Source organism: Nonomuraea turcica (assembly GCF_030718205.1).
GTDB lineage: Bacteria > Actinomycetota > Actinomycetes > Streptosporangiales > Streptosporangiaceae > Nonomuraea.
The window spans coordinates 284,105-339,308 of record NZ_JAUZQF010000003.1 but is presented as its reverse complement, the minus strand read 5'-3'; the positions used below and the strand labels follow the sequence as shown (position 1 = coordinate 339,308).

Genomic DNA, 55,204 nt, shown 5'->3' with positions numbered 1-55,204 from the left:
CGAAAGCGGCCCTGCCACCGGGGGTGAGCGACAGGTAGCTGCGGGGGCGCTTGCCGACGAACGTCTTGCGTACCTTGACGTAGCCGGCCGCCTCCAGCGTGGAGATCTGTTTCGACAGTGCGGAGTCGCTGATCTCGATGGCGTCGCGCAGGGACCTGAAGTCGGCCTGGTCCACTGCCGCGAGCGCGGCCACGATCGAGAACCGGACCGGCGCGTGAATGGTCTCGTCGAGTTCCTTGCGCGGGTGCTTCACGGCCTGCCTCTTGCCGCCTTGAGATCGAGATATCCGACCGCGAAGAAGGGCACGGCGGTGAGCAGCGCGCCGGGCAACCACCACGCCAGGGATCCGGGGAAGACCGCGGCGCCGACGACCACGACCACCGAGTAGATGCCCGCCCCCGCCGCGCCGCAGATCTGGTAGAGGGCGGCGTAGTGGCGCGGCACCACGGGCCGCGAGCCGGTGTAGATGCCGAGCGCGATCAGCGGCAGCAGCCCCACCCCCATGATCGCGTAGCTGGCCGGAGGCGGCACGAGCACGCCGAAGACCAGCAGGATCGCCACCGCGGCCAGCCCGAGCACGAAGGAGACGGCGGCGTGCAGCCGCGCTTTGGCGCGGAGCCGGGAGCCCGCGGCTCCGGCATCGGACAGCGCGTGCGCCGCCTGTTCTCTATCCATGGTCCTTTACTCCTCTCCCTGATCCCATTTGAACGTCTTGACCGCCAGCCACGCCACCACCCCGGTGGTGCAGGCCACGACCAGTACCGAGAGCCAGACCGGGTGGAATGGCCGGCCGCCCGGCAGCTGGGTGGCCATCAGGTCGGCGTAGAAGGAGCTGGGCAGCAGGCTCAGCGCGGTGCCGACGGCCTTCGGGAAGAGCCAGAGCGGCAGTGTCAGCCCGCTCATGAACAGCGCCGCGAGCTGGACGAGCGTGGCTACGTTGGTGGCGGCGTCGGGCGAGGACATGCGCCCGCCGATGAGATAGCCGATGCCCCCGAACATGGCAAGCCCGAGCAGCGTGATGCCGAGCAACGCGGGCACCGCCGAGAGGTCCAGCAGTCCGAGTGCGAGGGCCAACGCCAGCACCAGAACGGTCTGGACCACGACGATCGCCAGGCGGGCGGGCACGTGGGTGAGCACCAGCCTGGCCCGGGTTATCGGCGTGGTGCCGAGCAGCCGCAGCGTGCCCTTGGCGCGCATGGCCGCCAGCGGGCCCGCCGTCATGGTGAGCGCCGCGCCGGTGACGGAGAGGTAGAGCGCCATCGGGACGACGATCTGCTCGAAGTCGGGGGCGCCCTCGCCGCTGGGCATGAGCTTGGCGATGGTGAGGAAGATCCCTGCCATGCTGAAGGGGAAGACCAGGACGAAATAGAAGTATCTGCGGTCTCTGAGGAGTTCGCGGGTGTGCAAGCCCAAGAGCTCGCGGGTCGCTGAGGCCATGGTGTCATCCCTCTCCATGGATGTCGGCGAAGCTCGCGCCGGTGACGCGGCGGAAGACCGCCTCCAGCCCGGCGTCCCTGGTCTGGATCTGCCGCGCGCCCAGCCGCGTGGTGAGCACGGTGAACAGCGAGTCGGGGTCGGAGGTGCGCAGACTGACCCTGGTGTGGCCGTTCTGCTCCTGCGCGGACAACTCCGAGACGTCGGAGCGCGACTCGAGCTCTCCCAGCGCGGTGCCGGACGCCACGGTGAACCGCAGCTCCTGATCGGGCGCGTGCTGCCGGATCAGCTCGTCGGGGGCGCCGAGGGCGACGACCTTGCCGCTGTGCAGGATGGCGACCCGGCCGCAGAGTGTCTCCGCCTCCTCCATGGAGTGGGTGGACAGCAGCACAGTGCCGCCGGAGTCCCGATGGCCGCGGACCGCCTCCCACAGGTCCTGGCGCGCGTTGGGGTCCATGCCGGTCGAGGGCTCGTCGAGCACCAGCAGCCGGGGGCGGGAGATCAGCGCCGTGCCCACGAGCAGCCGCTGCTGCTGGCCGCCGGACAGTTTGGAGACCCTGACGTCACGCGAGTCGCCGAGGCCCAGCCTGCCGATGACGTCGTCGGGGTCGGCCGGGTCGGGGTAGAAGGAGGCCCACACGCGCAGCAGCTCGGCGACGGTCTGCTGCTCGAAGAGCGCGGCGTGCTGCGGCTGGACCGCGACGAGCCTGCGGATCTCGTCGCGCTGCGCGATCGGGTCGTAGCCGTAGACCAGGACCCGGCCCGAGGTGGGCCTGCGCAGCCCGACGAGTGTTTCGATGCTGGTGGTCTTGCCCGCGCCGTTGGGGCCGAGCAAGCCGAAGATCTCACCGCTCTCGATGCTCAGCGTGATCCCGTCCATCGCGGCGAGCCGGTCGTAGCGCTTCACCACGTTGTCGAAGACGACTGCCAGGTCATTCATGGGCATGGCGAGGAACCTCTCTCGTGGCGCCTGGCTCATCGCTTTCCACGATAGAAGTTACTTTCCAAACTGGCAAGTACTTTCCTTCATTGACAAGCAATGAGCCCCAGCAGGCACTCCTCCGCGGGCACGAAGCCGAGCCGGTTGAGGTCCATGTGCATGTACTGGAGCAGGAGCTCGGCCCGCGGGACGGGCACGCTCGCCGCGGCGGCGCCGTCGAGCACCGCGCGTACCGCCTCGACCTGCGCGGCCACGTCCGAAGGGCAGGCCGGGAGCGCCGAGGCGGTCTTGACGAGCAGGGCGCGGAGCCGGTCCTGGCCGGGGACCGCCAAGCGCAGCTGCCAGCCCCAATGCGCGCGGTGCGCGGCCCAGAAGCCCTTGCGCTCCGGCTCCGGCAGTGTGTTCCCCAGCCCGCGCATGTAGGCCACGGCCAGCGCCGCCCGCTCGCCCGTGCGATCCAGATCCGTCAGCCGCGCGTCGGCGTACCAGGCGCAGGACGTGGTGAACAGCTCCTCGGCCAGCGCCACTCCGGCCGCGCCGCCGTACTTGCCGAGCTCGGGTGCGTACAGGCAGGCGGCGGCCGCGCGCCGGGCGGGAAGCGGGCCGGGGAAGTCGCCGGGGACCAGCCGCTCGACCGGCTCCGGCCGCAGGGCCGTGAGGAGGTCCTCCAGTTCGGGGAGGCGTTCGTGCATCCGGTCCACGCCGTCGGCCGGGCAGCTGAGTCGCAGGCGCAGGTGGTGGCCTGTCATGTCCCAATAGCGGACGAAGAACCAGCGCGCCGCGCCCTCGCGGGCCGCCTGCTCGCGCAGCCAGGGCACGAGGAGGCGGGCTGCCGGGTCCATGAGCTCGGCGCCGCCGGGATAGGCGCGGACGTACCACCAGTCCATACCGGACAACTCCCCCAGTCGCTCAGTGCCGGACAGCTCCCCCAGTCGCTCCATGCCGGTCAGCTCCCCTGTCGCGGCCAGTGCACGAGCACGGCGTGCTCTGTCGCCCTGCGCCGTCCCGCGGTGTCGCGTTGCGGGTGCAGGTGGCGCTCGGGCAGTGCCTCCACGATGCGTACGTGGCCGGTCTCCGGCCGCAGCCACTGCGCCAGCGTGTCGAGCGAGAGCGGCGACGACAGCGACACCCACAACGGCTTGCGTTCACCGCCCATCCGCATCGTGGTGGCGCCGAGCTGGTGGACGAACACCTCCTCCGGCATGCCGTGGACCCGGCGGAACCGGTGTGCCAGGGACGCCAGCGCGGCCTCGTCCTGCCCCGGCTCCGGCAGCGGGAGCGCCCGCACGGGTGCGATCCAGGAGGCCCGGCGGGTGACGACCCGGCCGTGTGTCTCGCGGGGCAGCGCCACCACGTCCTCACCGCAGTGGGACAGCAGGTCGAACCTGGTCAGCGTGTAGTCGGAGTGCGGCGCGGCGTTGACCCATGGATCGGCCAGGACCGCGAGCAGGCGGACGTAGGACTGGAGCAGGTGCTGCGGGATCAGCCCCAGGTAGGCCAGGCCGATCGGCGCGCCCCCGGGCTCCAGCAGCGACAGTGTGTCAGTGTCCCGGTCGTGCGCGAGCACCGTCGCTTCCAGTCGCAGCCCGCCCGGTGCGTCCGGCTCGCCGGGCACGAGCAGCGGCGGCAGCAGGCCCGCGCACTCGGCCTGGACGGTGTTGCACTCGGTCCACACGACCAGCTCACGGTGGCTCGCCCCGGGCCAGCAGGCGGCGACGTGACCGGCCAGCCGGGTACGCAGGTCCTCGCCCAGCAGCTCGCGGAAACGGGTGAACAGGCCACCGCTGCCGTAGCTGAAGTTGTTGACGACCATGCGATGGCGTCCGTCGGCCACGTCGGCCCAGTCGTCGGCCTCGAACTGGACCAGCAGTGCCGCGCCCGGTGGAGCGCTGGTGGGCCCGACCGGCAACCAGGCCCGCTCCCCCGGCGCGGCCCGGCTCCTCAGGTCCATGCCCACGGCCTGCTCGAGCGGTGTGTTGGAGTCGCCGTCCGTCGCGAGGCGCATGAGAAACCCCAGCGGGTCGCGGCAGTGGCCGCCGCGGCCGTACTCGGCCACGAACCGATTCAGCAGCAGGTCGTAGACGTGCGAGCGGAAAACCCACGGTCGCATCCTGGCGCTGAGCGCCGCCAGGTCCTCGCGTACCGGGGTGAAAGCGCAGGGATCCGGAAGATCCGCATCGGTCTCCCGGTCCTCGTAGATCAGCCCACCGGGCCGCTCCGACCAGGACCTGGCCAGCTCACCGACGGCCTGGGCGGCATTCAGCCTGCCCTTCACGCCTTCCCGGCAGGCCCTGGCGCCGAGGTCGCGGGCGGAGCTCAGCGCGCCCGCGCCTATCCGTGCGCCCGGCGCTCCCGCCGCCGGCGCGCCCGCGGCTCCCGGGGCTCCCGCCACCGGCGCGCCCGGGGCCTCTGTCGCCTGCCCGCCGGGTGCCCGCGCGGCCAGTGCCACCAGCGCGCCGAACGGCTCCTCGCCGCGCCGCCACGGTGGCACGGGATGCAGCAGGCCGCTGTCCAGCAGCCGGACGAACCTCGTGAAGGGCCGAGCCCCGCCGATCGAGGCGAGGATCTCGTCGAGGGCGCGGTCCTGCGCGCCCAGCGGGTCCAGCCAGCGGCGGGCGTGATCGGCCTCGACCACCCGGTCCTGCCGCCAGATGATGCCCTCGGCCGTCGACACCTCGCTGTGCAGGAGTAATCCGGCGGGGGCGGCCGGTCCACCCGGCACGATCGGCGCGGCACGGTAACGCAGCAGCCCCGCGGTCTGCTCGTCGTGTGCGAGCAGCCACAGCGCCCGGTGGGCGAGCGTCGCGGTCGTACGGCTGCGCGCCCGCCCCAGCCCGGCGGTCCCGGCCAGGCCCACCGTGGTCAGGCCGGACAGCGGGCTGGTCTTGACCGCGGCGCGGGAGACGTAGGAGTAGAGGGTCTGCCTGTCGCGTGCCGAGTCGCGGCGGCCGTATCGGAGCCAGTCGGGGGCCGTGAGGGCCAGGGAGCGGGCAAAAGTGGGATCGTCCAGGCTGCCGCGCAGTCGCTCCAAGGCCGCGGCGCGGTCGGCGGCGAGCTGGCTGCCGAGCTTGGCCAGTAGGCCCGCGCGGCCGCCGGTCAGCCGGATCCAGGCGTCGAGCAGCGTCCCGTCCTCCGGGGCCAGACGCGCGTGCGCGCGGGCGGCGGTGCCGTCGTCCCACGGCAGCGCCCCGAGCTTGTTGACCGCCCGTTTGCCGGCGAGGACCCTGCGCCGCAGCGGCACGTCGTCATCGAGCCGCGGCACCAGGTCGAACAGGACGTCGATCAGCCGGGGGGCGAGCCGTTCCAGCTCATCGCCCATCCGGGCGAGTTCGTCAAGCAGGTCGCGGGTCGGCGGACCGACGATGTCCAGCGCGTCCGCGGGCAGCCCCGCGACCCGGGCGAGCACAGGACCCGACAGCCGGCCAGGCACGCCGCTCACCGGCCCGCCGCGGCCATGACGGCCTGGACCAGCATGGGCAGCGTGGAGATCATGGACAGCGCGAGCACCCCGACGTAAGCGGCGCAGACGAGTCCGTAGGCCAGGTAGGCCAGCCGGGCCTTGAGCGCCAGGTTCGCCAGGTAGTTCGGCAGCGGCTTGGGCACGATCAGGGCACCGAGCAGGGTGAAGGCGCGGCCCCGCGGGTCCACCAGGCCGGTGGCCGTCTCGATGGCGGCGTAGCCGTCGCTGGGGAGCAGCGGGTTGAGGTTGATCACCATGCCAATGAGCTGGAAGACCAGCAGGAAGGCGGCCGTGTGCTGGACGAAGCCGTCGGCGGTGAGGGCGACGACCGCGCTCACGCCGGTCAGCCAGCCGTCGCTCATCAGCCCGGCCAGCGCGAGCACGATCCGCCCGCCGCGGCCGCGCAGCCGGTAGGCGTCGGTGCGGTCGACGTAGGCGAGCGGCAGGAAGTAGAACAGCAGCGCCACCCCGAGGCCGCGGACGGGCACTTTGAGCACCTGCGCGACCAGCGCGTGCGCGCTCTCGTGCACGAGGACCGCGACGAGCTGCAGCAGCGCGGCCACGACGAACGCGGCGCCGCCGATCCGCTCGAACGAGGGCGGCGAGGTGAACACCGTGAAGGCGCCGAGCGAGAAGCCCGCGAGCGCGCCGAGCCCCGCCACCGCCACCAGCGCCCTGGCGTTCCAGCGGCGCAGCACTCTGGCGAGCGGTTCGAGCAGGGCGGGCAGCGAGCGGGTGAGGACGATCCGCGGCATGAACATGGACGTGCGGATCCGCTTGCCGCTCGTGTCCTTGTCCTGCCGCTCCGCGCCGACCAGCAGGCCGCTCTCCTCCAGCCTCGTCAGGAAGTCCTCCACCTCGTCGCGCCGGCCGCCGCCGTCGCTCAGCAGGGCGATCAGCTCTTCGCGCGATCTGGTGCCGTCCAGCTGGGTGAGGACCAGCTGAGCGGCCCGGGTGACGCGGTGGTAGGCGCCGGTGACGGGGTCGTACACCAGCGGGCGGTCGTCCATCCCGGTAAGGAGCTCGAGGTCCTCGCGGAGTTTCGGTGCGCTGATCATTTCCTGCCCCTGGGTCGTTCGGTCAAGAGGCTGAGGCCGGCGCCGACCTCAGCCTGGTTTCCTGATCTGTCACCGCGTCAGGGCCCGTAGCACATCGCGGTCATGACGGATCCCGCGGTGCTCGGGCAGCTCGCGGTGCCCAGCGTGGATGTGGTGCTCAGGGTGGCCAGCGCCACGCCCTCGCGGAACTGTTCGAGCTCCAGCCCGTCGTCAGGGAGCTGAACGGCGCTCAGGTCGAGGTCCTCGTGGTACGTCATCGGTGTCCTCCCCTCACCATGAGTAGGTGGAGGCCGTGGTGAAGCTCGACGCCGAGCTCGCCGGGCAGGACGCGGACGAGGCCGTGCCCGCGCAGGCGAAGCAGCCCAGGGCGTTGCCCTCGGGCAACTCCTCGATGGCGAGCGCATCGTCGAACGCATACAGTTCGACCTGGTGTTCGTTCATGGTCATCCTCCTCATCAGCCGAAGGTGGAGGCGGTGCTGACGCTCGCGGCCGAGCTTCCCGGGCAGGAAGCGGTCGACGCCGATGACGCGCAGAACCAGCTGCCGAGCGCGTTGCCCTCGGGCAACTCCTCGATGGCGAAGCCGTCGTCGAACGCGTAGAGCTCGATCGGCTCGGAACTCATGGGGATCACTTCCAATCTGTTGATCATGTGTAGCTCGAGAACGAGCCGAAGGACGAGGCCGACGAGGCTGGGCAGGACGCGCTGGACACCGTCGAAGCGGTGGAGGCGGAGTTGATGCAGGGGCCCGCGGCGGCGGCGCCGTCCGTCAGGGACTCCAGTTCCAGCGATTCCGTTATCGCGTATAGCTCGAGCTGGTCGTTGTCCATCTTCTTTCACTCCCTTCTCTGGTCGCGGAGTTCTCGCCCGACTGCCAGGGCGAAGACGTGGTGACGGCTGGTGCCGTCGGCGCGCAGCGGCCGCCGGACCGCGGCGGGGATGAAGCCGGCGAACACCGTGCCGGCCAGGCCGAGGGCGATCGCCTCGAGCCACATCGTGTAGGCGGCGGCGCCGGCGCGCCCGAGCACGAGACGGTAGCCGTGGGCGCCGTGCGCCCGGTCGGCCTCGGTCAGGTCCACGGCGATCGAGACGATGGCCGGGGCGTGGCAGAACTCCGTCTGCAGTGTCAGGTTCTCCAGCTCGTCCGGCGGCGGCAGCGGCGCGACCGGTGAGAAGACACGCGGCCCGGCGTCGAAGCGGAACATGGCCGGTTCGACACCCGCTACGTCGAAGGCGACCACGTCGGTCTGCAGCGGTTGCTCGCCGGGCCAGGCGCCGGCGTCGTCCCTGATCCCGCTGACGATCACGTCCGCAAGCAGCTCGGCGGGGATCGGTTCCGGAGCGAAGAAGCGCTGGGAGCGCCGCCGTACCAGGGTGTCGAGCAGGTCGGCGCGGCTGCCCGCGTGTCCCCCGGCCCGTACGCCCGGCCCGATCGTCGCCGGTCCCACCGGAGCCGGGGCGGCGGCCCCCATGCCGTCCGGCGGGACGCGGAATGCCTGGATGAGCTCGGTGGCGAGCGCGTGCGCGTTGGTCATCGGCTCTCCCCCAGATCCGCCACGGCGGTGATCGGCTGCACGTCCGGGTCGATCCCGAGCAGCGCCGCGACGGCGGTGTCGTCCCACCGCCCGCGCAGGCGGAAGCCGACGCCCAGGGCCCGCGCGGTGAGCCGGCCGGCGGCCTGCGCGCAGCCGCTGTCCAGCAGCACGATGCGGAGCGCGAAGGCCGCGTACTTGCGCGCGACCTTGCTGAAGTCACCGGTCAGCACCAGGCTCGCGGGGCTGTCACCGGCCGGAACCTGGCCGACCGGCACCTGGCCGGCGGGCATGTTCTCGGCGGGCAGGGTTGTGGCCGACAGCCAGGCGAGGCGATGGTCGGGTGCGACGTAGCCGTACAGGCCGGGCTCGACTCCCGGGACGTCGCGGACCGCGACATAGGCGACGACCGATCCGATGTTGCCCCCGCTGGCCGTCCACCGGAACAGCCGCTCCTTGCTGTCGGCCTTGACGCCGGCCGTCACGGCCAGCAGGAGCGAGAGCCGCTCGGCGTCCAGCTTGGCCGACGCGGGACGGGCCAGCAGCTCGAAGTCGGGCGGCGGCAGGTCGACGGGCCGGGCCGAGGGCCAGGTGCGCGCGATGCGCTGCAGCGCCATGTTGGAGGGCTTGTAGTGCATCTGGTGGGCTTTGAGGTCCGCGTGCTCCTTCGGCGGGAACGCGATCGCGGCCTCGTACCGGGCGGCCAGCGGGGCACGGGCGAGCGGCGTGCCGTGCTCCCGCGGCTGGGCCGAGCAGTCCGGGCATCCTGGCCTGGTCGCGGCCGACAGGTCACGCTGGGCCAGCGTCTCCAGATCCACCGATCGCCAGCGCATCGGCAGCGGCCCGGTGACGGCGCGCGAGACGTACGCGAACAGGTCCCTGGCCAGCAGGCCGGCCGCCAGCTCGGCGTCGCCGTTCGCGGCGTGCCTGCCGTCCGGTTCCTCTTCGGCCACACGGCAGGTCATACAGGCCGTCACGCGCGGGTCGACCAGCGGGCCGAGCACCGCCGTACGGCCGTGCACGCGCAGCCGCAGCAACGGCAGCCCCCGCTCCCAGCAGTCCCGCGCGGGCCCTTCGCCGCCGTCGTCCACCCACACCGCGAGGGTGGTCGCGGCGTCCGGCACGGTACCCGCGGCCAGGCTGACGCGTAGCGCGGGCGTGAGCTCCTCGGCCAGCGCGGCGGCGGCCCGTCCGGTGCCGAAGACCTCGACGCGGGCCGCGGCGAGCCTGGCCGCCGCCTGCTCCCAGGCGGGGTTCGCGCCCGTGGAATCGCCCAGCCGGGACAGGAAGTCCGCGAGGTCGGGGCTGACCTGCGGCGCCGGCCCCTCGGGCGGCCCTTCCTCGATGACCCCGCACGTCCACAGCAGCGACAGCGCCTGGAAGACCGATTCCTCCGGTATCCCCAGCTCACCGGCCAGCTCGGCGTGGCCGCGGACGCCGTCGAGCAGCGCGAGCAGGCCCGGCAGCAGCTCGGTGGCGGACCTGCCGCGCAGCAGCTGCCGCTTCGGCCCTCCGGTCACCACCACCTGATCGGCCTCATAGTCGATGGCCAGCCCGCGGCGCATCCTCGGCCTGAGCGGGACGCGGATCTGCGGGTCGAACCGGGCCGCCGCGCCCATGGCCGCTGCGGTGATCATGGACTCGCCGGTCATGCCCGCACCCCTTCGAACATGCGGCGCAGCTCCGCCGCCGCGTCCCTGTCGGCCTTGCGGCAGCGCGGGCAACGGTCCACCGCGACGACGCCGGCGCTCGCGGTCACCCCGTCGACCTGGCCGAACGTGCGTACCGTCGCGCCGATCGAGCCGGGCGCGGGGCCGCCGCGCGCCTCGTCGATCGCCTGGCGGGCGAACCCGGCGGCGATGCCTACGTGGTGCTCCGGGTAGCCGGTGACGGGGCCCTCCCCGGGACCCGGCGGCCGCCCGTGCTGGGCGCGGCGCTTGACGTAGCAGGAGTGGCAGGCGGTGCGGCCCGGCACGACGACCGGCCCGCAGCGCACCTCCGTCGCGGTCATCGTGACCGGGAACCAGGGCACCCGCCAGGCGTGGGCCGCCCGGTCCACCGCCTCGGCCAGGCGCGGCCGTTCGTGCGCGGTGGCCAGCACGATGAGATCGGCGTACGGCCACAGGCTGGGATGCGTGCCTTCGTCGGCGGCTTGCACGGCTGTCCGGACGTCGGCGGGGCAGGTACGGCGGAGCCGCCCGGCCACGGCGTGGCCGAACGATCCCGCGGCGAGGATCAGCAGGGAGTAGCTCACAGGCACCTCACGCGAACGGCTGGGGCAGCGGGTTGACGTCGGCCTCGTCGAGCACCGGATGTCCCATCGCCGCCGGGGCGGCGTAGAGCCGGGGATGGGCGAGGTAGCGTGCCCGATGGGCGAAGGACAGCGGCATCAGCTCGGGCACCAGGACGCGTACGACGCTCGCGCCGACCTGCCTGGCCTCGTCCGTGGTGAGGTCCACGGCGACGACCTCGCATCCGGCCCGGTGCAAGCGGTCGAGCAGCCACGCCAGCGGCTGCTCCCCCGGGCCGGGGCGGGGCAGGTCGGATGGCGTCCGCACCGGCCGCGGGCCCTCCAGCAGGAAGTCGAAACGGTGCCGCCGATCGAGGGGGCCGGACTCCAGCGCGCCGGCGACCACACCGAGGACCTCGCCCGGCTGGGTCGCGCGCCTTCTCGGGCTCATCGCCCGCAGCGCGATACGCAGCGACGCGGCCTCGCGGAACAGCTTGGCGACGGCCCGGCCCGGGTCCACGTCGCAGGTGGCGATCACGACCTGGGCGAGGTCCCGGTCGTGGTCGGCGAGTTGCACCCCGTAGACGACCGGCACGCCGAGGTCGGTGGTGGCGTCGAACAGCAGCGTGCGGATGTTCTCCGAAGCGCCGCGGTCGACGTAGGCCCGGTGCTCGGGCGCGAGCTCGTCAAGGTCGAGCTCCAGCCGGGGCAGCCGCAGCCGCTGCAGCCAGGTCAGGCTGATGGAGTCGCGCTCGACGACCTCCAGCAGGCCGTTGGTGACGGCCGACAGCGGGTCGGCGTGCGCGGCGCAGCCGGTCGAGACGTTGTGCGTGTACCGCTCGGCCGCGGACTCCGGCGGGAACTTCAGGTAAACCTGGACGGCGGGCACGTAGACCGGGCGGCCGCGGGTGAAGGACCACCCGAGGACCCACCGGAGTGGGACGCGGGGGTCGCTGGGCACCAGGCCGCAGCGCGGGTCGGCGAGTTCGGCCGCCGAGCAGGCCGGCCACCGCGCCGGCGGGATGGCGTCCTCACCCAGCTCGTCCGCCGTCGCCCAGACGAGCCTGTCGGGGTTCCACGCGCAGGAGGAATACCGCTCCAGGGACTCCGCGATCGCCAGGTGGGCGGCGGTCTCCCGGTCGAGGGCTCCCCCCGCCCCGTCGAAATTGCCCGACGATGGGTCGTGCTCCCACCCGGCCTGCACGCTGAGCGCGGCGCCCGGGTTGCCGAGCGCGCCTGTGTAGATCGGGAAATCGGGCTCGCCTTCAGCGCCGGGTAACCAGGTCAACCGCGACACCAGGCCGTACGGCGAGACGAGCTTGCTCATCTCGCGTAGCGACGCCGGGACGACGTCGGCCTTCATGATTGAACCTCCCCGTAGTGTGCGAGGGGCCGTTCCCCCGAGGGGCGCCCGCGCTTGTCCCAAGTCTCACCTTTGTGCACTTCCTCCTCGCTTCCTCGTGTTTCCGCAGGTGAAGCCGGGACGTGAAGAGCCGCCCCGGTCCGGCGGACCAGAGCGGCTCGTACGCGGATGTCAGGCCAGGTCTCTGCGGGAGTGCACCACACAGGCGGCGGCCACCACGACCGCCACCATCGCCGCGAAGACGGCGAGCCCCGGGAGCGGCCCGAGCACGCCGATGATGGAGGCGTTGGCGCCCACGGTCTTGAACGGCAGGTACGCCGACACCGAGCTGGGCAGCACGAACAGCAGGACCTGCTCGAAGCCGAGCGCCCAGATCAGGAGGGTTGCCACCGCCGCGGCCGTGCTCTTGAACAGCAGCCCCACCGCCACACCGAGCACGGTGGCCAGCGGGATCGCGAGCAGAATCGCGAGCAGGACCACGAAGCCGCCGCCGGACACCGGCGAGAAAGGCCCCGCGGCGCCGATGAGACCGCCGAGGTAGCCCACGACCAGCCCGGCCAGTGCCACGACCAGACCGGCCGCCGCGGCGGCGGTGAACTTGGCCGCGAGCAGCCGCCCGCGCCACGGCACCATCACGGAGGCCACGCGCAGGGTCCCGTTGCGCAGATCGGCGGTGGCGATCAGGACGCCGATGACCATCGTCACGTACAGCAGCACGTCCGACGGGATCGCGATGGCGTTGACCGAACCGCCCGCAGTGGAGCCCATGTCGCCGCGCGCGATCAGCGGGATGTTCCCCTGGGCGTCGATGGAGCCGGCGATGACCAGCGCGCCCGCGCCGGTGAGCAGCATGGCCACTACCGCCGCGACGAGGTAGGCGGGAATGGTACGAATCTTGATCACTTCTGCGGACACGATGTCGGCGAAGCTCATGAGCTATCCCACCTCCCCTTGGATCTCGCTCCGTTCGACCGTGGCCTTGGCGAACGCGGTCTGCAGGCTGCGCTCCTCGGCGAGGCCGAAGACCGCGACGCCCGCGTCCCTCGCCAGCTCGCCGAGCTGCTCCGCGGCCAGGCCGGTGACCTGCAGCCGCTGGCCGTCGGTGTCGAGCACCTGACCGCCCGCCTGTATCACGGCCGCGCCGAGTGCCTGCGGCTTGTCGGTCATCACCCGGATCGTCTGGGCCTGGAAGCGCTCGATGAACGCGGCGGCCGAGCCACTACCGATGATCTTGCTCTGCGCGATCACGACGAGGTCGTCGACCAGGTCTTCCAGCTCGGCCAGCAGGTGGCTGGAGACGAAGACCGTCCTGCCCTGGTCTCTGAACGTACGCAGCAGCTCCTTCATCCAGGTGATGCCCTCGGGGTCGAGGCCGTTCATGGGCTCGTCGAGCATGACGATCTCGGGGTTGCCGATGAGGGCTATGGCCAGCGCCAAGCGCTGCCGCATGCCGAGGGAGAACCGCCCGGCACGCTGGCCCGCCACCTTCGTCAGGCCGACGCGGTCCAGGAGCGCCTCGGCCTGGCCGGCGGGAACCCCGGCCAGTTTGGCCGCCCACCTGACGCTGTCGATGGCGCGACGCGCCGGGTGCGCGCACTCGGTGTCCAGCGCGGCACCGATCTTGCGGGCAGGGACCGGCCATTCGCCGATCGGCTTGCCGTCGATGAGCGCGGCTCCGGAAGTGGGGTGATCAAGCCCCAGAAACAGCCGCATGGTGGTGGATTTACCCGCGCCGTTCGGCCCGAGGAATCCGGTTATCGCCCCCGATCTAATGGCGAAGCTCGCGTTGCTTACCGCGAGGACAGGGCCATATCGCTTCGTTAAGTTCTTTGCCTGCAGCATCGGCTTCATGCTCAGCGCAACCACCACTTCCGAGTCGCACACCCCGTGAGAGATATGTCCGTTTTGTGTCGTAGATAGTGATTTGTGAGGACATGTGAAGTTGGCGGCCCAAGAGAGAACTTTCCCCCGATCTCTCGCTTGAGAAAACATGCAAACACCGGTGAATTCGCCTGTCAATCACCGATCCGACGGCCATTGGGGCTCCAGCTCGGCCGCAAAGATCCTCTTGCAGGGGGCTTGAGCTGCATGAACACCGATCGATCGGGCCGGTTGCGGGCAACCCTGCAAGCTGGGGGGTTCCATCTGGTAGGGGAGGCGACCTATGATGCGGTCGTGGCCCGAGTCCTTTATGTCACCCTTATGGGCTTACTCCGGCACTAGTCTGTCTACATATTCGGCGAAATATTGGTCTTTAGTTCGCCATTGTGGCTTGCTACGCTGATAAGCATTCTGGGGGGAACTCAGGCCGCCAGCCGCTGCACGACTGAGAGCGCGAACGGGGAAGCATGCACGGCGAACCTGATGACGTGATGCGTGAATCCGCTGCCCATGAAAATGGCTTCGATCCCAGCGCGACGACGCAGTGGGTGAAGCGCAAAGCGTCGTCTGGGGCGCTCGATCCCGACCGTGAACGGGCACTCCGCTTCCCTCCGCCCAACCGCCTGCCCGACGACCTCTCGGCCGCTCCCACCTCCCCGCAGTCCGACCAGCGGCCCCGCCCGCCGTCGGGAAACGGCACACCCTTCCCGCCCCAGCCACACGCCTTTACGCCTGCCGCATCGGACCCGGAGGCGCCCGCCTGGCCACCATCCGCATCGGACCCGGAGCCGGTCGCCTGGACACCCGCCGCATCGGCCCCGGAGGCGCACGCCTGGACACCCACCCCACCGGACCCGGAGCCGCACGCCTGGGCACCCGCCCCATCGGACCCAGAGCCGCACGCCTGGACACCCGCGGAGCCGAGCCTGCGGACACCGGCCGGCCCGGCCCAGGACGCGCCCGTCTGGGGCGGCCCGCCGGAGCCCGACGAGACCACCTCAGAGAGCCTGCGGCCCGACCGGCTGCTGCGCAACCGCAGGCGCCCGCCGACCGGCGGCTGGCGGCGGCTGGTGTACACGATCAGCGGCGGCCTCATCCACCCACGGCCCTCCAAGCAGGAACGCCATCGCCAGGAGCTGATCGAGCGCATCAGGCGGCCGGTGGCCAAGGGCCACTACAGGGTGGCGGTGATGAGCCTGAAGGGCGGAGTCGGCAAGACGACCACGACCATCGCGCTCGGCTCCACGCTGGCCGCCCAGCGCGGCGACCGGGTCATCGCCGTGGACGCCAACCCCGACAGGGGCACGCTGTCGGACAAGCTCAGGCTGGAGTCCCCTTCGACGGTCAGGCACCTGCTCAACGACCGGGCGGGCATCAAGCGCTACGCCGACGTCCGCTCGTACACGTCCCAGGCGCCATCGCGCCTGGAGGTGCTGGCCTCCGACCGGGACCCGGCGATCTCGGAGGCGTTCGACGCGGAGGACTACGCGGCCGTCGCCGAGCTGCTCGACCAGTTCTACTCCATAGCGATCACCGACTGCGGCACCGGCATGCTGCATTCGGCGATGAGCGCGATCCTCACCATGGCCGACCAGATCGTGCTGGTCAGCCCGGTCACGGTGGACGGCGCGCGGTCGGCCTCCGCGACGCTCGACTGGCTGCAGGCCCACGGTCACCGGCCGCTGGCCGCCGAGGCCGTGGTGGTGCTGTCGGCGGTCAAGAAGACGCGCAAGAGCTCGGTGGACGTCGAGGAGCTGAAGCAGCACTTCGCCAAGCGCTGCCGGGCGGTGGTCGGCGTGCCGTTCGACCCGCACCTGGAGGAGGGCTACGAGGTGGACCTGGATCTGCTGCGGCCGGCCACCAGGGACACCTACTTGGAGCTGGCCTCCGTCATCGCGGACGGGTTCTCCAAGCGGGATCGGACATGAGCGCTCTGCTGCGGGTCGAAGGGCTGGAGGCGACGCGCGCCGGCGTCAAGGCGCTGGACGGGGTGTCGTTCACGGTACGGCCCGGAGAGGTGATCTGCGTGGTCGGCCCCGCGGGCAGCGGGAAGACGACGCTCGTGGAATGCCTGGCAGGCGAGCGTGAGCCGGATGCCGGCCAGATCGAGTACACCGGCCGCCGTGACGGCCTGGCCGCGGTCCTGCAGGACGACTGCCCGCCGGGCAGGGCGAAGGTAGGCGAAGTGATCGCGCTGTTCGCCGGCCTGTACGGCACGCGCGGGCTGTCTTCCCACCTGATCGAGCTGCTCGCCTTGGGCCCGCTGCTGACCAGGCGGTTCGCCTCGCTTACCGACAGCGAGCGGCGGCGCGCCCAGCTCGCACTGGCACTGGCAGGCAACCCCGAGCTGGTGGTGCTGGACGAGCCGACCGCCGGCCTGCGCGACGGCGGCGGCCGGCGGGTGGAGCGAGTGATCGACGAGCTGCGGACCGGGTACGGCGCGGCCTGCCTCACCATGGACGACCTGGCCCAGGCCGAACGGCTGGCCGACCGGGTGGTGCTGCTGCGCCGCGGCACCGTGCTGGCGCAGGCGGAGCCTCAGCGGCTGGTGCGGCTGCTCGGCGCCGACTGGGCGCTGCGCGTGCCGCCGCACGTGCCGGTGGGCGAGCCGCCCGACGTGCGCGTGCTCCGCTGCGCCGCCTCGACCTACCTGTACGGCGGGCGCGAGGCGCTGGAGCGGGCGGGCAGGGACCTCCCTGGCGCGTCGGGGCCGATCAGGCGGACCTCCCTGCGCGACGCCTACCTCGTGCTGTCCGCCGAGCCGGTGTCCGCGGGCCCGCCTGCGCTCACCGGCCGCCTGGTGGGTCCGCGCGAGCTGGGGGTGAGCTCATGAGGCGGTCGTTGTGGGCGCTGGTGCGCGGCGAGGCGGCGGTGCTGGCCAGGACGCCGTGGGCGTTGCTCACGGCGGTGGCCTTGCCGTTCGCCGTATGGCTGCTGGTGATGCTGTTCATCGGCTCGTCGTTTCCCGGGATGGAGTTCGGCGCCATGCCGGGGGTGCGGGTGGTGGACCGCATGGTGGCCGAGCTGGCGGTGACCGTGGCGGTCTTCGCGGGGATCGTGGTGGTCACGCTGCACGTGGCGCGGGCGCGGGCCTGTGGGATGGCGCGGTGGCTGCGCCGTACGCCGATGCGCGACGGCTCGTACTTCGCGGCGCAGGTGATCGTGGCGGGCGGCCTGGTGGTGGTGTCGGTCGCGGTGTTCGCGGCGGTGATGTCGGCGATCTACGGGGCTCCGGCGGGATGGCGCCCGCTGTCGTTCGCGGGGACGCTGGTCGTGGTGTGCTACTGCGCCTTCAGCGTCGGGCTGCTGCTGGGCGGGCTGCGGATGCCGCAGTCGGCCGCCAGGGTAGCGGCACCGATGATCTTCGTGGTGCTGTTCGTCACCAGCGGCATGGGGGTGCCACGTGAGGGGTGGCGGCAGGTCGCGCCGTGGCTGTACGAGATCACCACGGTGAACCCGCTGGCGCAACTGGCCGACTTCGTCTTCGACGCCGCCTACCTGGGGAAACCGTCGGCCACGTGGCCGGCGGTCGTGGCGCTGACCGTCGCGGCGCTGGTGGTGAACGCGGGCACCCGGCGGGCCTTCGACTGGAGCGGGCGGCTGGAACCGAGTACGTGACGACTGGGGGTACGGGGGACATGCGCAAGCTGCTGTGCGTCGTGGCGGGGGCCGCGACGCTGACACTCGGCTGTGCCGAGCGCGACGCCAGGCATCCGATCGCGATCGCGATCGCGGGCAAGTCGCCGGGGGCCGCGGCCACACCGGCGGCGGCGTCCAGCGCGGTGGCCAAGCCGAAGCAGGGTGCCACGCTCAGCCCGGCCGACGCGCAGGCCCAGTTCACCCAGTGCGTGCGGAAGAACGGGATCGACATGCCGGACTTCGACTCCGCTGAGGCGCGGACCTGGCGGTACACCGGTGACCAGGCCACCCTGCAGAAGGCGATCAAGGCGTGCGAGGAGTACGCAAAGCAGATCCCCAACCCCTACGACGACCCGAAGGTACGCGACCAGCTCGTCAAGTTCGCCCGGTGCATGCGCGACCAGGGCATCGACATGCCGGACCCGCCGCAGCAGAACTGGAGCCTCGACCCCAACGCTCCGGCTTTCCAGAAGGCCATGGCCGCGTGCCGGCAGCACATGCCGAGCTTCGGCGGCTCCCAGTGAACGGGCCGGTCAAGGGCGTGCTCGTGGCCGTGGCGACGGTCGCCGCCGGCACGGCGGTGACGGCGGGCGGGGTGTTCGCCGCGGCGGCGCTCTTCGACGACGGCCCGCGCGCCACGGCGGCCGCCCCGCCCAGCCGGCCACCCGTCACCGCCACAGGGGAGATCGTCAAGGGCGACCTCGTGGACAAGGAGACCGTGGACGGCAAGCTCACCTACGGCACGGGCCGGACCATCAAGGCGGGCACGGCGGGCACGGTGACGAGCCTCCCCGCGGAGGGCAAGGTGGTCGAGCGCGGCGAGCCGCTCTACCGCGTCGACCGCAAGCCGCTGATTCTCCTGTACGGCGACCTGCCCGCGTACCGGACACTGGCCGAAGGGGTCAAGAAGGGCCCTGACGTCAGGCAGCTCGAGCGGAACCTGAAGGAGCTCGGCTTCGCCAAAGGCGTCACGGTGGACACCCGCTTCACCGAGGCGACGGCGCGCGCCGTACGGAGATGGCAGAAGCACAATGGGCTGGAGCGCACCGGCAGAACAGGCGCGCAGGAGATCGTCTTCCTGCGGGGACCCGCCCGGATCGGTGAGACGGATGTGGAGGTCGGCGACCGGGTGGCACCGCAGCGGCCGGTCCTGCGCGTGACCTCGACGGACCGGCTTGTCCGCGTCGAGCTCGACGCCGACGACCAGGATCTGGCCAGGGTCGGTGAGAAGGTCGCGGTCAAGCTGGCCGAGGGCAAGAGCGTCAAGGGGTCGGTCTCGAAGGTGGCCAAAGTGGCCAAGCTCGTCAAACAATCGGGGAACGACGAGGGCCGGGCCGTGATCGAGGTGGAGATCGAGGTCCCGGCCAAGAACGCGGGCGTGCTGGACGAGGCCCCCGTGACGGTCGAGCTCCGGCGGCTGCGCGCGGAGAACGTCCTGAGCGTGCCGGTCGAGGCGCTGCTCGCGCTGCCCAGCGGCTACGGCGTGGAGGTGGTGGGCCAGGGCGGGAGCGTCACGCGGGTGCCAGTGACGACCGGGGTGTTCGGCGACGGCCGCGTGGAGGTACGCGGCGCCGGGCTCGCCGCGGGTATGAAGGTCGCGGTGTCGGGCCGATGAGGGTCCTGGAGATCCGCCGGGTGAGCAAGAGTTACGGCAACGTGCGCGCGCTGCGCGAGGTGGACCTGACCGTCCACGCGGGCGAGATGGTGGCCATCGTCGGCCCGTCGGGGTCGGGCAAGTCGACGCTGCTGCAGATCGCGGGCACGCTGGACCGGCCCACCTCGGGCACGGTGCGGGTGGCCGGGCACGACGTCAACGCGCTGTCGGACAACGAGCTGTCGGCGCTGCGCGCCCGCTACATCGGTTTCGTCTTCCAGCAGTTCCATCTGGCCCCGGAACTCTCGGCGCTGGACAACGTCGCCGACGGGCTGCTCTACTCCGGCCTGCCGCGGCGGCGCAGACGTGAGCGGGCGAGAACCGCGCTGCAGCGGGTGAGGCTGGCCGACCGGCTGGAGCACCGGCCGCACCAGTTGTCCGGCGGGCAGATGCAGCGGGTGGCCGTGGCCAGGGCCGTCGCGGGTCAGCCACCGCTGCTGCTGGCCGACGAGCCGACCGGCAACCTGGACACCGAGGCGAGCGCCGAGGTGCTGTCGGTCTTCCGCGCGCTGAACGCGGCCGGCGTCACCATCGTGCTGATCACGCACGACGTGGACGTGGCGGCGGCCTGCCCGCGCCGGGTCTGGGTCCGCGACGGCCGGGTCACCTCGTCATGACCAGGCTCCGGCCGGTCCGGCTGCGCCCCGCCGACATGGCCAGGCTGGGGGTGTCCGGGCTGCGCGCCAGGCCGTTGCGCGCCCTGCTCGCGGCGCTGGGCATCGCGGTAGGCATCGCCACCATGGTGACGGTCGTCGGGATCTCGGCCTCCAGCCAGGAGCGGCTGCTGCGCCAGCTCGACGCGCTCGGCACGAACCTGCTGCGGGTCGAGCGCGGGGACAACCTCTTCGACGACGAGCCGGTCGATCTGCCGACGACGGCCGCCTCCGCCGTACGCAGGATCGACGGGGTGCAGAAGTCGAGCCAGACCGGCGAGACCGAGGCGACCGTTCGCCGCAACGACCTCATTCCCACGTCGGTCTCGCTCGGCATCACCGTGCGTGCCACCAGCCTCGATCTGCTCGACACGCTGGACGGCCGGGTACGCGCGGGAGCCTGGCTCAATCCGGCCACCGAACGGCACCCGGTCGTGGTGCTGGGCGCGGTCGCGGCGGAGCGGCTCGGCCTCACCGCTCCCGACGCGCGGGTCTGGATCGGCAACCGGTGGTTCAGCGTCGCCGGGATCCTGGACAGGATGCCGCTGGCCGAGGAGATCGAACGCTCGGCGCTGGTGGGCTTCCCGGCGGCGAAGGAGTATCTGGACTTCGACGGCCATCCCACCACCGTCTACGAGCGCTCGGCCGACGAGTCGGTGGAAAGCGTGCGGGAGGCGCTGGCCCGCACGGTCAACCCGGAGCGGCCGGACGCGGTCAAGGTGAGCAGGCCGTCGGACGCGCTCAAGGCGAAGGCGGCGGCGGCCGGGGCGTTCACCGGTCTCATGCTCGGGCTGGGCGCGGTGGCGCTGTTCGTGGGCGCGGTCGGGGTGGCCAACACCATGGTGGTGGCGGTGCTGGAGCGGCGCAAGGAGATCGGCCTGCGCAGGTCGCTCGGCGCGACCAGGGGTCAAGTGCGGGCGCAGTTCCTGGTCGAGGCGCTGATCCTGGCGGTGTTGGGCGGGGCTGCCGGAGTGCTCGCCGGGACACTGGCCACGCTGGTCTACGCCGCGGCCAACGCGCTGCCCGCGGTGGTGCCGATGTGGGCGCTGGGCGGGGCGGCGGGGACGACGGTGGCGACCGGCGCGCTGGCAGGGCTCTATCCGGCGATCAGAGCCTCCCGCGTACCCCCTACGGTCGCGCTCTCGACCCAATGACTCAGTCCGGCCGGCCGGGGGCCTCGTTCAGCGGAGTCTCCCGTGGGTCGGCGTCGTCGGACTGCTCCCACTCGTCGAGGTTGGCCAGGAGTTGCTGGAAATGGTCGCGCAGGGCGCCGCGGTAGTGCCGGGCGGCAGCGCGCAGCTGGGTCGCCTCCTGCTCCCACGCCTCGCCTCCCGCGCCGCTCGCGACCGCCTTGGCCAGCAGCTCCGTTCTGCGCCTGCGCGCGTCCTCGATCAGCTCGCGGCTGTACTGTCGCGCTTCCTGCATGTACTGGTCGGCCGCCTGCTGGGCCTGGGACAGGATGCTCGCGGCGTAGACGTGCGCCTCGTGCACCCGGCTCACCACGGCCTGCGCGGGCGCGTCGGAGACCCCGGCCGGCTCGGCCTGCGCGGGCGCATGACCGTTGTCGCTCCTGACCAGTTCGGGAGTGGGCTTCCTGCCGCGGATCGGCTCGGGAGCGGACCCGGTGCCGCTGATCTGCGTAGGAGCCTGGGTGCCCGTCGGCGTAGGAGCCTGGGTGCCCGCGATGTACTCGCGCAGCCGCCCGACCTCGGCGGCCAGCGCGTTCTTCTCCTGCAGCAGCAGCGTCAGCTCCTCCTCGATCCGGTCGAGGAAGCCGTTGACCTGCTGTTCGTCCAGCCCGCGCTTGCCGAACGGCGCCCTGCGGAAGGTGACCGACCGCAGCCGGGCGGGAGTGAGCCAATCGGCCGAGCGCGTGTCCTCCGCCGCCGGGCCGGCCGGGCGGGGCTCGTCCCACTGCGGCTCTTCCCACGACCCGCCGGTCTCGGGAGGTCCGCCCGGCTCCTGCCACCAGCCGCCGGGTTGCCTGCCCGGTGTCTCCCGCGGCTCGCCGTTGGGCTCTCCTGCCTCGCCGGGGTCCTGCCACGGCAGGAGGTCGTCGTCATCCCCGCCCTGGCCGGAGAACTGGGCATGAAACTGCTCCACTGAGGGCTGATTCGTCATGATCTAAAACCTCTGTAGCGGGTCCACCGCGCTCGCGAAGTGCTCGAGATGGATTCGGTTATCGGTGAAGCCGTTCCCGCGCAGGATGCCCACCACGTCGTCGACCATGGCGGGCGGTCCGCACACGTACGCCTCGTACCCTTCCCACCGCCCGTAGCGGCCGACGACCTCGCCGACCGTGCCCGACGGCGCCATGTCGGCGTCGCACACGTCGGACAGCGCGGGGGTGACGGTGAGCCAGGAGTGCCTGGCCGCCCAGGACCGCAGCACGGCCAGGTCGTAGAGTCCCTCCGGCTCGCGCGCGCCGCAGAAGAGGCTCACCCACGGCGGCACGGGCAGTCGCGTCACGTGCTCCAGAATGGCTTTTATCGGCGCGAGGCCGGTGCCGCCCGCGATGAGCAGCAGATTGCGGCCGGTGACCGGATTCAGGGTGAGCGTGCCGACGGGTGCGCCGACTTTTATCGTGTCGCCTTCCTGAATCTCGGTGACGAGCGCCCGGCTGACCGCGCCGCCGGCTTTCACATGGAGATCGATGGTGTTGTCCTGGCGCGGCAGATTAGCCATCGAGTAATAGCGCCAGGTATTCGGCCAGCGGGCCATTTCGACCGGCGCGGACTGACCGGGAACGTAGGGATAGGGCCGGTCGAGCATGAGACGCAGCACCGCGATGTCGACGGCGCGCCGTTCGTGGCTGACGACTTCCGCGGTCCAGAAGGGCGGGCGGGTCGCCGCGTCCTGCCCGGCGCCCTCGATCATGCCCTGGGTGATCTCGCCGAGGAACGCCTGCCATTCCCTTTCCAGCTCCGCGTCCCACATGGGTCCCGAGAAGCGCCGCATGGCGGCCACGAAGCTGACGCTCCAGTGCGCGTAGTGCTCGGGCTCGGCGCCGTACTTCCGGTGGCTGCGGCCGAGCCGGTGCAAATAGGGGGTGATCTCGGGGAGGTCTCCGGCGTGCTCCACCGCATGACCGAGCGCCGTCATGAGCCTCGCCCGCTGGTTCGACATCGTGAGCGGGAACAGCTGCCGAAGCTCGGGAGCACGAAGAAACAGATCGGAGAATAAATACAGCGGTACTGCGTCCCCGTATTTCGCCACCAGCTCGAAGTTGTCTTTGATTCGCCGAAAGCCCAAAACGAGCCCCCCGGTCGAGCGAACAACAGCGCTATTGGATTACCCTAACCAGGTCCGTCTGAAATGTCCACAGTCAGGGCTCCAGGTCGCGCAGAAATAGCGATGCCGGCCGTGCCCGGCGAGCGGGGCTCGCCGCGGACACGACCGGCACAGGGGTCCTACAGGGAGCCGTTCTCCCACGGGCCGGTGATGGCGAAGGTGATGCCGGGCGACTGGATGTTGGCGAACAACCACCCGCCGTCCCTGCTGTCGAACACCGACCCGCACCACTCCGAACCGGTGTAGGTGCCAGGCGCCACGGACTTGCCGGGCACGCCACCGGCCGGGATGACGACCGCGTTCTCCGCGAAGGGGAAGATCTCCCCCTCGGTGGTGAGCCCGTGCAGGTACTCCACGCCGGACCCGTCCTCGCACAACACGATGCCGCCGCGCGGGCTGACGCAGATGTTGTCCGGGTTGTTCAGCACGGCCGCGTTCGGCGAGGCGAACAGCACCCGCATGGTGTTGCCGGCGAGGTCGTACTCGAACACCTGGCCCTGCCCGATGGGACCGCCACTGGTGCTGACGATGTAGACCTTGCCGTCGTGGTACCAGGCGCCCTCGAGCCGGGCGAACGAGGCGCCGCCCTTGGCGATGCCCTGCTGCACGACGCTGGTCTCGTTCGCGCCGGGGTCGGGGTTGTCGATGACGACCCAGCCGATCTCGGGGTAGGAGACGCCGGTGCCGTCCTTGTAGCTAACGTACGGCGAGGCGCCGATCGTCATCATCTCCAGCACGCCGCCCTGCGCCAGGTCGCCCTTGACCTTCGGGCGGAAGCGGTAGAAGCCGCTGGGGGTGGCGTCCTCGGTCTCGTACACCCAGCCGGTCTCCGGGTCCACGGCCACGGCCTCGTGCGAGAAGCGGCCCATCTCCTTCAGCGGCTTGGCGTCGCTGACCTTGTCATGCGGCACCTCGAAGACGTAGCCGTGCCGGTGGTCGCCGTTGATCAGGGTGGTCTCCTCGCACGACAACCAGCTGCCCCACGGGGTGGGCCCGCCGGCGCAGTTGCGGATGGTGCCGCCCAGGCTGGCCCAGCTCTGGACGAACTCTCCCTTGCGCGTGTCGAAGATCAGCGACGTGGTCCCACCGCCGGCGGTCGGGTTGTACGCGGGCTCGACGAAGGCGCCGTTGAAGCCGCCCACCTCGTGGTTGCGTACCAGAACCGTCCAGTGGCCCTTGCCCTCACCGCCGGCGTCGCCCGCGGACGTCCGGTCCTTCAGCGCGTCGCTGGGCTTGAACGCGGCCATGCCGTCGTGCGCGCCGGGCGTGGGACGACCGTCGCTCATCTTGTCGCCGGTCCAGCCGTGGGTCAGGTACTCGAACCCGCGGGGCAGCTTGAGCAGCTCCAGGCCGGTGGTGTGGTCCTTCACCGGGTACAGCGGGCCGTAGTCGGGGCTGAAGGCCCGCTTCACCATGGTGGAGGCGTCCGCGGTGCGCGCGGACAGCGCCGCCAGCGGCCCGCCCGCCATCACACCGAGCAGTCCGGTCCGCAGGAATCCCCGCCGGTCGAAGTCGGTCATCGTCGTACTCCTTGCTCATCACGAGGTGCCGCTGGTGTGGACACTCCGCGAGCCACCCTCCTGCCTCCCGATGTCGGTACGGCGAAACGGGAATGTCCCGCGCCTTAACGCGACCTGGGAAGATGGACCCGGCGCGTGGTAGGAACGCATGGGGAGGAGTCGACGATGACGTCCAAGGCTCGCGAGGAGCGCCTGCGCCGATACTGGGACAAACATGCCCCCTCCTACGACCGGCAGATGGCGTTCTTCGACCGCAGGTTCTTCGGCGACACCCGCTCGTGGATCTGCGGGCAGGCCAGGGGTGACACGCTCGAGGTCGCCATCGGCACGGGCCTGAACCTCCCGTTCTATCCCGAAGGCGTCCGGCTGACCGCCATCGAGTGGAGCCCGGCCATGCTGGACATCGCCCGGCGCCGAGCGGCCGGCCTCGGCCTGCACCCCGACCTGCACGAAGGGGACGCCCAAGCGCTCGACTTCCCTGATGACACCTTCGACACCGTGGTGTGCACGTTCTCCCTCTGCGGGATCCCCGACGACCGGCAGGCGATCAGTGAGATGGCACGTGTGCTCCGGCCCGGCGGGCTGCTCCTGCTCGCCGATCACGTCGCCGCGTCACCCTGGCCCGTCCGACTGGTGCAACGCCTGCTCGAAGTGGTGACCGTCCCCATGGGCGGCGAACACTTCCTGCGCCGCCCCATCGACCTGCTTCCCGGCCACGGACTCACCATCGAGCGTCACGACCGTTTCAAGCTGGGCATCGTCGAACGCCTGGCCGCCCGCAAGCCCGCTTGAACCCGATTCAGCGCTCGACGGCCAGGCGTACGCCGAGGCCGATGAAGATGCCTCCGGTGGCGATGTCGACCTTGCGGCGGGCGGCCTGCCGGCGGCGGAGCCAGCCGCCGATCCGCCCCGCCAGCACGCCCACCGTGCCGTCGACCACGAACTCCAGCGCGATGAGGATGGCGCCGAGGATCGCGAACTGCAGCCAGACCTGGCCCAGCTCCGGGTTGATGAACTGCGGGAGGAAGGCGATCGTGAAGGTGACCATCTTCGGGTTGAGCAGGTTCGTCAGCACGCCGCTGGTGAACGCCCGGCGGCCCGACAGAGCCCCCTTGCCCTCCACGGTGATTTCGCTGTCGACCCCCTTGCGGTTCCGCAACATCTGCACGCCGAGGTAGATCAAGTACGCGGCTCCGACAATGCGTACCACGGTGAAGGCCACCGGGACCGCCTCGAAGAGCGCCGCGAGCCCGACCGCCGCCACGGCGACGTGAACCGCCTCGCTCGTGGCCACCCCGGCGGTGGCGAGCAGGCCGGCCCGCGCGCCACCGCGCATCCCGCAGCCCAGCACGAACAGCATGTCCGGCCCCGGAGTGATCATGGCGACGATGGTGGTCATGGTGAACAGCACAAGAAGGTGCGCGTCGATAGGCATGAGGGCATCGTCGCAGATTCCCTCAGGCTGATGGGTAGGAGCCGATCAGGTTGCGCGGCGCGCGGCCTCGATCGAGTCGGCCACCGCCGCGGCCCGTTGTGCGCACGCGGCGATCACCGGTTCGCCGGAGGCGTGCGCGGCGCATCTGCCGGCGATCTCCTGCAGCCGCTCGGCCAGCACCGTCCAGGCGGCCTCGCGCCAGGGGACCACGTTGTCCATCAGGTAGTACATCTCGAAGGCCGGCCCTGCGGTGCGTCCCGGATGGTCGGGGCCGGCGGGCCGCCGGGTGAGCTCGGTGCCGAGCGGCCGCAGCACGCCCGCCATCATCGTGATCGCCGCGTTCACCAGCGCGTCGAGCTCTTCCTCGCTCTCGTCCGTGTGGGTGAAGAAGCGCGTGAGCAACCACAGGATGGCCTCGTACGCGAGGTTGCACAGCTCGGCCAGCGCCAGCGTGCCGGGGTCGCCGATCAACGGCTGCGGCGCCTGCACGTCGAAGGGCTGGCGGGTGAACGCGCCGAGCGCGGGATGGGCAGGCTCGAAGTCCGGATCGGCGGCCCGCAGCGTGGTGTATTCCTCCCAGATCTTCAGGAAGCGGCCGTAGTGCGCGTCCTGCCAGTCCCCCTGGGCGCCCTCACCCTGCTCGATGATCTCGTCGAGGGCGGCGCACGCCGACTTCAGGTCGGTCACCGCCACCATCTCGGGCCAGTGGAACAGCTCCGGCGTGGCTTGCGCCTTGGGCGAGCCGCAGAACACCTGCGCCTCGCCGACCCGGGCGACCAGTGCGGTCAAGCCGTCTCTGATGCCGCGGTAGAGATGGCCGACCGTGGCGAACTCCTGCGCCCGCGGGAAGATCTCGCCGGACACGACGGGCTCGGGCGGCGGGTCGCAGGAGATGAAACCGGCGGCGTCCTCCCGCTGCATGCCCTCGGGCCTTTCGAGGAAGAGGAAGTGCGTCAGGGCCGCCTCGCCGAAGGGCAGCAGCCGCATCTGAATCGACGGCGGAAAGGGGCCGCAGGACTGCGGGAAGTTGGGCCGGCCGAACGTGGGCGCGGCGCCGATGGCCGACATCAGATTGGCGACCAGGGCGAGGTGGAGCATCTCCTGTACGGCGATGCCGTGCAGTTCCTGGCGCCAGCGGTCGACCGCGGCCTGCTGCTCGCCGGTGAGCCCCTTGGTCTTGAGGCTGAACTCGGCGAACAGGTACTGGCACATGATCATGTGTTCGAGCTGGGAGGCCTGGGCGAGCAGGTACCACACGTGCTCGCGATGCTCGATGACGATCGGAGGCTCAGACATGAATTACAGGGTTACATACGAACCCGCACCCGTCACCGTTACGCCACAGCTGACGGAGTGAGGCGGCGATAGGCGCCTGGCGGAACGCCGTACTCGCGGAGCAACCGGCCCGCGCTGGTCATGCGCCACCAGGTCAGGTACGCCATCGGCGGCTCCCCGATCAGCGTGGTGAAGCGCTGCGCGAACACCGATCGGGACAGGCCGCTGCGTGCCGCCAGCTCCGCCACGGTCCAGGGATGCCCGGGGCGGGCGTGCATGTCCTGAAGGGCCCGGCCGACGGCGTGGTCGGCGAGCGCCCGGGCCCATCCGGACGGCGTGTCGTCGGCGGCCGCCCGTTCCTCGACCCAGGCGCGCAGCAGATGCAACAACATCGCGTCGACCAGGGACGGCACGATCCCGTCGCCGCCGGGGCGGGGTTTGGCGAGCTCGGCGGCGAGGAGGTCGACGAGGCGGCCGAGCTCGTCGTGCGCGGACAGGCGCACGAGCCGGGGCAGCTCGCGCATCAGGGGGTGCGGCCGGGTGCGGTCGAGCTGGTACGCACCGCAGAGCATGATCGTCTGTGCTCCGGGGCCGTCGACGTGGACACGGCCGATCGGCGAGGAGGGGTCCGGCCGTTCGGGGGCGAAGTCCGTCAGCGGGGTGTCCGGGGCATCAGCCAGGGCGTGCGCGCTGCCCTCGCGGAGGAAGACCACGTCGCCGGGGCCGAGCGTGAGCGGCGCCTCGCCGCCGGGCGGCAGGAGCATGCAGGAGCCCTCGAGCACGACGTGGAACGACGTGCCGGTGATCGCGGGGAAGCGCAGCCCCCAGGGGGCGCGGACGTCGGTGCGCGCCGAGCGGGTGCGTCTCCTCTCAGACGAAGGGAGAAGGCACGATGAAGATTCTGGTGATCGGCGCGAGCGGAAAGACCGGCAGGCCGGTGGTGGAGGCGCTGGAGGCACGCGGTGTGGAGGTGCGTGCGGCCCGCCGCGCCCCCGTCCCGGCCGGGGTGCTGTTCGACTGGGCCGACCCCGGCACGTGGCAGGAGGCGTTGCGGGACGTCGACGCGTTGTACGTGGTCGGCCCGTACATGTATCCGGACCGGCCTGCTCTGGTCGGCGACCTGCTGGCGGCGGCACCGCACGCGCGGCGGGTCGTGCTGCTGTCGGTGCTGGCGGCCGACGCGGCGGTGGGCTTCGTCGACGCCCGCGACGTCGCGGAGGTGGCGGCCGCCGCGCTCACCGAAGACGGCCACGCGGACCGGATCCACGTCCTCACCGGCCCGGAGGCGCTCACGTACGCGCAGGTCACGCGGGTCCTGGGCGAGGCCGCCGGCCGGGAGCTGCAGTACACCGCCCTCGACGCGGACGAGCACGTCGCCGGGATGCGGGCCGCGGGCCTCGACGAACGTTCGGTCATGTGGCAGCAGGGCTTGTTCCAGCTCATCCGGGACGGCCATAACGCCGTGGTGACCGACACGGTCGAACGCGTCACCGGTCACCCGGCACGCTCGCTGGACTCGTACGCACGCGAGAACGCGGCCACCTGGCGGCCGGCCGTTCCGGCGGAGCGCTGACCCCGGCGGAGCGCTGACCGGGGGGCGGCAGGTGTCAGCGGGCGAGCCAGCCGCCGTCGACGGTCAGCACGTGGCCGCACACGTAGTCGGACGCGGGTGCGGCCAGGAAGACGGCCGCACCGGCCAGATCGGCGGGCGTGCCCCACCGGCCGGCCGGGATCCGGCCGCGGATCTGCGGCTCCCGCACCGGGTCGGCGCGCAGCGCGGTCGTGTTGCCGGTGGCGATGTAGCCGGGGGCGATGGCGTTGACCTGGACACCCTCGCCCGCCCATTCGTTGGCCAGGGCGCGGGTCATGCCCACGACCGCGTGCTTGCTGGCCGTGTACGCGGCGACGTTGACGCCGCCTTGGAAGGACAGCAGCGACGCGATTGAGATGATCTTGCCGCTGCGGCGGGCCAGCATCTGCCTGCCCGCGGCCCGCGTGATCGTGAACACGGCGTCGAGGTTGACGGTCATCACCACGTCCCAGTCCTCGCCGCCCATGCTCACGGCGGGAGAGCGGCGGATGATCCCCGCATTGTTGACCAGGATGTCCACGCGGGTCTCGGCGAGCAGGCCCTCGACGTCGTCGGCGAGCCCAGGACCATGGGAGAGGTCGCGAATCCACCGCCGGGCCGAGCGGCCATGAGCCTCGACCGCCTGCTGGGTCTCGTCGAGGTCGTCGCGGTGACCGTGGAGCACCAGGTCGGCTCCCGCCTCGGCGAGGCCGATCGCGATCGCCTGTCCGATGCCGGTGCGCGCGCCGGTGACGAGCGCCGTCCGGCCGGTCAGGTCGAACAGCGGGTTCATCGCAGCTCCGCGATCGGGTACGGCTCGACGTCGGCGTAGTCGATGTTCTCCCCGCCCATGGCCCAGACGAACGCGTAGTTGCCGGTGCCGAAGCCGCAGTGGATCGACCAGGGCGGCGAGATGACGGCCTGCCGGTCGGCGACGATGAGGTTGCGGGTCTGGTCGGGGCGGCCCATCAGGTGCACGACCCGATCGCTCGGCTCGAGACCGAAGTAGAGGTAGACCTCGGTGCGCCGGTCATGGACGTGCGCGGGCATGGTGTTCCACATGCTGCCGGCGGCGAGTTCGGTGATGCCCAGGACGAGCTGGCAGCTCTGGATGCCGTCGGCGTGGATGAACTTGTAGATGGTGCGCTCGTTGGAGCTGCGCTGCTCGCCCAGTCGGATCGGGGTGGCGTCGGCCAGGGTGCCCTTGCGGGTGGGGTGCGTGGCGTGCGCCGGGGTGGAGACGAGATAGAAGGCGGCCCCGCCCTCGCCGGCGAAGGAGACGTCGCGGCTGCCTCTGCCGACGTAGAGGACCTCCTTGGACCCCAGCTTGTGGTCGGCCCCGTCGACGGTAACGGTGCCCGGATCGGTGCCGACGTTGACCACGCCGAGCTCGCGACGGGCGAGGAAGTGGTCGGCACGCAGCGGGTCGGCGGTCTCCAGCGTCACGGGCGCACCCGACGGGCGTACGCCGCCGACGACGATGCGGTCCTCGTGGCTGTAGACCATGCTGATGGCGCTGCCGAAAAGATCCTCGACGAGGAAGCGCGAGCGCAGCGCGTCGGTGTCGAATCCCGGAATCTGGTCCGGGTCGGTGGCGTGCCTGACGTTCATGTCGTCTCCCGGAGTGCTGCCGCGTACGCCTGCAGGGCCAGGCCCTGGCCCCAAGGCTGGATCAGGTCGTCGCGGATGACGGAGTAGCCGAACGGGATGAGCTGCAGGACCGTACCGGCGCTGGTGCGGGTGAGCGTGCCGTCGTCGGCGACGTAGGCGTGCACGCCGGCGAGTGCGCGCCATGCGCACGCGCGCAGGCGTTCCGGCTCGATGCCGAGGGCGGCGGCGCGGAACATGGCGGCGGCGAGGCCGGCGGCGGCGGAGGTTTCGAGGATGCCGCGGTTCTCCGGCTGCCCGTCGACCAGCACGTCCCAGATCCCGTACGCGGGCTGGAGGTCGGCCAGCGCGAGCAGCTGGCGGCGCAGCACCTCGCGTACCGGCTGGGACAGGGCTCCCCCGGCCTCCAAGTATTCGACCGACGCCAGAGCGGTCCACGCGTTCGCGCGGCCCCAGAAGTTCCAGATCGTGCGGCCCTCGTGGGAGCCGTGCGCGTACAGCCCGGTTTCGGGGTGCTGGAGGATCTCGGCGTGGGCGAGGATCTGCTCGCCCGCTTCCTCGATCAGCTCGGGCCGGCCGGTGTGCATTCCATAGTGGATGAGGAACGTGCCGCCCATGTAGACGGTGTCGGCCCAGACACCGCCGGGCCAGTGCTCGATGGCGCCGCCGGGCGCGCGGGTCACGGCGTCGCCGTGGCGCAGCCAGTCCAGCATGCGTTCGCAGGCGTCGGCGTAGCGGCGTTCGCCGGTGGCACCGTGCAGGTCGGCACAGACCGCGCCGGGCGCGAGGTTGTTGACGTGGCCGAGCTCGATGCCGTCGCGGAGATGCCCGTCGACGAACTCGGTGACGAACGGGTGCACGGGTGTCAAGCGCATCATGCCCTGCAGGACGACGCCCTCACCCCAGAACCAGTGGGTGAGGCCCATGGCCACGGCCCGGTCGGCGATGCGCCCGGCGGTCTTGGCGAGCACCTCCGGGGTGAGGTCCGCCAGGTCGGCGGGGCGCCGAGGCGGCTGCGACCGGCTCGCCTGGCTGGTGTCCAGTCCACGCCCCTTACTCATGTGCTCCGGCCTTTCCGCAGGTCGATCAGGTGCGATCCGATGGACAGGGTTTCGTCGCCGAACTCGAGGCGAGCGTAGGGGTTGTCGAGCTGGGGAACCGGGGCGATCGTGCCGTCGGCGGCCAGGTCGGCCGGGCGGCCGTTGACAGTGAAGGGGCCGCGCCACGTCAGGTTCAGCTCGTCGCCCTCGGGGGTGGTGAAGGCGACGCCGTCGCGGAGGAAGCGGGGCTCGGTCAGGGACGCGATGAAGTCGGCGTGCCGTCCGACGGTGCAGATCCAGGCCGTCCCCGGTCCGCGGGGCCGAAGCTCCTGCCAGGCGTCGGGCCCGGTGGTCACGGGCTCCGCGCCACCTTCCGTGGCGAGGGCGACATAGCCGCCGCCCTTGCGTCCGACGGTCCACACGCCGTGCTGGGACCACTCGTCGAACTCGGCGATGGGGAACCACGCGTGCGTGTAGCCCATGGCGTCGTCGCCCGGGATCCGGTACAGCGCCAGCACCGTGCCTTCGTGCTGGCGGGCCCTGGGCAGGATCCGGTTGCCGGCCCAGGCGTTGGGCCGGGCCGACGGTGAGGTGGAGGAGTTCGGCGCGTGCGTCACGAACACCTGGGTCTCCGGCCCCAGGGTGGCGCCCCAGATGTGTTCCTGGAGACCGGGCAGGCCGGGCCGGTAGTCGTTCGCGCACGAGAGCATCACGTCCGGGGTCTTGAACACCGTCACATCCGACCCGTACGGCCTGCTGAGCAGGTCGTGGGCGAAGCGGTACTCCCCGCGGTAGCTCTGCCTGCCCTGCCACCGGTCCGGCAGGTCGTTCGCGGCCTGGCGGATGACCTCGGGCATGCGGTAACGGCGCGCGGTGGCGATGGCCGCGGCCGGCAGGACGGCGTCGTTGAGCGCGCCGGTGCCGAAACAGAGCCACATGATCGGCGCCGTCTCCTCCAGCCGCGACGACCGCAACGTGGACACATAGGAGCGGCCGTGGGCGCATCCGTGGATGCCGCGCCAGGAGTTCGCCGCCAGGCTGAACAGCACCCGGTCCGCCACCCCCGCCGCCAGCTCCCTGATCTCGTCGTCCTCGGCGAACTCCACCAGGGAGACCAGGGCGAGCAGGTCGATCGCGAGATAGGCGTTGGAGTCGAACTCGCTGAACCCGCCGGCGAGCTTGCGGCGCATCCACTCGGCCGCCATCTCGCGACCGTGCGCGGCGTGCTGGGCGCCGGTCCAGCCGGTGCCCGAGAATGTCTCGTCGCTCAGCGCCGTACCCCACAGCAGCTCCGCGGTGTGCCACACGAGCTGGTGGTTCTCGGTGAAGTAGCACATGGCGTCCAGGCCGGGCTGGTCGATCCAGTACTTGAAGCCGAGCATCGCTTCCCGTACGCGCTCGCGCAGGCCGGGTTCCCACGCGTGGGCCCGGTGCCAGAGATGAGCCAGCCCGACCGCCTCGAAGTCGGCGCAGTCGGCCCGGTTGTCGATCATCCACAGGGCGCGTTCCAGGCCGGAGACGACATACGACGGGTCCTCGACGACGCGGACCAGCTCGGCGGCCGAGGTCCCTTCCATGGTCGCGGCGTGACGCAGGAACTCGGCGCGCCAGGTGGCGGGGTCACCTTCCGGCGCCGAGCGGTACTCCCGGGGCAGGACGGCGACCGGGAACTCCCTGAACACCGGCGAACCATCGACGGAAACCCGCAGCACCGTCTCGCCTGTCGACAACATGGAGGCGTTCCCGACCTCGCCGCCGCCTTCGGTCTTGTCGAGTCGCAGGGTCGCCCGTCCACCGGTCAGCCGCACGAGACGCTCTTGATCCGCCCAGCGGACACGCAGCGCGGCGCCGTCCGGGCCGACGATCGGGACCGTGCCGTCGGCCGTCCCCCAGCGGGTCACCCCCACGGCGTCGAGGACCCGTTCGGCGACGGCGCCGGCGTCCTCGCGGCAGCCGCTGGGCAGCACGACGCGGACGGGTAGCCCTTCCACCCGCAGCCGCAGCACCTGCCTGCACTCGCGGAAGGCCACCTGCCACGAGGCGACGACCACCGTCGAGGTGCCGGAGGGCAGCCAGACCCGTCGCGCACGTTCGGCGGGCTCCATGTAGGTGAAGCCGTCGGACTCCTCCAGCAGCTCGCCGTTGAGGAACAACAACGTCGGCCCGGTCGAGGCCAGCCGGAGCGTGCGCCACTCGGCCTGGTCGACCTCCAGGTGGGTGGCCGCGAGCGCGACCCGGTACTCCGGCGTGAAACAGAACGCGCTCCAGTCCACAAGCCCGTCGGCGCCGGTGTGCGTCCGGCGCCACTCCCCCGTGTGCTCCAGGTAGCCGATCGGGCCGCCCTCGACGACCGGCCCGGTCACCGGGTCGCGCGGCAACGGCCGGTGCCGGTACAGCTCCTGCTTGAACGGAGTCACGTCCGGGCCGTTGGTCAGCACCCACCGACCCCGCTCCCCCCACGGGTCCCCGTCAGCTCTCAGGTGTTTCCCGAGGTCGTCGGCGGGTTCCCGCCAGGCGGGACTGACCAGCCAGTCCAGTACGGTGCCGCGGTCGTCGAGCGCGTGCACGGTGCGATCCATGTGAACCTCTACTTGAATCCGGTGTTGGCGATGCCGCGAACGATGTGGCGCTGCAGGATCAGGAAGATCACGACGACCGGGAGCATACTGACCACCGACATCGCCAGGATGTAGTTGAACGGCACCGACAGCTGGCTGTTGAACTGGGCCAGGGCCACCGGCAGGGTGTACTTCGCCTGGTCCTGGCTGATGATCAGCGGCCACAGGAAGTCGTTCCACCGCCACATCACCGAGAAGATCGTGACCACCGCGAGCGCCGCGCCGCACAGGGGCACCACGATCCTGGCGAAGATCCGGAACTCGCCCGCGCCGTCGATGCGGGCCGCCTCGATGAGGTCGTCGGGGATGCCCAGCATGTACTGGCGCAGCAGGAACACGCCTGTCGGGGTGGCCGCGGGCGGGATGATCAACCCCCACAGCGAGTTCACCAGTCCCAGCTGGGCGGCCATCTGGTAGACGGGGATGAAGATGAGCTGGAGCGGGATCATGATGGTACCGAGCACGATCAGGAACAACACGTCACGGCCGCGGAAGTTGTATTTCGCCAGCCCGTAGGCGCACATCGTGTTGACGACCACGGTCAGCAGCGTCGCGCCGACCGTCACGATCACGCTGTTCTGCAGATAGAGACCGAAGTCGAACGAGCCGAGCGCCTCGGTGTAGTTGGCCGTCGCCAGTGATGACGGCAGCGGCGCGGGCGGGCGCTGCGCCAGCTCGCTCTGCGTCTTGAACGACGACAGCACCGCCCACACCACCGGGGCGAGCACGACGATGCTCAATCCGATGAGGATCGCATACGTGACGACCTGTCCCACGGACGGGACGGCGCTCCCGCCGATCGAGGTCCACCGACGCCGGCTCACGTCGCCTCCTTGCGCCTGCCGTACAGAAAGTTGAGCAGAGTCAGCGCGAACACCGTGATGAACAGCACCACGGACGCGGCCGCGGCCAGGCCGTACCGGATCGGGGACTCGAAGGCGTTCTCGTAGATGTACTGGACCATCAGTGTGGTCGCGCCGATGGGCCCGCCGCCGGTGAGCGTCCAGATGTAGTCGAATGCCTGGAAACCGGCGATGAGGCTGAGGATGATCACCACCATCGTGGTCGGCCGCAGCAGCGGCAGCGTGATCTTCCGCAGCTGTTGCCAGTTCGTGGCGCCGTCCATCCTCGCAGCCTCGTAATACGTCGGATCGATGCCCTGCAGCCCGGCGAGGATGATGAGGATGTAGAAGCCGATGTGCATCCACAACCCCACGAAGATCACAACGATCATCGCCAGGCCGCCGTCGACCAGCCACCCCGGTTGCCCCAGCCCGATCCGTCCCAGCACGGTGTTGAGCAACCCGTTGCCGCGGTCGAAGATCCAGCCCCAGATCAGGCCCACCACGACCGGCGACAACACGACCGGCAGGAAGAACACCGTGCGGAAGAACGCCCGGCCCTTGATGCGCCGGTTGAGCATCAAGGCCAGCGCCACCGACAGGACCGTCGTGAGCACCACGAAGCACGTGGCGAACACCGCGGTCGCGCGGGCGGCGCTCCAGAAGGCCTCCGAGCTGAGCAGCTCCTGGTAGTTCGCGCCGCCCACGAAGGTGAAGTCGCGGCCGTTGCGGCTGTCGTACAGGCTGATGTTGAAGTTGTTGATCGCCGGGTACACGACGAACAACCCGAAGATCAGCATGTTGGGCAGGACGAACAGGTACGGTGCCAGCCGCTGGTTCCAGGGTTTGGCGCGGCGTGCGTGAGAAGGGCTCACTTGGTGTCCTTGATCGCCTTCTCCGCCGCGGCCTTGATCGTTTCGACGGCCTGCTCCGGCGTCTGGCTCTTGGCCAGCACCTTGCCCAGGGCGTCGACGGTGGCCTTCGCCGTGGCGGCGAACGCCGGGCTGTAGGAGGAGGCGAAGGCCTGCGGCGGGGTCCGGCTCACGTCGGCGAGGAACACCTTCATGTCGGCGTCACGCTGCGGGTAGTCGACGCCGGAGGAGATGAGGTCCTTCCTGGTCGGCAGGAAGTTCGCCTCCTTGGCCAGGCGTTCCTGCGACTCCTTGGAGTTCATGAAGGCGATGAAGTCGGCCGCGGCCTGCTGCCGCTTGCTCTGCTTGAACGACACCATGAACTTGCCGCCGGGGAAGCCGCCGCACGTCTCCTGGCAGGGGTTCGGCGCGGCGGCCCAGGTGAACGTCGCGTCCTTGGCGAAGGCGCTGACCTGCCAGTTCCCGCTGATGTAGACCGGGGTCTGCTGGGCCAGGAAGATCTCGTTGGCGGCCTTGTACTTGGAGCCGGCCTGCAGCCACAGGTCCGCGGGCATGACGCCGGAGGCGTTCAGGTCGGCGAAGAGCTTCACCGCCGCCGTCGTCTTCTGCGTGTCCAGCCCCACCGAGGTGCCGTCCGCGCTGAAGAACGCGGTGCCGAACTGGCTCAGCATGGTGGAGAAGCGGTGCCCGGAGACGTCCATCGCGATCGCGTACTGGGTCTTGTTGGCCTTCTGCACCTTCTGGGCGGCCGCCACCATCTCCTCCCACTTCCAGGGTTTGGCGACGTCCGGCAGCGACACCCCCGCCTTCTTGAACTGGTCCACATTGACCATGGGGCCGTTCATCGTCAGGTCGCTCGGCACCGCGAGCAGCTCGCCGTTGGCTCCCTTGACGTAGGCGTTCGCGCCGTCGATGAACTGGCCGTCCAGCGCTGCCTTCTGGAACTGGTTCAGGTCCAGCAGATCGCTGCGGAAGGGCGAGATGTTCGTCAGCCGCGCCACGTCCGGCGCGTTCCCGCCGGACAGCCGGGCCTGGAGCCGCTGCTCCAGGTTGTCGAAGGGGACGATCTGGAGATCGACCTTCACGCCGCTCTTCTTCTCGTAGTCGGCGATCAGAGTGCGGGTCGCCTGCTCGTCGGGCCCGTCGGTGAAGTAGAGGTACGTCAGCGTCTTGTCATCGACCTGTTCGCTCCCGCCTCCGCTTGTCGTGCCCGGCGCACATGCGGCGAGCGTCATCATTGCGATGCAGGAGGCCAGGATCCGTCGCATCTTTGGGCTACCTTCCCAGATTCACAAAATTGACAGGCCCGACGAATCCGAGCCGGCGGGAGATCGCGAGTGCCACTTCGGACACTCTGCGCGGGACCACATCCTGTTTTCCGAGCATCCGCTCACGCGGGCCCGCCACGCTGATCGCGCAGATGGGCATGCCGCGTTCGTCGCGGATCGCGGCGCCGAAGCAGAACACGTCCGGTTCGTTCTCGCTGTTGTCGATCGAGTAGCCGCGAGCGCGGGTCTCGTCGAGCTCGGCGCGCAGCCTCGCACGGTCCGTGATCGTGGTCGGGGTGTACGGGGTCAGGTCGAGCCGGTCAATGAGGGCGTCGACCTCGTCGATCGGCAGAGCCGCGAGGTACGCCTTGCCGAGTGACGTGCTGTGCATCTGGCGGCGCACACCGAGCAACCGGCGGACCGCGATGGAGTGGTCGGTGACGTCCTCGTGGGCGACGTACACCATCTGCTCGCCGTCGCGCACCGCCATCAGAGCCGCCTCGGACAATTCCCGGGACAGATCCCGCAGATGCGCCTGGGCGGCGAGGTAGGGGTCGAAGTTGCTCAGCGCCGCCATGCCGAGGGTGACGGCACGCGGACCGAGACTCACCTGTTCGGTGCCGTCCCAGTCGACGTAACCCCGCTGGCGGAGCGTGCCCAGGATCCGGTACGTGGCGCTTCGCGACAGACCCAGCCGGTCCGCGATCTGCACCGCTGTGATCGACCGCTCCGCGGCGAGCAACTCCAGAATCGCGAAACCGCGCTCCAGAGTCCCGGCCAGACGGTCAAGCTCCGCCATAGTTCCCTCTAACGGCCCGATGAATGGGATGTGAAACCGATAACTGGGAGGGAAGCTACTGATATCGCAGCCAAGAGTCAATAGTCGGTAATGTGGTGGTTGGCCTTACCTCATGGCGGCTGCCGGTCGCCGGGAAGATCTGTGCCCCCTTGACGAACGGCAGCGCCACGTGAGCCAGTGCGCTGCCTATGTTGAGAACATGCAGGCAGACAACGCCGACGCGACGGCCAGGGCCTGGGACAACCCCCGCTACCTGCCGATCGGGGAGCACGGGCTGATCGGCGACCTGCGGACCGTCGCGCTCGTGGGCACCAACGGCACGATCGACTGGTACTGCTGTCCGAGATTCGACTCGCCCAGCGTGTTCGGCTCGATCCTGGACGCCGGCAAGGGCGGCTCGTTCGAGCTGGCGGCCGACGTGCCGGCGACCACCAAACAGTTCTACTTCCCCGACACCAACGTCCTGATCACCCGATTCTTCGCCGAGGACGGGGTCGGCGAGATCCAGGACTTCATGCCGATCGCCGGCGACCGCCTCGAAGCCGACCGGCACCGGCTGATCCGCCGGATCTTCTGCGTACGCGGCACGATGCCGTTCCGCGCCCGGGTGGCGCCCCGGTTCGACTATGCCAGGCACCCTCACACGCTCCACCTGGACGGGTCACGGACCACTTTTGAGTCGGAGTCGTTGTCCCTCGCCCTGTCCGCCAGCGTGCCCGTGGAGGCCGACGGTCAGGACGTCTGGAGCCGGTTCAAGCTGGCCGAGGGCGAGCACGCGGTGTTCGCCCTCGACCGCGTCGGCGCGGGGATAGCGCCTCGGGGCTGCCCGATCGAGGAGGCCGAGGCGGAGTTCTCCTCCACGGTGCGGTTCTGGCGGAAGTGGCTGTCGGCCTCCCGTTACCGGGGCCGGTGGCGGGAGGTCGTCCACCGCTCCGCCCTGACGCTGAAGCTGCTCACCTACGCCCCGACCGGCGGGATCGTCGCCGCCCCCACGACCAGCCTGCCCGAGCGGATCGGCGGCGCACGCAACTGGGACTACCGCTACGTGTGGGTACGCGACGCCGCGTTCTGCGTCTACGCCCTGCTCAGACTCGGCTTCACCGGGGAGGCGGAGGCGTTCATGGGGTTCCTGTCCAAGCACGTCGGGAGCGACCGCGACCTCGGCACCGGCCCCTTGCAGATCATGTACGGCATCGACGGCCGCAGCGACCTTCCCGAACAGGAGCTGACCCACCTCGAGGGCTACCGGGGATCATCCCCCGCCCGCGTGGGCAACGACGCGGTTCACCAGCTCCAGCTGGACATCTACGGAGCGCTCATCGACTCCATCTACCTGTACAACAAATGGGGCACCCCGATCTCCAGCGAGCGCTGGGAGGAGGTGTGCACGTTGGTGAACTGGGTCTGCGACAACTGGGACCAGCCCGACGAGGGCATCTGGGAGACCCGCGGCGGACGCAAGAACTTCGTCTATTCGCGCCTGATGTGCTGGGTGGCCATCGAACGCGCCATGCGCATGGCCGCGCAGCGCGGTCTGCCCGCCGACATACCGCGCTGGCGGGAGACCCGTGACACGATTTACCGCGACATCATGCGACACGGCTGGTCGGACAGTCTGCAGTCGTTCGTCCAGCACTTCGACGACGATGTCCTCGACGCGTCGATCCTGATGATGCCGCTGGCCAAGTTCGTCTCGCCCACCGACCCCAAATGGCTGTCCACGCTGGAGGCGCTCGGCCGCGACCTGGTCTCCGACTCGCTGGTCTACCGCTACGATCCCGAGGCCAGTCCCGACGGGCTGGTGGGCCCGGAAGGTACCTTCTCCATCTGCTCGTTCTGGTACGTCGAGGCCCTGGCCCGCGCCGGCCGCCTGGACGAGGCCCGCCTCGCCTTCGAGAAGATGCTCACCTACGCCAACCACCTCGGCCTGTACGCCGAGCAGATCGGCCACACCGGAGAGCAGCTCGGCAACTTCCCGCAGGCGTTCACCCACCTGGCGCTCATCAGCGCCGCCTTCAACCTAGACCACGCCCTCGGCTAGACGCTTGTGCGCGGCCACTTCGGCGACCTGTCGTGCACCGAGCCGGCCACCGGTCCAGGCGCGGCTCAGATCTCACGTCCACGGTTCGACGTGCCGATCTGTGTCACGTCAAGGACGTCGGAGCGCTGCGACTCGAGCCGCTGGAGCTCTTGACGCAGCTCGGCGTGGCTCGTCCAGGCGGATGCGCCGGTGTCCCGGCGCCACGGTGCCGTACATGGTGCGATTCTTCTTCGTCCTGGCCTATGTCACTCCACGTCGTCTTGGTCGATCGGCTCGCCGCGTTTCGGAATGGTGTCGGCGACCGCCGGGTCGAGGGCGGCGAGGCTGCCGTCGGCGGCGGCCTGCAGCAGGGCGGCCATGGAGGCGTAGGCGGTGCGGATCAGATAGCCACCGGACTTCTGGCCGATGCCGCCGCGCAGCTCGATCAGCAGGCTCGCACTGCCTTGCAGGCCGAAGGAGTTGCGCGCGATGCCGGGGAGGGAGTCGCCGGGGTAGAGGCTGACGTTGGCGAAGCCGTACTGCTGCAGCGAGGTGTGCACCAGGGCCGCGACCCGCTTGCTGTCGGCGACGACCTGCGGTGCCACCCCGGGGTTGGTGGGCCACAGGACCGAGGTGGTGTCCAGGGAACCGTCGGGCTGGCGGTAGCTGCCCTGGTGGTGGTAGTCCACGGTGATGTCCGGCCGCCACGAGCGCACCATCCGCTGGATCGCGGCCGCCTCCGGCACCGGGTTGGCCTCGGGGGACATCGCCGGGTCGTGGTAGCGGTTGATGTCGAATCCCACCCCCGGCGCGCAGAAGGCGCCGGAGCAGGCAGGATCGACGTTCTGCCGCTGGAACCGTTCGGTGCCGTCGGGGTTCGCGCGCACGACGACGCGCAGCGTCACGTCATCGAGCACGTCAGTGGCCCATTCGGCCTGCGAAGCGCCGATTCGCTCCAGGAGTTGCAGGGCCGCCTCCGTGCCCAATGGCTCGTTGCCGTGCTGCTGCGTGATGTAGAGAACCCGGGTCGGTCCGGTGCCGACCGTCGCGGTCCAGATGTCGCGGCCTTCGTGCGTTCTCCCGATCGACGCGACGTCGATCGCGCCCTTGGAGCGCTGCTCCAGGTGTTGTAACGCGGTGGTGAGCTCGTCGTAGGTGTGCAGGCGCTGGAGAGAGACCTGCTGCGCGTCCTGGACCCAGGGACCTGCCGGCGTCGTGCGATCGGCGGACGCCGTGGCCGTCCCCCAGATCGTGACGCCGAGGACGGTGGCCAGAACAACTGCTGCCCGTCGCTTCCTTAACAAAGAAGTCTCCTTTTCCGGTGTACGTCTGCCGCGGCGAACTCGGTTTCAGGGCGCACTTCACCACCACTCGAAGTCACGAAGTGAGAAATCGCCCTGGCGAAGGGGCGGGGGAAGGGATTAGTGAACGAAGGGCGCCGGTCGCCATGACTCTTGTAACAAACACAAACGAGCATGACAAGTGTCACGCTCGGTGTCCGGGCAGGGCCATACAGTCATATTCCGGGGCTGGCTCTGGGCCTCCCGGCCCATCTCGACGTGCCCAGGACCGCCAAACACCCAGGAAACTATCAGCATTCCAGTCTTGTTCTGGGGCCGGACACCGTGGAAACGTCACTGGTGACTTGTCCGCCAGGGACGCCGGAATCCCTCGGCGGGCCTGGCTGAATTATGCGAGGAGCAGTAGTGCATCTGCGCACACGGTTACCAGGAAAAGCCAAGGGGAACGCGAGAAGCCTGTCACCGAGATTCTTCAGGGCCCGGATGAGCAGGCTGGCCGCCACTATCGCGGTGGTTTTGACCGCCTCAATCGTCACTATCCCGCCCGCGAGCGCACTATCCCCGGAAGGCCCGGGAAACTGCAAGATCCAGGAGAATCCCTCCTGGTCTGGCTGGTCCAACCATGAGCAGGTCGGCGACGCGCTGGCGCAGATCGAGCGAACCAGCGACGGACGCGTCGACGTGGAGGTCGTGGGTCGCTCCTCACAAGGCCGGGCGCTGTGGGCGGCCCGCGTCGGGACCGGTGACCGGGTCCTGTTGGTGACGTCGGCGATCCACGGAAACGAACGCACCGGGACCGAGGCACTGCTGGCGATCCTCAAGGACCTCGGCAGTGGCGGCGACGCCCGGACGAGGCAGCTGCTCGAGGACATCACGCTGGTCGCGATGCCGATGGTCAACCCCGACGGCGGCGAGCTCAACCGGCGCATCAACGTGCTGTCGTGGGCCGACACCGTAGCCGTGTTCCCGCAGCTGCAAGGCGCCCCCGCGGCCTGGTACCACAGCCTGCGCGGTGACGGGATCGATCTCCCGGGCTACGACCTCAACCGGGACTTCAACCCCGATCTCGACTACGTGCCGCGGGCCGCGGATCTGCCTGGCAAGGACACCGACGCGGGATTCTTCCTGGCTCCGGAGTCGCGCGCGATCCGCGATGTGTACGTCGGCCTCCGCCAGGAGAAGGGCGCCGTGGACGCCTACATCGACCTGCACCACATGGGACCGTGCGATCGCCTCACCGGCGGACCCCAAGACGGCGACCTCATCACCTTCTCACTGGACTACCCACCCCTCGGCGTACAGGACGGCGCCGCTTACAAGGCGGAATGGCCGGCACTGGATCAGGACAAATCCCGCCGTTACGCGCTTTCGGTCTACAACGGGCTGATCGAAAAGTACGGTGCGCAGTCGCCGCTCACCGCCGTCGGCCGCTACTTCCACCCGGACGCACGCGAGTACGCGGGGCAGGGCCGGTCGGCGTTCGCGCTGAACGGCACCGGCACCGTCCTGTTCGAAGTGCGCGGCCAGCAGGACGATCTGGGCCAGAACCACAAAGGCATGCTCGTCGACTCGGTGCGAACCGGGATCGAATCACTGATGAACGGACTGGCCACGGGCAGCGTCGACACTCTGGACGGTGACGACTTCTTCGACCTGCCCGACTACGGCTGGGACACCACCGCCGACTGATCCCCTTGGTCGATCGCGTGGTGACAGCGGTATCGGCGACCGGCTCGAAGCCGGATGGTCGATACCGCTGTCGCGTCAGCGGAGAGCTTCTTTCCTCTTGTTCCGGCGGGTCCCGCCCGCTGCTACGTCCTGTACCGGTAGAGGATCCGGCCGCGGGTGAGGTCGTACGGGCTGAGCTCCACGAGCACCCGGTCATACGGCAAGATCTTGATGTAGTTCTTCCGTATCTTCCCGCTGATGTGCGCTAACACCTTGTGCCCGTTCTCGAGCTCCACCTTGAAGGTGGCGTTGCGCAGGCACTCGATGACGGTGCCTTCGACTTCGATGCCGTCTGCTTTTCTTGCCATATTCTCGTGCTTCTCCGGTCGGTGACTGTGAGGCCGGTGCGGAAACGAATCTGGTGGGGTGTCAGCGGAGCACCAACTCCAGGTTGCTGCTCGCACGCCGGGCGCCGACGCCCTCGAACAGTGCCATGGCCGCGCCGTTGGATTCGTTCGCCTCGGCCGATGCCGTTTCGATCCCGCTGCGGTGCAGCGAACCCAGCACGTGGGCGAGCAGCGCCCGAGCGATGCCGCGGCGGTGCTGGCCGGACCGGACTGCTATCAGCCCGATGCGTGGCTGCCGGAGCACCGGCGCCACCCGGAGCAGTCCCACGTATTCATCGGACTGTGCCGCCACCGCGTACTTCGACGGGTCCCGCAGGGTAGCCCCGTCCAGGCGGGGCAACACCTCGGCCGGCATCTCCTGCCACCCGACGGTGGCCTCGACTTCGTCGCGAATCGCGCGGTCCAGCCGGCGTAGAGGGCCCTCCTCCGCCTCGCCGACGGCCACTATCGTCACGCCCGACGGCGGGAGCACTGAGCCGAGTCCCGTGACCCGCGGGTCGGTGGGCACGACGTACTCCCACTCGCGGCGTCGGGTCGCGAAGCCGGCTCGCTCCCAGTTGCACGTCACGTCGAGGTCGGCCTCGTCGACCACCGTGTACAGCGGCCTAGGCAAGTCCGCCAGCAAGGCTTCGGCCAGTTGGTCGAAGACCGCGTCGTGCCACGCGTCGATGCTGAGGAAGATCCGTCCGTCGGGCCTGCGCGAAGCGTCGCCGCGGCCGACCACGCGGTCGTCCTCCACAGCGTGCCATTGCCTCTCCGCGACCCGCTTGATCACTACGGCATGCTCACCCATGCCCGGAGCGACATGTGCAGAATGATGATTCATAGGTTGTTGCCTTTCGGGATGGCCTGGTCGAGGCGCTCCCGGCGACACCTATGTCAATCGCCCAACCGTGATGACGAGGGGGAGCACCCACATCGATACAGCGGTCATGGGTCTCACCTCCTTGCGCCCTGTCACGGTCCCCCGCACGCTATCAGCCCGAACATCATCCTGCCCAACCGTTTTCCTGCCGACCGTCTCGGCGGGCGGCTGCCAGCCCGAGGGCCAGGCAGGTCAGGGGGATGGCCGGTGCCACATACCGGATGTCGTAGCCGGCCAGGAACGAGGGTGCCAGCATCAAAGCCGCGGCGGCCAGGCCAGGCAGGAGCGCGTCCACGCGTCGCCGCGCCCCCGCGAGGACCAGGGCGGCGGCGAGCACCACCATGAGCAAGGGGAACGGCAGGTAACCGAAGCGCTGGTAGGCGCGCAGCCAGCCCGCGTACGGCTCGATGATCCTGGTGGCGGCCGGGCCGCCCTCGTACGCCTCCGCGACGGCCCGGACCGACTTCTGCAGGGGCCGCTCCTCGAGGGGGAACCAGTAGGGATTTCGCTTGGTGGCCGCGTCCGGGTCCGTGGTGCGTTCCCAGCGCAGCAGCCACCGCAGGTCATACCCGGAGGCGGTCAGGTAGTCGACCGGCTGCGCCCGGATGGCCGCCCAGGCGAACCGGCCGGCGAGCGCGTTGCGTTCTTCGCCGCGCACCGCATGGATCGGTGACCACGGGGCCCACAACCAGAACGGCGGTGCCGGTCTGGAGGCCACGGGCGTACGGGGGCACAGTGGGGCGAGCTCGGGCTCCGGGCGGATCACGGCGCAGTCGGCGAACGTCGCGGTCCGCCCCCACAGGAACAGGCCGTCGGCCCTGGTCAGTCCGAAGGTGCCGCTCGTGGCGGCCATCCAGGTCGCGTACGCCAGCAGCGGCACCGCGCCCGCCAGGGCGAAATTGCGCCACACCCTCCACCCGCAGCGGCGAAGGAGCAGGTGGCCGGCCGCCAGGAGGAACGCCACCAGGCCGATCGTCCTGGTGAGGGTCGCCAGCGCCAGCAGGGTCCCGCCGGCCGCCGCGGCCGCCGGGGTGATCCGCCGCCGCAGCAGCGCCAGGATCCCGCAGGTGATCAACACGACGAAGAGCGCGTCCGCCATGATCATGTGTTCCAGCAGGATCAGGAACTCGTCGTACAGCAGAGGTGCCGCCACAAGGGTCGCGCCCCATCCGGGCAAGCCCTGTCGCCGCAGGAGCGCGTACACCGCGACGGCCAGCGCCAACCCCAGCAGGTGCTGCACCGCGGTCACCAGCTCGAGGCCAGGGCCGGGCGCCAGGACGGCGAGGAACAGCGAATATCCCAGCGGCCGGAACTCCCCCGGCACGGGCTGGGCGGCCGACGTCAGGTAGGCGAAGGAGTCGGCCCAGAACCACAGTGCCGGCTGGTAGCCGAGCATCGCCAGCCCTCGCAAGGCCAGTGCGAGCATCAGCACGACGATGAACACCCGGTGCCGCTTTACGGGCAGCACGACATCAACGGCTGGTGCCGTCATGAGGCGGCTCCTACGGCCGGAGCGTGGCCGGAATCCCGTCGGCGTCGTGGTGCTGATGACGTCGATGCCCGGGCCATAGGCGTTTGGCGCCGGCAGCGTCGCCATTGCGCTACGTAATCGAGATAGAGCAGATCGTAATCGTTTTGGAGCGTTCAAAGTTCACCTCGGTCGGCGTGAAGAAAAGGCGAGATGATCTTTGCATTCAGCTCATCTCGAACTCAAGATCGAAGCTGGTAATGCCCAATTCCCGATCTCGCAGGTCCGGGCAGGAGTACGTAGATCGTCGATAGGGTGCGGCTTGTGCCTTCCTCCCCCAAGCGCCGGCTCCTGAGTTTCCTCGTGCTGGCCGGCTGGCCGTGGCTGGCGGCCGTTGCCCTCCTCGAACTGTTCCTCTTGGTGGAGCCCACCGCGGTGGCCCTGGTGACCGGTGAGTTGGTGGGCCGTCTGGCGGAGGGCGCACGTCGGCAGGATGCCGCCGGGAGCGGCATGGGGACGATGCTGGCGCTGCTCGGCGCGCTGCTGGTCACCGGCAACGTGCTCCGCTCGATGAGCCTGCCGCTGGCCGACCGGGTGGGGCGGCGGATCGACGCCGCGGTCCGCGAGGAGCTGACCTCCCGGGTGCTGGCGCTGCCGACCCTGGATCGGGTGGAGGACGTCGCCGTCCAGGATGAGCTGACGACCATGCGTTCGCCCCTGCTGACCTGGACCGACGAGGGCATCGGAGCGGCGGCGGTGGGCCGCTTCCGAGCCGGGCTGACCATGGCCGGGCTGGTGACGGCGATGCTGGTGCTCTCCCAGGTCGTGTGGTGGTGGGGTCCGGCGACGGCCGCGGTGGCACTTCTTCTGGGCCGTTACCGGTCCGTCATGTGGCGGGAGTTCTTCCGAGTGGTGTCGGGCACCATGCCGGCCGCGCTGCGCGGACGCGCGTGGGAGGCGATGATGACCGACAACCGGGACGCCAAAGAGGTCCGGATCTTCGGGCTGACCGATTGGCTGGAGAAACGCGCGCAGGAGAACATCGCCGACGCCGCGCAGCGGGTCATCGATGCGCGGGTGGCCCTGCTCCGGCGCGAGATGTCGGTCTTCCTCGGGTGGGCGGCGACCGCGTCGGTGGTGTACGTGGCGGTGGCCACCTCCGGTGAGGTGTCGGTCGGCCGGATCGCCGCGACGATCGGCGCCGTGTCGGCGATGTTCGTCATCTCCATGTCGAGCCAGGGCGACGATATGGACGAGGTCGCGGCGCCCGCCGTGGACGCGGTCACCCGGATCCGCGCGCTGGCCCCTGACCTGGAGCCGCCGCCCAGACCGGACGGGGCCGGAGAGATCACTCTTCGGGACGTGGACTTCGGGTACGGGGAGGTCCGCGTACTGGAGGGCGTGACGCTGACCCTCCGGCCCGGCGAGGTGATCGCGGTCGTGGGCGTGAACGGGGCGGGGAAGACGACCCTCGCCAAGCTCCTCACCGGCCAGTACCGCCCGCGGAGCGGCTCAGTGGACACCGAGCCCGCGGCGTACGCGGTCTATCAGGACTTCAACCGGTACGAGCTGAGCGCGTACGAGAACATCAGGATCGCCGCGCCGGATGCCACGCCGGAGCAGGTCGAGGCGGCCGCCCGCGCAGTGGACGCGACCGAAATGATCGAGAAGCTGGCCAAGGGCTGGGAGACGGTGCTCTCGCCCAAATACGCCGACGGTGGCGACCTGTCCGGCGGCCAGTGGCAGAAGATAGCGCTGGCCCGGGCGGCGCTGGCGGCCGCCTGCGGGGCGCGGCTCCTGGTGCTGGATGAGCCGACCGCCAACCTGGACATCGAGGCCGAACTGGAAGCCTTCGACCGCATCCGCGAGGTGCGGGGGGCGGCGACTCTCGTCCTGATCTCACACCGGTTCTCCACCGTGCGGAAGGCGGACCGGATCGTCGTCCTGTCCGGCGGGCGCATCACCGAGGACGGAACCCACGAAGAGCTGCTCGCCGCCGGCGGGGAGTACGCGCGCATGTTCCACCTCCAGGCCCGGCAGTTCAAGGAGAGCGCATGAGGTTCGCCGAGATCCGCACCCTGCTGGGCGAATGCCTGCGTCATGCGCCGGGACGCACCTGGCTGCTGCTCGTCCTGACGCCGCTGGGCGCGGTCACCCCCGCGCTGACCGCCCTCGGCTTGCAAGGGATCGTGGACGGCGTGCTCGCCGGGTCCCGGCCGCTGCTCATCGGCGGGGCGATCTGCGCGGCGACGGCGGGGGCCTTCGCCCTGGCCGGCACTCGCGTCATGCAGGTGCAGGCCGGCCTGGTGGGCAGCGAGGTCGGCACCGTACTGGGCCAGAGGATCACCCGATGGTGCGCGACCCTGCCCACCACCGCGCACCTGGAGGACACCGAGTCGCTCCGCCGGATCGAGCAGATCCGCGGGCTCGGCCCACGAACCGTCACCACCGGGCTGGCCGGCCTGAGCGTGGTGCAGAGTGGGCTCTGGCTGGTCATCACCCGATCCTGCTGGCCAGGGTCCATCCCGTGCTGCTCGTGCTGCCGCTGTTCGCGGTGCCGTCGATCCTGCTCACCCGCACCACCTCGCGCAGGACCGAGGCGGCCAGGGCGAAGACCGCCGAGCGCAACCGCGCCGAACAGCACCTCTTCACCGTGATCACCGAGGCGAACTCGGCCAAGGAGCTCCGGCTCGGCACCTCCGGCGCCCACGCCGCCGCGATCGCCCGCCGCCTGCGCGAGGAGCGGACCGCAATCCTCTGGCGGGCCACGCTCGCCGTCGGCGGCCTCACCCTGATCGGCTCGCTCCTGTTCGTGGCGGCCTTCCTCGGGGCGCTGTTCCTCACCGTCCAGCTGGCGCTCTCCGGCGCGGTCAGTCCGGGCGCGCTGCTGCTGGTGGCCACGCTCGGCGGCCAGATCAGGGGCCAGCTCGACCTGCTCACCCATGCGCTCACCCTCTCCGGCCGCGGCCTCACCATGGTCGGCCACTACCTGTGGCTCCGCGACCTGTACGGGGCGAGCTCCAGCGGCACGCTCTCCCCGCCCGACCGGCTCCGCGACGGCATCACCCTGTCCGGCGTGGATTTCTCCTACGGCGGGCCGCCCGTGCTGCACGGCATCGACCTGCGTCTCCCGGCCGGGGCCACGGTGGCGCTGGTCGGCGACCACGGCAGCGGGAAGACGACACTGGTCAAGCTGCTGTGCGGGTTCCACCAGCCGGCCGGCGGAACCATCACCGTGGACGGGACACCCCTCACCGAGATGGATCCCGCCGCCTGGCGCGAACGCGTGACGTCCGCCTTCCAGGACTTCAGCCGCTTCCCGTTCCTGGCCCGCGAGGCCGTCGGCGTGGGCGACCTGCCCAGGATGCACGAGATCGCCGAGGCCGCCGAGAAGGGCGGCGCCGCCCAGGTCTTCGACCGGCTACCGGAGGGCGCGGAGACCCGGCTCGGCAAGGCCCTCGGCGACGGCGTCGAGCTCTCCGGCGGCCAATGGCAGAAGATCGCCCTCTCGCGGGCGTTCATGCGATCCATGCCGCTCCTCGCCGTGCTGGACGAGCCGACGGCCGCGCTGGACGCGGCCAGCGAGTACGAGGTCTACCAGCGGTACGCGGAGGCGGCCCAGGAGTGGCAGCACGCCACCGGCGGAATCACCCTGCTGGTCTCGCACCGATTCGCCACCATCCGGATGGCCGACCTGATCGTCGTGCTCGACGGCGGGCGCATCATCGAGTGCGGCACGCACGCCGAGCTCATCGACCTGGCCGGCCGGTACGCCCACTTGTACAACCTCCAGGCAGCCGCCTACGAGTGATTCTCCACCGGCAGTCTGGTCAGACGTCGCGTAGCCGGGCGGACGGCACCGGGATGGCGGGGAACGGGTTGTCGGGCAGGAGGATGATCCGGCGTGCCTGCCGTGGCTGAAGGGCGGCGTCGAGGTGCAGCAGGGCCGCGCCGATGCCGGCCGCGCCGACCATGTAGCCGGTGTCCGCGCTCACCTCGCCGGGACGCAGCCGCCGGTAGGCCTGGTACCAGCGCAGTCCCCGGCCGTCGTGGTCGGTGGCGGCGGCGATGAGATGCTCGGCGAGCCCCTGGGCGAAGGTCAGGTAGGCGTCGTTCCCCGTCTCCGCCCACAACCCGACGAACAACTCCAGCAGCCCCGCGGTGCCGCAGCACTGGCAGGCCACGTTCCAGAACCCGGCGGTGCGCCGCGCCGGGACGCCGCTCTGCATGATGCCGCCGGCCAGGCCCTCCACCCAGTCCAGGTGGCCGGGCTCGCCGGTCACCCGGTAGAGCTCCCAGAACATGCGCGCCACGCCTGCCGAGCCCGAGCAGAACCCCAGGTAGTGCAGGCCACGGCCGTGCGGCACGTGGTGCGGGACGACCGCGCATTTGCCGGTCACGACGCTGACCTCGCGGACGAAGCCGGCGCCCCGGCCGGCCGCCTCCAGGAAACGCCGGTCGCCGGTGAGGCCGTACAGGCGGGCCAGGAGGAAGGCGGTGCCGGCCGTGCCGGCGAGAAAGCCCGGAGTGACCGCGTCCATGGGCAGGCCGGGGCAGTCCCCGAAGCGGTGGCCGGGGACGGCCAGGGCGGCGATGCGCTCCCCCGCCGCCACCGCCGTCTCCTCCAGGCCGGGCACGCCCAGGGCGGTCGCGGCGCGCAGCAGCCCGAGCACGATCCCGCCGTCGCCGCGCTGGGCGGGGTCACCCGTCCAGCCGGGGCCGCCGTCCAGCGGGCGGGCCGCGCGGACGATCCGCTCGGCGGCGGCCCTGGCCTGCTGCTCCAGGCCGTCATCGCCGAGTGCCCAGCCGGCCTCGATGAGCGCCACGACGGTGCCGGTGAGGCCGTGGTAGAGGGAGAAGTCGCTCTGCTCACGCCAGGTGGCCGCGAGGCGCCGCGCCCCTTGTCTGGCGTCGTCCAGGTAGGCCTCGTGCCCGGTCGCCGCGGCCAGCTCCAGGAAGAACAGCACGATCCCGGCAGCGCCGGCGTAGAGGGAGGCGGGCTCGGCGACGGTGAACGCCGAGCGTCCGCGGGCGTCGGGGTTGGCGAGCCAGATGCGCCCGTGCGCGTCGTCCACGGCGGCGGCGCGGATCCACCGTCCGGCCAGGATGGCGGCGGTCAACGGTGTCTCAGCGCGCTCGCTGGGCGAGCGGGTGGTGTCCAAGCCCATACTCCATTCTCCCACACAACCGGTAGGGAAATGGGCTAATTGTCAGGCGCCGGTACCAGTATCACCCAAGACCTACTCCTCCGGGTGGTCGCCGAACGCGGTGACCGACAGGAAGCGGATGGGCAGCTCCACCAGTTCTTGCGGGCCGTGCGTGCCCTCCCCGTCGAGCTGGAGTGCGTCGCCTGGGCGCATGGTGTAGTGGGCCTCTCCGTGTCCGTAGACCATGACGCCTTCGAGCATGTAGATGAGCTCGGTGCCGGGGTGCTGGAAGAGCGGGAAGACCTCGCTGGACTCGGTGAGGGTGACGAGCACGGCTTCCATCCGCTTGTGCGGGCCGCGCAAGGCTCCCAGCAGCTCGTAGTGGTGCCCGACCCGGCTGCCCCTGCGGACGATCCGCGCCCCGTGCCCGGCCGGCACGTAGACGGCCTCGCGCTCGGCGTCGACACCGCGGAACAAGGCGGTGACCGGGATGTCGAGGCCGAGGGCGAGCCGACCGAGCGTGGTGAGGCTGCAGGAGGTCTGGGCGTTCTCAATCTTGGAGAGCATGGCCTTGGAGATCCCGACCCGCGCGGCCATGTCCCCCACGGACAGGCCCGCCGCGATCCGGTATTTGCGCACCTGCCGGGCGATGACGGCCTCCAGGTTCACGGGTTCGCGTGCCTGGCCGGGATCGATCTCGCGGTCCGGCAGGTCGTCGTTGTCGTGCGCGGTGGCCATGGTGCCCATTCTGCCGAATTCGACGGCGTTTCCTGTCAGGAGACGTCCACAGGTCGGGCGGCCAGGGTCGCGGGCACGGAGGAGCCGTCGCCTGCGTGCGTGCCGGCCAACTCGTACGCGCTCTCCGCGTGCAGGTGGATGTCGAGCCCTTCCTGCTCGGCCTCCTGCGCGGCCCGCAGGCCCATCACCTTGTCGAGGACCTTGGCGATGATCCAGGTGAGGACGAAGGAGTAGATCAGCACGGCGAAGGCCCCGACGGTCTGGGCGCCGAGGAGGCCCAGGCCGCCGCCGTACAGCAGGCCGTCCCGCCCGCTCGGTGCTTCGGCCGTGCCCAGGACGCCGACCAGGAGGGTGCCGACGACGCCGCCCACCAGGTGGATGCCGACCACGTCCAGGGCGTCGTCGAAGCCGAAGCGGAACTTCATGCCGACCGCCAAGGCGCAGATCGCGCCGGCCACCGCGCCCAGCGCCAGAGCGCCGAGCGGGCTGACGGCGCCACAGGAGGGGGTGATGGCGACGAGTCCGGCGACGGCGCCGGAGGCGGCGCCGAGGCTGGTGGCGTGGCCGTCGCGGAGCTTCTCCACCAGCAGCCAGGCCAGCAGCGCCGTGCACGTGGCGGCGAAGGTGTTGAGCACGACGACGGAGGCGGCGTTGCCGGCCGCGAGCGCCGAGCCGCCGTTGAAGCCGAACCACCCGAACCACAGGATGCCCGCGCCGAGCATGACGAAGGGCAGGTTGTGCGGACGGGACTGCTTGGCCGGCCAGCCGGCGCGCCTGCCGAGCACCAGGACCAGGGCGAGCGCGGCGGCTCCGGCGTTGATGTGCACGGCGGTGCCGCCGGCGAAGTCGACGGCCTTGAGCTGGTTGACGATCCAGCCACCGACCACGCCCTCGCCGTCGAAGGCGAACACCCAGTGCGCGACGGGCAGGTAGACGATCGTCACCCATACTCCGGTGAAGACCATCCAGCCGCCGAACTTCATCCGGTCGGAGACCGCCCCGCAGATCAGCGCGGTGGTGATGGCCGCGAACAACGCTTGGAAGGCGGCGAAGAGCGCCGGCGGAATGGTCGCGTCCGGAGCCTCCTTGATCAGGCTGCTCATGCCGAAGTGCTCGCCGAGGTCGCCCAGCAGCCCGGCCCCGCCGATCGAGTTGCCGAACGCGGCCGAATAGCCGTAGAGCACCCAGATGCCGCCGACGAGGGCCACCGCGCCGAACGTCATCATGATCATGTTGAGCACGCTCTTGGCGGCCACCATGCCGCCGTAGAAGAGGGCCAGTCCCGGCACCATCAGGCTGACGGCGGCGGTGCTTGCGAGGATCCAGGCAGTGCTTCCAGTGTCCATCTGCGCTCCGAAGTCCACGTATAACGAGGGGAATCGTTATTTCACGACAGTTAACAAACGGCGTGTTACACAGGGGCGTCGCGGAGCGTTAACTCGCGGTTTCCGCGCGGCGCAGGGCGAAGCGCGGGTACGGTCCGGCCTGCCCGAGTGCCAGGTCGGCGGCCATCCGGCCGATCAGCGGAGCGAACTTGGCGCCGTGCCCGGAACAGGGCGAGACCACCACGATGGGACCGGTCCTGTCCACGATGAAGTCCTCGTCAGGGGTGGTGGTGTAGAGGCAGCTGTCCTCGGCGACCGGCACGGGGTCGAGCCCGGGCAGCCGCTCCCGCACCCAGGCGGAGACGGCGGCCCGGGAGGCCGGGTTGACGACGCGGTCGCGGGTGCCCGCGGTGGTGGGCGTGCCGTCGTCGTGCTGGGCGACCTTGACCGCGGGCGCCGCTCCCCCGTCACCCCCCGAGGGCAGGCCGAAGATCTGCAGGTCGTCCTTGGCGACGAGGATCGGCCAGGAGTCGCCGGGGTCGCGCTGGCGGAAGTGGAACACCTGCTGCTGGGTGACCCGCAGCGGCGGCAGGCCGAGCGGCATCCCGATGGTGTCCGCCAGCTCAGGCAGCCACGGCCCGGCCGCCACCACGACCGCGTCCGCCTCGAGCTCCGCGCCGTCGTCCGTGCGCACCCACGCGCCGTTGCGTACGTCGATGGCGCTCACGCGCGTGTTCGTGCGGACGTCGGCGCCGAGTGCGGCGGCCCGCCGTACGCAGGCCGCCACCGCGGCGTCCGCGTCCACCACCCCGGCCTCGGGGTGGAACAGGACCGGGCCGTCGAAGCGCAGGTACGGCCAGCGCTCCGTGGCCGCCTCCGGAGCCAGGAGCTCGTGCGGCACGCCGGCGTCGGCGAGCAGCCGCGCCAGGCCCTCGGGGTCGCGGCCCGCGCCGAGGTCGAGGCCGCCGGTCGTGCGGAGCAACGCCGTGCCGGAGTCCGCCTCCAGCTCACGCCAGCACTCCCCGGCTCGCCCGGTCAGCTCGACGTAGAGGGGGTCGGCGTAGGCGCGGCGGAAGATCCGCGACGTGCCGTGCGAGCTGCCGTTACGGTGCCCGATCCCGTACGCCTCGATCAGGGTGACCTCGATGCCGCGGCGGGCCAGCTCCCAGGCGGTGGCCGCGCCCATCAGCCCCGCGCCCACGACGGCGATCATGGACGGGCCCCGGGGATCCAGTCGGTGCCGGCGAGCGGGACGCGGGCCATGGCCGCGGACTCGATGGTCAGCGCGACCAGGTCCTCGGGCTCGAGGTGGTGCAGGTGGGACTTGCCGCAGGCGCGGGCGATGGTCTGGGCCTCCATGGTGAGCACCCGCAGGTAGTTGGCCAGGCGGCGGCCCCCTTCGACGGGGTCGAGGCGGGCGGCCAGGTCGTCGTCCTGGGTGGAGATGCCGGCCGGGTCGCGGCCGTCCTGGTAGTCGTCGTAGAACCCGGCGGCGGAGCCGAGCGCGCGGTACTCGGCGTCGTAACGCGGGTGGTTGTCGCCGAGCGCGATCAGCGCCGCGGTGCCGATCGCGACCGCGTCGGCGCCGAGCGCGATGGCCTTGGCCACGTCCGCCCCGGACCTGATGCCCCCGGAGACGATCAGCTGGACCTCGCGGTGGACGCCGAGCTCCTGCAGGGCCTGGACCGCCTGGGGGATGGCCGCGAGGGTGGGGATGCCGACGTGTTCGATGAAGACGTCCTGGGTGGCGGCGGTGCCGCCCTGCATGCCGTCCACCACGACGACGTCGGCCCCGGCGTGCACAGCGAGCTTGACGTCGTAGTACGTGCGGGTGGCGCCGACCTTGACGTAGATCGGCTTCTCCCAGTCGGTGATCTCGCGGAGCTCGCCGATCTTGATGGCCAGGTCGTCGGGTCCGGTCCAGTCGGGGTGCCGGCAGGCGCTGCGCTGGTCGACGCCGACCGGCAGGGTCCGCATGCCCGCCACCCGATCGGTGATCTTCTGGCCGAGGAGCATGCCGCCACCGCCCGGCTTGGCGCCCTGGCCGAGTACCACCTCGATGGCGTCGGCCTTGCGCAGGTCATCCGGGTTCATCCCGTACCGGGACGGCAGGTACTGGTAAACGAGGTGCTTGGACTGGCCGCGCTCCTCCGGCGTCATGCCGCCGTCGCCGGTGGTGGTGGAGGTGCCCATGGCGCCGGCGCCGCGGCCGAGTGCTTCCTTGGCGTTGGCCGACAGCGCGCCGAAGCTCATCCCGGCGATGGTGACCGGGATGTCGAGGTGC

General features: G+C 70.7%; 54 protein-coding genes (2 of these 54 cut by a window edge). 14 read left to right on the top strand and 40 right to left on the bottom strand.

What is annotated here, in order from left to right:
- From Q9G87_RS10370 to Q9G87_RS10290, 17 genes are all read right to left on the bottom strand, one after another.
- Positions 1 to 253: the 5' portion of a winged helix-turn-helix domain-containing protein gene (locus tag Q9G87_RS10370; protein WP_305916039.1), read on the bottom strand. 68 nt of this gene lie to the left of the window's left edge; only the first 253 of its 321 coding nucleotides appear in the window; its start codon is at positions 251 to 253; its stop codon lies beyond the left edge, outside the window.
- A complete protein-coding gene (locus Q9G87_RS10365; RefSeq protein WP_305916038.1) occupies positions 250 to 675 on the bottom strand; it encodes a hypothetical protein in 426 nt (141 codons plus the stop codon). Before Q9G87_RS10365 ends, Q9G87_RS10370 begins: the two co-directional genes overlap by 4 nt.
- 6 nt (positions 676 to 681) lie before the next feature.
- Positions 682 to 1,437, bottom strand: a complete 756-nt coding sequence (locus tag Q9G87_RS10360; RefSeq protein ID WP_305916037.1) for an ABC transporter permease — start codon at positions 1,435 to 1,437, stop codon at positions 682 to 684.
- A gap of 4 nt (positions 1,438 to 1,441) precedes the next feature.
- Positions 1,442 to 2,380, bottom strand: a complete 939-nt coding sequence (locus Q9G87_RS10355) for an ABC transporter ATP-binding protein (protein WP_305916036.1) — start codon at positions 2,378 to 2,380, stop codon at positions 1,442 to 1,444.
- Between the two features lie 80 nt (positions 2,381 to 2,460).
- A complete protein-coding gene (locus Q9G87_RS10350; protein WP_305916035.1) occupies positions 2,461 to 3,315 on the bottom strand; it encodes a lantibiotic dehydratase C-terminal domain-containing protein in 855 nt (284 codons plus the stop codon).
- A gap of 5 nt (positions 3,316 to 3,320) precedes the next feature.
- Positions 3,321 to 5,813 (bottom strand): hypothetical protein, encoded by a 2,493-nt coding sequence (locus tag Q9G87_RS10345; protein WP_305916034.1) that lies wholly within the window; start codon positions 5,811 to 5,813, stop codon positions 3,321 to 3,323.
- On the bottom strand, positions 5,810 to 6,892 hold the full coding sequence (locus tag Q9G87_RS10340) for a hypothetical protein (RefSeq protein ID WP_305916033.1): 1,083 nt from the start codon (positions 6,890 to 6,892) through the stop codon (positions 5,810 to 5,812). Before Q9G87_RS10340 ends, Q9G87_RS10345 begins: the two co-directional genes overlap by 4 nt.
- A gap of 77 nt (positions 6,893 to 6,969) precedes the next feature.
- Positions 6,970 to 7,149 (bottom strand): thiocillin family RiPP, encoded by a 180-nt coding sequence (locus Q9G87_RS10335; RefSeq protein ID WP_305916032.1) that lies wholly within the window; start codon positions 7,147 to 7,149, stop codon positions 6,970 to 6,972.
- A gap of 13 nt (positions 7,150 to 7,162) precedes the next feature.
- Positions 7,163 to 7,333 carry a thiocillin family RiPP gene (locus Q9G87_RS10330; protein ID WP_305916031.1) on the bottom strand — a complete coding sequence of 57 codons (171 nt, stop codon included), beginning with the start codon at positions 7,331 to 7,333 and terminating at the stop codon, positions 7,163 to 7,165.
- A gap of 14 nt (positions 7,334 to 7,347) precedes the next feature.
- Complete coding sequence (locus tag Q9G87_RS10325) at positions 7,348 to 7,515, bottom strand: thiocillin family RiPP (RefSeq protein ID WP_305916030.1); 168 nt, start codon at positions 7,513 to 7,515, stop codon at positions 7,348 to 7,350.
- A 23-nt stretch (positions 7,516 to 7,538) separates the two neighbouring features.
- Complete coding sequence (locus Q9G87_RS10320; protein WP_305916029.1) at positions 7,539 to 7,721, bottom strand: thiocillin family RiPP; 183 nt, start codon at positions 7,719 to 7,721, stop codon at positions 7,539 to 7,541.
- Positions 7,722 to 7,727: 6 nt separating this feature from the next.
- Positions 7,728 to 8,426 (bottom strand): nitroreductase family protein, encoded by a 699-nt coding sequence (locus Q9G87_RS10315; RefSeq protein WP_305916028.1) that lies wholly within the window; start codon positions 8,424 to 8,426, stop codon positions 7,728 to 7,730.
- Entirely contained in the window at positions 8,423 to 10,075 is a 1,653-nt protein-coding gene (locus Q9G87_RS10310) for a nitroreductase family protein (RefSeq protein ID WP_305916027.1), read from the bottom strand. The genes Q9G87_RS10315 and Q9G87_RS10310 overlap by 4 nt, the downstream gene beginning before the upstream one ends.
- Positions 10,072 to 10,677 carry a hypothetical protein gene (locus tag Q9G87_RS10305; RefSeq protein ID WP_305916026.1) on the bottom strand — a complete coding sequence of 202 codons (606 nt, stop codon included), beginning with the start codon at positions 10,675 to 10,677 and terminating at the stop codon, positions 10,072 to 10,074. The genes Q9G87_RS10310 and Q9G87_RS10305 overlap by 4 nt, the downstream gene beginning before the upstream one ends.
- A 7-nt stretch (positions 10,678 to 10,684) precedes the next feature.
- The gene (locus tag Q9G87_RS10300; protein ID WP_305916025.1) at positions 10,685 to 12,016 is read right to left on the bottom strand and encodes a YcaO-like family protein; all 1,332 of its coding nucleotides are present in this window, start codon (positions 12,014 to 12,016) and stop codon (positions 10,685 to 10,687) included.
- 171 nt (positions 12,017 to 12,187) lie between these two features.
- The gene (locus tag Q9G87_RS10295) at positions 12,188 to 12,949 is read right to left on the bottom strand and encodes a hypothetical protein (RefSeq protein WP_305916024.1); all 762 of its coding nucleotides are present in this window, start codon (positions 12,947 to 12,949) and stop codon (positions 12,188 to 12,190) included.
- 3 nt (positions 12,950 to 12,952) lie between these two features.
- Positions 12,953 to 13,858 (bottom strand): ABC transporter ATP-binding protein, encoded by a 906-nt coding sequence (locus Q9G87_RS10290; protein ID WP_305916023.1) that lies wholly within the window; start codon positions 13,856 to 13,858, stop codon positions 12,953 to 12,955.
- Between the two features lie 587 nt (positions 13,859 to 14,445).
- Here Q9G87_RS10290 and Q9G87_RS10285 point away from each other — a divergent pair.
- The 7 genes from Q9G87_RS10285 to Q9G87_RS10255 are packed head-to-tail and all read left to right on the top strand — an operon-like array spanning position 14,446 to position 20,997.
- The gene (locus Q9G87_RS10285; RefSeq protein WP_305916022.1) at positions 14,446 to 15,825 is read left to right on the top strand and encodes a MinD/ParA family ATP-binding protein; all 1,380 of its coding nucleotides are present in this window, start codon (positions 14,446 to 14,448) and stop codon (positions 15,823 to 15,825) included.
- Positions 15,822 to 16,730, top strand: a complete 909-nt coding sequence (locus tag Q9G87_RS10280; RefSeq protein ID WP_305916021.1) for an ATP-binding cassette domain-containing protein — start codon at positions 15,822 to 15,824, stop codon at positions 16,728 to 16,730. Before Q9G87_RS10285 ends, Q9G87_RS10280 begins: the two co-directional genes overlap by 4 nt.
- Positions 16,727 to 17,515: an ABC transporter permease gene (locus Q9G87_RS10275; RefSeq protein WP_305916020.1), complete on the top strand. Its 789-nt coding sequence runs from the start codon at positions 16,727 to 16,729 to the stop codon at positions 17,513 to 17,515. The genes Q9G87_RS10280 and Q9G87_RS10275 overlap by 4 nt, the downstream gene beginning before the upstream one ends.
- A gap of 20 nt (positions 17,516 to 17,535) precedes the next feature.
- Positions 17,536 to 18,060, top strand: coding sequence for a hypothetical protein (locus Q9G87_RS10270; RefSeq protein ID WP_305916019.1), 525 nt, complete (start codon positions 17,536 to 17,538; stop codon positions 18,058 to 18,060).
- Complete coding sequence (locus Q9G87_RS10265; protein ID WP_305916018.1) at positions 18,021 to 19,151, top strand: efflux RND transporter periplasmic adaptor subunit; 1,131 nt, start codon at positions 18,021 to 18,023, stop codon at positions 19,149 to 19,151. The genes Q9G87_RS10270 and Q9G87_RS10265 overlap by 40 nt, the downstream gene beginning before the upstream one ends.
- Complete coding sequence (locus Q9G87_RS10260) at positions 19,148 to 19,807, top strand: ABC transporter ATP-binding protein (RefSeq protein WP_305916017.1); 660 nt, start codon at positions 19,148 to 19,150, stop codon at positions 19,805 to 19,807. Before Q9G87_RS10265 ends, Q9G87_RS10260 begins: the two co-directional genes overlap by 4 nt.
- Positions 19,804 to 20,997: an ABC transporter permease gene (locus Q9G87_RS10255; protein ID WP_305916016.1), complete on the top strand. Its 1,194-nt coding sequence runs from the start codon at positions 19,804 to 19,806 to the stop codon at positions 20,995 to 20,997. The genes Q9G87_RS10260 and Q9G87_RS10255 overlap by 4 nt, the downstream gene beginning before the upstream one ends.
- 1 nt (position 20,998) lies before the next feature.
- On the opposite strand, the gene Q9G87_RS10250 is transcribed toward Q9G87_RS10255, so the two are convergent.
- From Q9G87_RS10250 to Q9G87_RS10240, 3 genes are all read right to left on the bottom strand, one after another.
- Positions 20,999 to 21,964, bottom strand: coding sequence for a DivIVA domain-containing protein (locus Q9G87_RS10250; RefSeq protein WP_305916015.1), 966 nt, complete (start codon positions 21,962 to 21,964; stop codon positions 20,999 to 21,001).
- 3 nt (positions 21,965 to 21,967) lie between these two features.
- Positions 21,968 to 23,095 carry a globin domain-containing protein gene (locus Q9G87_RS10245; protein ID WP_305916014.1) on the bottom strand — a complete coding sequence of 376 codons (1,128 nt, stop codon included), beginning with the start codon at positions 23,093 to 23,095 and terminating at the stop codon, positions 21,968 to 21,970.
- A 158-nt stretch (positions 23,096 to 23,253) separates the two neighbouring features.
- Positions 23,254 to 24,654, bottom strand: coding sequence for a PhoX family protein (locus tag Q9G87_RS10240; RefSeq protein ID WP_305916013.1), 1,401 nt, complete (start codon positions 24,652 to 24,654; stop codon positions 23,254 to 23,256).
- A gap of 165 nt (positions 24,655 to 24,819) precedes the next feature.
- Here Q9G87_RS10240 and Q9G87_RS10235 point away from each other — a divergent pair, with 165 nt between their 5' ends.
- On the top strand, positions 24,820 to 25,446 hold the full coding sequence (locus Q9G87_RS10235) for a class I SAM-dependent methyltransferase (protein ID WP_305916012.1): 627 nt from the start codon (positions 24,820 to 24,822) through the stop codon (positions 25,444 to 25,446).
- 7 nt (positions 25,447 to 25,453) lie between these two features.
- On the opposite strand, the gene Q9G87_RS10230 is transcribed toward Q9G87_RS10235, so the two are convergent.
- Genes Q9G87_RS10230 through Q9G87_RS10220 form a run of 3 tightly spaced genes read right to left on the bottom strand, consistent with a single transcriptional unit; the run spans position 25,454 to position 28,323 of the window.
- The gene (locus Q9G87_RS10230; RefSeq protein ID WP_305916011.1) at positions 25,454 to 26,089 is read right to left on the bottom strand and encodes a LysE family translocator; all 636 of its coding nucleotides are present in this window, start codon (positions 26,087 to 26,089) and stop codon (positions 25,454 to 25,456) included.
- A 45-nt stretch (positions 26,090 to 26,134) separates the two neighbouring features.
- Positions 26,135 to 27,385, bottom strand: coding sequence for a ferritin-like domain-containing protein (locus Q9G87_RS10225; RefSeq protein ID WP_305916010.1), 1,251 nt, complete (start codon positions 27,383 to 27,385; stop codon positions 26,135 to 26,137).
- Positions 27,386 to 27,423: 38 nt separating this feature from the next.
- Positions 27,424 to 28,323: an AraC family transcriptional regulator gene (locus Q9G87_RS10220; protein ID WP_305916009.1), complete on the bottom strand. Its 900-nt coding sequence runs from the start codon at positions 28,321 to 28,323 to the stop codon at positions 27,424 to 27,426.
- Between Q9G87_RS10220 and Q9G87_RS10215 the strand changes: the two genes are divergently transcribed.
- Positions 28,257 to 28,937 carry a Rossmann-fold NAD(P)-binding domain-containing protein gene (locus tag Q9G87_RS10215; RefSeq protein WP_305916008.1) on the top strand — a complete coding sequence of 227 codons (681 nt, stop codon included), beginning with the start codon at positions 28,257 to 28,259 and terminating at the stop codon, positions 28,935 to 28,937. The genes Q9G87_RS10220 and Q9G87_RS10215 overlap by 67 nt on opposite strands.
- Positions 28,938 to 28,971: 34 nt before the next feature.
- On the opposite strand, the gene kduD is transcribed toward Q9G87_RS10215, so the two are convergent.
- Genes kduD through Q9G87_RS10175 form a run of 8 tightly spaced genes read right to left on the bottom strand, consistent with a single transcriptional unit; the run spans position 28,972 to position 37,981 of the window.
- Complete coding sequence (gene kduD, locus Q9G87_RS10210) at positions 28,972 to 29,727, bottom strand: 2-dehydro-3-deoxy-D-gluconate 5-dehydrogenase KduD (protein WP_305916007.1); 756 nt, start codon at positions 29,725 to 29,727, stop codon at positions 28,972 to 28,974.
- The gene (kduI, locus tag Q9G87_RS10205) at positions 29,724 to 30,545 is read right to left on the bottom strand and encodes a 5-dehydro-4-deoxy-D-glucuronate isomerase (RefSeq protein WP_305916006.1); all 822 of its coding nucleotides are present in this window, start codon (positions 30,543 to 30,545) and stop codon (positions 29,724 to 29,726) included. Before kduI ends, kduD begins: the two co-directional genes overlap by 4 nt.
- Positions 30,542 to 31,603, bottom strand: coding sequence for a glycoside hydrolase family 88 protein (locus tag Q9G87_RS10200; protein ID WP_305916005.1), 1,062 nt, complete (start codon positions 31,601 to 31,603; stop codon positions 30,542 to 30,544). The genes kduI and Q9G87_RS10200 overlap by 4 nt, the downstream gene beginning before the upstream one ends.
- On the bottom strand, positions 31,600 to 34,161 hold the full coding sequence (locus Q9G87_RS10195; RefSeq protein ID WP_305916004.1) for a hypothetical protein: 2,562 nt from the start codon (positions 34,159 to 34,161) through the stop codon (positions 31,600 to 31,602). The genes Q9G87_RS10200 and Q9G87_RS10195 overlap by 4 nt, the downstream gene beginning before the upstream one ends.
- A gap of 8 nt (positions 34,162 to 34,169) precedes the next feature.
- Entirely contained in the window at positions 34,170 to 35,024 is an 855-nt protein-coding gene (locus tag Q9G87_RS10190; RefSeq protein ID WP_305916003.1) for a carbohydrate ABC transporter permease, read from the bottom strand.
- The gene (locus Q9G87_RS10185) at positions 35,021 to 35,917 is read right to left on the bottom strand and encodes a carbohydrate ABC transporter permease (RefSeq protein WP_305916002.1); all 897 of its coding nucleotides are present in this window, start codon (positions 35,915 to 35,917) and stop codon (positions 35,021 to 35,023) included. Before Q9G87_RS10185 ends, Q9G87_RS10190 begins: the two co-directional genes overlap by 4 nt.
- Complete coding sequence (locus Q9G87_RS10180; RefSeq protein WP_305916001.1) at positions 35,914 to 37,182, bottom strand: ABC transporter substrate-binding protein; 1,269 nt, start codon at positions 37,180 to 37,182, stop codon at positions 35,914 to 35,916. Before Q9G87_RS10180 ends, Q9G87_RS10185 begins: the two co-directional genes overlap by 4 nt.
- A 7-nt stretch (positions 37,183 to 37,189) precedes the next feature.
- On the bottom strand, positions 37,190 to 37,981 hold the full coding sequence (locus Q9G87_RS10175; protein WP_305916000.1) for an IclR family transcriptional regulator: 792 nt from the start codon (positions 37,979 to 37,981) through the stop codon (positions 37,190 to 37,192).
- 199 nt (positions 37,982 to 38,180) lie between these two features.
- On the opposite strand from Q9G87_RS10175, the gene Q9G87_RS10170 reads away from it, so the two are divergent.
- Positions 38,181 to 40,022, top strand: a complete 1,842-nt coding sequence (locus tag Q9G87_RS10170; RefSeq protein ID WP_305915999.1) for a glycoside hydrolase family 15 protein — start codon at positions 38,181 to 38,183, stop codon at positions 40,020 to 40,022.
- Between the two features lie 245 nt (positions 40,023 to 40,267).
- Here the strand turns inward: Q9G87_RS10170 and Q9G87_RS10165 are convergent, their stop codons facing one another.
- On the bottom strand, positions 40,268 to 41,305 hold the full coding sequence (locus tag Q9G87_RS10165; protein ID WP_305915998.1) for a M14 family zinc carboxypeptidase: 1,038 nt from the start codon (positions 41,303 to 41,305) through the stop codon (positions 40,268 to 40,270).
- A gap of 513 nt (positions 41,306 to 41,818) precedes the next feature.
- Here Q9G87_RS10165 and Q9G87_RS10160 point away from each other — a divergent pair.
- Positions 41,819 to 42,991, top strand: a complete 1,173-nt coding sequence (locus Q9G87_RS10160) for a M14 family zinc carboxypeptidase (RefSeq protein ID WP_305915997.1) — start codon at positions 41,819 to 41,821, stop codon at positions 42,989 to 42,991.
- A 122-nt stretch (positions 42,992 to 43,113) separates the two neighbouring features.
- Here the strand turns inward: Q9G87_RS10160 and infA are convergent, their stop codons facing one another.
- The 3 genes from infA to Q9G87_RS10145 all read right to left on the bottom strand — a co-directional run bounded on the left by infA (position 43,114) and on the right by Q9G87_RS10145 (position 45,734).
- Positions 43,114 to 43,338: a translation initiation factor IF-1 gene (infA, locus tag Q9G87_RS10155; RefSeq protein WP_305915996.1), complete on the bottom strand. Its 225-nt coding sequence runs from the start codon at positions 43,336 to 43,338 to the stop codon at positions 43,114 to 43,116.
- A 61-nt stretch (positions 43,339 to 43,399) separates the two neighbouring features.
- A complete protein-coding gene (locus Q9G87_RS10150) occupies positions 43,400 to 44,170 on the bottom strand; it encodes a GNAT family N-acetyltransferase (protein WP_305915995.1) in 771 nt (256 codons plus the stop codon).
- Positions 44,171 to 44,366: 196 nt separating this feature from the next.
- Entirely contained in the window at positions 44,367 to 45,734 is a 1,368-nt protein-coding gene (locus Q9G87_RS10145; protein ID WP_305915994.1) for a hypothetical protein, read from the bottom strand.
- A gap of 291 nt (positions 45,735 to 46,025) precedes the next feature.
- Here Q9G87_RS10145 and Q9G87_RS10140 point away from each other — a divergent pair, with 291 nt between their 5' ends.
- The 3 genes from Q9G87_RS10140 (at position 46,026) to Q9G87_RS10130 (ending at position 49,521) form a co-directional block, all read left to right on the top strand.
- Positions 46,026 to 47,768 (top strand): ABC transporter ATP-binding protein, encoded by a 1,743-nt coding sequence (locus tag Q9G87_RS10140; RefSeq protein WP_305915993.1) that lies wholly within the window; start codon positions 46,026 to 46,028, stop codon positions 47,766 to 47,768.
- On the top strand, positions 47,765 to 48,367 hold the full coding sequence (locus tag Q9G87_RS10135) for a hypothetical protein (RefSeq protein WP_305915992.1): 603 nt from the start codon (positions 47,765 to 47,767) through the stop codon (positions 48,365 to 48,367). The genes Q9G87_RS10140 and Q9G87_RS10135 overlap by 4 nt, the downstream gene beginning before the upstream one ends.
- Before the next feature lie 317 nt (positions 48,368 to 48,684).
- Positions 48,685 to 49,521 carry an ATP-binding cassette domain-containing protein gene (locus Q9G87_RS10130; protein WP_305916339.1) on the top strand — a complete coding sequence of 279 codons (837 nt, stop codon included), beginning with the start codon at positions 48,685 to 48,687 and terminating at the stop codon, positions 49,519 to 49,521.
- 19 nt (positions 49,522 to 49,540) lie between these two features.
- Here the strand turns inward: Q9G87_RS10130 and Q9G87_RS10125 are convergent, their stop codons facing one another.
- The 5 genes from Q9G87_RS10125 to Q9G87_RS10105 form a co-directional block, all read right to left on the bottom strand.
- Positions 49,541 to 50,878 carry a lanthionine synthetase LanC family protein gene (locus tag Q9G87_RS10125; RefSeq protein ID WP_305915991.1) on the bottom strand — a complete coding sequence of 446 codons (1,338 nt, stop codon included), beginning with the start codon at positions 50,876 to 50,878 and terminating at the stop codon, positions 49,541 to 49,543.
- 72 nt (positions 50,879 to 50,950) lie between these two features.
- Complete coding sequence (locus Q9G87_RS10120; RefSeq protein WP_305915990.1) at positions 50,951 to 51,595, bottom strand: helix-turn-helix domain-containing protein; 645 nt, start codon at positions 51,593 to 51,595, stop codon at positions 50,951 to 50,953.
- Positions 51,596 to 51,630: 35 nt separating this feature from the next.
- A complete protein-coding gene (locus Q9G87_RS10115; protein ID WP_305915989.1) occupies positions 51,631 to 52,941 on the bottom strand; it encodes an ammonium transporter in 1,311 nt (436 codons plus the stop codon).
- A gap of 88 nt (positions 52,942 to 53,029) precedes the next feature.
- On the bottom strand, positions 53,030 to 54,133 hold the full coding sequence (locus tag Q9G87_RS10110; protein ID WP_305915988.1) for an FAD-dependent oxidoreductase: 1,104 nt from the start codon (positions 54,131 to 54,133) through the stop codon (positions 53,030 to 53,032).
- Positions 54,130 to 55,204 carry the 3' portion of an FMN-binding glutamate synthase family protein gene (locus tag Q9G87_RS10105; protein ID WP_305915987.1) on the bottom strand. The gene runs 236 nt beyond the window's last position, so only the last 1,075 of its 1,311 coding nucleotides appear in the window; its start codon lies beyond the right edge, outside the window; its stop codon occupies positions 54,130 to 54,132. The genes Q9G87_RS10110 and Q9G87_RS10105 overlap by 4 nt, the downstream gene beginning before the upstream one ends.

What these genes read in the sequence shown, in the direction of transcription:
- Q9G87_RS10110 (WP_305915988.1), bottom strand. Translation starts at nt 54,133, where the DNA reads ATGATCGCCGTCGTGGGCGCGGGGCTGATGGGCGCGGCCACCGCCTGG.
- Q9G87_RS10260 (WP_305916017.1), top strand. Translation starts at nt 19,148, where the DNA reads ATGAGGGTCCTGGAGATCCGCCGGGTGAGCAAGAGTTACGGCAACGTG.
- Q9G87_RS10120 (WP_305915990.1), bottom strand. Translation starts at nt 51,595, where the DNA reads ATGGCCACCGCGCACGACAACGACGACCTGCCGGACCGCGAGATCGAT.
- Q9G87_RS10280 (WP_305916021.1), top strand. Translation starts at nt 15,822, where the DNA reads ATGAGCGCTCTGCTGCGGGTCGAAGGGCTGGAGGCGACGCGCGCCGGC.
- Q9G87_RS10150 (WP_305915995.1), bottom strand. Translation starts at nt 44,170, where the DNA reads ATGGGTGAGCATGCCGTAGTGATCAAGCGGGTCGCGGAGAGGCAATGG.
- Q9G87_RS10275 (WP_305916020.1), top strand. Translation starts at nt 16,727, where the DNA reads ATGAGGCGGTCGTTGTGGGCGCTGGTGCGCGGCGAGGCGGCGGTGCTG.
- infA (WP_305915996.1), bottom strand. Translation starts at nt 43,338, where the DNA reads ATGGCAAGAAAAGCAGACGGCATCGAAGTCGAAGGCACCGTCATCGAG.
- Q9G87_RS10130 (WP_305916339.1), top strand. Translation starts at nt 48,685, where the DNA reads ATGGTCGGCCACTACCTGTGGCTCCGCGACCTGTACGGGGCGAGCTCC.
- Q9G87_RS10325 (WP_305916030.1), bottom strand. Translation starts at nt 7,515, where the DNA reads ATGAGTTCCGAGCCGATCGAGCTCTACGCGTTCGACGACGGCTTCGCC.
- Q9G87_RS10240 (WP_305916013.1), bottom strand. Translation starts at nt 24,654, where the DNA reads ATGACCGACTTCGACCGGCGGGGATTCCTGCGGACCGGACTGCTCGGT.
- kduI (WP_305916006.1), bottom strand. Translation starts at nt 30,545, where the DNA reads ATGAACGTCAGGCACGCCACCGACCCGGACCAGATTCCGGGATTCGAC.
- Q9G87_RS10355 (WP_305916036.1), bottom strand. Translation starts at nt 2,380, where the DNA reads ATGCCCATGAATGACCTGGCAGTCGTCTTCGACAACGTGGTGAAGCGC.
- Q9G87_RS10200 (WP_305916005.1), bottom strand. Translation starts at nt 31,603, where the DNA reads ATGAGTAAGGGGCGTGGACTGGACACCAGCCAGGCGAGCCGGTCGCAG.
- Q9G87_RS10335 (WP_305916032.1), bottom strand. Translation starts at nt 7,149, where the DNA reads ATGACGTACCACGAGGACCTCGACCTGAGCGCCGTTCAGCTCCCTGAC.
- Q9G87_RS10215 (WP_305916008.1), top strand. Translation starts at nt 28,257, where the DNA reads ATGAAGATTCTGGTGATCGGCGCGAGCGGAAAGACCGGCAGGCCGGTG.
- Q9G87_RS10270 (WP_305916019.1), top strand. Translation starts at nt 17,536, where the DNA reads ATGCGCAAGCTGCTGTGCGTCGTGGCGGGGGCCGCGACGCTGACACTC.
- Q9G87_RS10235 (WP_305916012.1), top strand. Translation starts at nt 24,820, where the DNA reads ATGACGTCCAAGGCTCGCGAGGAGCGCCTGCGCCGATACTGGGACAAA.
- Q9G87_RS10175 (WP_305916000.1), bottom strand. Translation starts at nt 37,981, where the DNA reads ATGGCGGAGCTTGACCGTCTGGCCGGGACTCTGGAGCGCGGTTTCGCG.
- Q9G87_RS10330 (WP_305916031.1), bottom strand. Translation starts at nt 7,333, where the DNA reads ATGAACGAACACCAGGTCGAACTGTATGCGTTCGACGATGCGCTCGCC.
- Q9G87_RS10290 (WP_305916023.1), bottom strand. Translation starts at nt 13,858, where the DNA reads ATGCTGCAGGCAAAGAACTTAACGAAGCGATATGGCCCTGTCCTCGCG.
- Q9G87_RS10145 (WP_305915994.1), bottom strand. Translation starts at nt 45,734, where the DNA reads ATGACGGCACCAGCCGTTGATGTCGTGCTGCCCGTAAAGCGGCACCGG.
- Q9G87_RS10250 (WP_305916015.1), bottom strand. Translation starts at nt 21,964, where the DNA reads ATGACGAATCAGCCCTCAGTGGAGCAGTTTCATGCCCAGTTCTCCGGC.
- Q9G87_RS10310 (WP_305916027.1), bottom strand. Translation starts at nt 10,075, where the DNA reads ATGACCGGCGAGTCCATGATCACCGCAGCGGCCATGGGCGCGGCGGCC.
- Q9G87_RS10300 (WP_305916025.1), bottom strand. Translation starts at nt 12,016, where the DNA reads ATGAAGGCCGACGTCGTCCCGGCGTCGCTACGCGAGATGAGCAAGCTC.
- Q9G87_RS10340 (WP_305916033.1), bottom strand. Translation starts at nt 6,892, where the DNA reads ATGATCAGCGCACCGAAACTCCGCGAGGACCTCGAGCTCCTTACCGGG.
- Q9G87_RS10350 (WP_305916035.1), bottom strand. Translation starts at nt 3,315, where the DNA reads ATGGAGCGACTGGGGGAGCTGTCCGGCACTGAGCGACTGGGGGAGTTG.
- Q9G87_RS10320 (WP_305916029.1), bottom strand. Translation starts at nt 7,721, where the DNA reads ATGGACAACGACCAGCTCGAGCTATACGCGATAACGGAATCGCTGGAA.
- Q9G87_RS10225 (WP_305916010.1), bottom strand. Translation starts at nt 27,385, where the DNA reads ATGTCTGAGCCTCCGATCGTCATCGAGCATCGCGAGCACGTGTGGTAC.
- Q9G87_RS10255 (WP_305916016.1), top strand. Translation starts at nt 19,804, where the DNA reads ATGACCAGGCTCCGGCCGGTCCGGCTGCGCCCCGCCGACATGGCCAGG.
- Q9G87_RS10295 (WP_305916024.1), bottom strand. Translation starts at nt 12,949, where the DNA reads ATGAGCTTCGCCGACATCGTGTCCGCAGAAGTGATCAAGATTCGTACC.
- Q9G87_RS10315 (WP_305916028.1), bottom strand. Translation starts at nt 8,426, where the DNA reads ATGACCAACGCGCACGCGCTCGCCACCGAGCTCATCCAGGCATTCCGC.
- Q9G87_RS10360 (WP_305916037.1), bottom strand. Translation starts at nt 1,437, where the DNA reads ATGGCCTCAGCGACCCGCGAGCTCTTGGGCTTGCACACCCGCGAACTC.
- Q9G87_RS10365 (WP_305916038.1), bottom strand. Translation starts at nt 675, where the DNA reads ATGGATAGAGAACAGGCGGCGCACGCGCTGTCCGATGCCGGAGCCGCG.
- Q9G87_RS10180 (WP_305916001.1), bottom strand. Translation starts at nt 37,182, where the DNA reads ATGCGACGGATCCTGGCCTCCTGCATCGCAATGATGACGCTCGCCGCA.
- Q9G87_RS10230 (WP_305916011.1), bottom strand. Translation starts at nt 26,089, where the DNA reads ATGCCTATCGACGCGCACCTTCTTGTGCTGTTCACCATGACCACCATC.
- Q9G87_RS10135 (WP_305915992.1), top strand. Translation starts at nt 47,765, where the DNA reads ATGAGGTTCGCCGAGATCCGCACCCTGCTGGGCGAATGCCTGCGTCAT.
- Q9G87_RS10125 (WP_305915991.1), bottom strand. Translation starts at nt 50,878, where the DNA reads ATGGGCTTGGACACCACCCGCTCGCCCAGCGAGCGCGCTGAGACACCG.
- Q9G87_RS10115 (WP_305915989.1), bottom strand. Translation starts at nt 52,941, where the DNA reads ATGGACACTGGAAGCACTGCCTGGATCCTCGCAAGCACCGCCGCCGTC.
- kduD (WP_305916007.1), bottom strand. Translation starts at nt 29,727, where the DNA reads ATGAACCCGCTGTTCGACCTGACCGGCCGGACGGCGCTCGTCACCGGC.
- Q9G87_RS10195 (WP_305916004.1), bottom strand. Translation starts at nt 34,161, where the DNA reads ATGGATCGCACCGTGCACGCGCTCGACGACCGCGGCACCGTACTGGAC.
- Q9G87_RS10170 (WP_305915999.1), top strand. Translation starts at nt 38,181, where the DNA reads ATGCAGGCAGACAACGCCGACGCGACGGCCAGGGCCTGGGACAACCCC.